The 55,631-nt window shown below is 72.8% G+C and carries 48 protein-coding genes, 4 tRNA genes and 2 pseudogenes (2 of these 54 only partly in view); 25 read left to right on the forward strand and 29 right to left on the reverse strand.

What is annotated here, in order from left to right:
• On the reverse strand, nucleotides 1–1,246 hold the 5' portion of the coding sequence (locus ACFYYB_RS11315; RefSeq protein ID WP_389434706.1) for a beta-N-acetylhexosaminidase. 359 nt of this gene lie to the left of the window's left edge; 1,246 of the gene's 1,605 nt are visible here — the first part of the coding sequence; its start codon is at nucleotides 1,244–1,246; its stop codon lies off the left edge, out of view.
• Between the two features lie 52 nt (nucleotides 1,247–1,298).
• Between ACFYYB_RS11315 and ACFYYB_RS11320 the strand changes: the two genes are divergently transcribed.
• The 3 genes from ACFYYB_RS11320 (at nucleotide 1,299) to glmS (ending at nucleotide 4,524) form a co-directional block, all read left to right on the forward strand.
• Entirely contained in the window at nucleotides 1,299–2,255 is a 957-nt protein-coding gene (locus ACFYYB_RS11320; protein WP_389434707.1) for a DUF4429 domain-containing protein, read from the forward strand.
• 107 nt (nucleotides 2,256–2,362) lie between these two features.
• The gene (locus tag ACFYYB_RS11325; RefSeq protein WP_327306600.1) at nucleotides 2,363–2,644 is read left to right on the forward strand and encodes a hypothetical protein; all 282 of its coding nucleotides are present in this window, start codon (nucleotides 2,363–2,365) and stop codon (nucleotides 2,642–2,644) included.
• A gap of 62 nt (nucleotides 2,645–2,706) precedes the next feature.
• Complete coding sequence (glmS, locus tag ACFYYB_RS11330; RefSeq protein WP_389434709.1) at nucleotides 2,707–4,524, forward strand: glutamine--fructose-6-phosphate transaminase (isomerizing); 1,818 nt, start codon at nucleotides 2,707–2,709, stop codon at nucleotides 4,522–4,524.
• A gap of 59 nt (nucleotides 4,525–4,583) precedes the next feature.
• On the opposite strand, the gene ACFYYB_RS11335 is transcribed toward glmS, so the two are convergent.
• Nucleotides 4,584–5,150, reverse strand: a complete 567-nt coding sequence (locus tag ACFYYB_RS11335) for an acetate uptake transporter (protein ID WP_389434711.1) — start codon at nucleotides 5,148–5,150, stop codon at nucleotides 4,584–4,586.
• Nucleotides 5,151–5,249: 99 nt separating this feature from the next.
• Nucleotides 5,250–5,780, reverse strand: coding sequence for a universal stress protein (locus tag ACFYYB_RS11340; RefSeq protein WP_389434713.1), 531 nt, complete (start codon nucleotides 5,778–5,780; stop codon nucleotides 5,250–5,252).
• Nucleotides 5,781–6,255: 475 nt separating this feature from the next.
• Here ACFYYB_RS11340 and ACFYYB_RS11345 point away from each other — a divergent pair, with 475 nt between their 5' ends.
• From ACFYYB_RS11345 to ACFYYB_RS11360, 4 genes are all read left to right on the forward strand, one after another.
• Nucleotides 6,256–6,576 (forward strand): hypothetical protein, encoded by a 321-nt coding sequence (locus ACFYYB_RS11345; protein ID WP_389434715.1) that lies wholly within the window; start codon nucleotides 6,256–6,258, stop codon nucleotides 6,574–6,576.
• A gap of 376 nt (nucleotides 6,577–6,952) precedes the next feature.
• On the forward strand, nucleotides 6,953–8,122 hold the full coding sequence (locus ACFYYB_RS11350; RefSeq protein ID WP_250741288.1) for a helix-turn-helix domain-containing protein: 1,170 nt from the start codon (nucleotides 6,953–6,955) through the stop codon (nucleotides 8,120–8,122).
• 83 nt (nucleotides 8,123–8,205) lie between these two features.
• A complete protein-coding gene (orn, locus tag ACFYYB_RS11355) occupies nucleotides 8,206–8,808 on the forward strand; it encodes an oligoribonuclease (protein WP_266877785.1) in 603 nt (200 codons plus the stop codon).
• A gap of 96 nt (nucleotides 8,809–8,904) precedes the next feature.
• Nucleotides 8,905–8,977 (forward strand) — tRNA-His (locus ACFYYB_RS11360).
• 51 nt (nucleotides 8,978–9,028) lie between these two features.
• Here the strand turns inward: ACFYYB_RS11360 and ACFYYB_RS11365 are convergent.
• Nucleotides 9,029–10,753, reverse strand: a complete 1,725-nt coding sequence (locus tag ACFYYB_RS11365) for an FG-GAP repeat domain-containing protein (protein WP_389434718.1) — start codon at nucleotides 10,751–10,753, stop codon at nucleotides 9,029–9,031.
• 84 nt (nucleotides 10,754–10,837) lie between these two features.
• Nucleotides 10,838–11,743 (reverse strand): NAD(P)H-binding protein, encoded by a 906-nt coding sequence (locus ACFYYB_RS11370; protein ID WP_389434720.1) that lies wholly within the window; start codon nucleotides 11,741–11,743, stop codon nucleotides 10,838–10,840.
• Between the two features lie 102 nt (nucleotides 11,744–11,845).
• Here ACFYYB_RS11370 and ACFYYB_RS11375 point away from each other — a divergent pair, with 102 nt between their 5' ends.
• Both ACFYYB_RS11375 and ACFYYB_RS11380 read left to right on the forward strand, forming a co-directional pair.
• On the forward strand, nucleotides 11,846–12,349 hold the full coding sequence (locus ACFYYB_RS11375) for a MarR family winged helix-turn-helix transcriptional regulator (protein ID WP_389434722.1): 504 nt from the start codon (nucleotides 11,846–11,848) through the stop codon (nucleotides 12,347–12,349).
• A gap of 102 nt (nucleotides 12,350–12,451) precedes the next feature.
• Entirely contained in the window at nucleotides 12,452–13,777 is a 1,326-nt protein-coding gene (locus ACFYYB_RS11380; RefSeq protein ID WP_389434724.1) for an MFS transporter, read from the forward strand.
• A gap of 27 nt (nucleotides 13,778–13,804) precedes the next feature.
• On the opposite strand, the gene ACFYYB_RS11385 is transcribed toward ACFYYB_RS11380, so the two are convergent.
• From ACFYYB_RS11385 to ACFYYB_RS11405, 5 genes are all read right to left on the reverse strand, one after another.
• Nucleotides 13,805–14,479 carry an NADPH-dependent F420 reductase gene (locus ACFYYB_RS11385; RefSeq protein WP_389434725.1) on the reverse strand — a complete coding sequence of 225 codons (675 nt, stop codon included), beginning with the start codon at nucleotides 14,477–14,479 and terminating at the stop codon, nucleotides 13,805–13,807.
• Nucleotides 14,480–14,585: 106 nt separating this feature from the next.
• Entirely contained in the window at nucleotides 14,586–15,227 is a 642-nt protein-coding gene (locus tag ACFYYB_RS11390; RefSeq protein WP_389434727.1) for a disulfide bond formation protein B, read from the reverse strand.
• An 11-nt stretch (nucleotides 15,228–15,238) separates the two neighbouring features.
• A complete protein-coding gene (locus tag ACFYYB_RS11395) occupies nucleotides 15,239–15,403 on the reverse strand; it encodes a DUF5993 family protein (protein WP_389434728.1) in 165 nt (54 codons plus the stop codon).
• A gap of 68 nt (nucleotides 15,404–15,471) precedes the next feature.
• The gene (locus ACFYYB_RS11400) at nucleotides 15,472–16,845 is read right to left on the reverse strand and encodes a HAMP domain-containing sensor histidine kinase (protein ID WP_327306589.1); all 1,374 of its coding nucleotides are present in this window, start codon (nucleotides 16,843–16,845) and stop codon (nucleotides 15,472–15,474) included.
• A gap of 10 nt (nucleotides 16,846–16,855) precedes the next feature.
• Nucleotides 16,856–17,542 carry a response regulator transcription factor gene (locus tag ACFYYB_RS11405; protein ID WP_327306588.1) on the reverse strand — a complete coding sequence of 229 codons (687 nt, stop codon included), beginning with the start codon at nucleotides 17,540–17,542 and terminating at the stop codon, nucleotides 16,856–16,858.
• Nucleotides 17,543–17,621: 79 nt separating this feature from the next.
• Here ACFYYB_RS11405 and ACFYYB_RS11410 point away from each other — a divergent pair, with 79 nt between their 5' ends.
• Together ACFYYB_RS11410 and ACFYYB_RS11415 are read left to right on the forward strand one after the other, a co-directional pair.
• Complete coding sequence (locus tag ACFYYB_RS11410; protein WP_389434730.1) at nucleotides 17,622–18,170, forward strand: hypothetical protein; 549 nt, start codon at nucleotides 17,622–17,624, stop codon at nucleotides 18,168–18,170.
• Nucleotides 18,171–18,227: 57 nt separating this feature from the next.
• Complete coding sequence (locus ACFYYB_RS11415) at nucleotides 18,228–19,721, forward strand: class I adenylate-forming enzyme family protein (protein ID WP_389434731.1); 1,494 nt, start codon at nucleotides 18,228–18,230, stop codon at nucleotides 19,719–19,721.
• Nucleotides 19,722–19,767: 46 nt separating this feature from the next.
• Here the strand turns inward: ACFYYB_RS11415 and ACFYYB_RS11420 are convergent, their stop codons facing one another.
• Together ACFYYB_RS11420 and ACFYYB_RS11425 are read right to left on the reverse strand one after the other, a co-directional pair.
• Nucleotides 19,768–20,670: a spermidine synthase gene (locus ACFYYB_RS11420; protein WP_389434733.1), complete on the reverse strand. Its 903-nt coding sequence runs from the start codon at nucleotides 20,668–20,670 to the stop codon at nucleotides 19,768–19,770.
• Nucleotides 20,671–20,726: 56 nt separating this feature from the next.
• Nucleotides 20,727–21,143, reverse strand: a complete 417-nt coding sequence (locus ACFYYB_RS11425; RefSeq protein WP_389434734.1) for a hypothetical protein — start codon at nucleotides 21,141–21,143, stop codon at nucleotides 20,727–20,729.
• A 304-nt stretch (nucleotides 21,144–21,447) separates the two neighbouring features.
• Between ACFYYB_RS11425 and ACFYYB_RS11430 the strand changes: the two genes are divergently transcribed.
• The gene (locus tag ACFYYB_RS11430; RefSeq protein ID WP_389434736.1) at nucleotides 21,448–22,797 is read left to right on the forward strand and encodes a tetratricopeptide repeat protein; all 1,350 of its coding nucleotides are present in this window, start codon (nucleotides 21,448–21,450) and stop codon (nucleotides 22,795–22,797) included.
• Between the two features lie 145 nt (nucleotides 22,798–22,942).
• Here ACFYYB_RS11430 and ACFYYB_RS11435 read toward each other — a convergent pair whose 3' ends face one another.
• Nucleotides 22,943–23,536 carry a histidine phosphatase family protein gene (locus ACFYYB_RS11435; protein ID WP_250741255.1) on the reverse strand — a complete coding sequence of 198 codons (594 nt, stop codon included), beginning with the start codon at nucleotides 23,534–23,536 and terminating at the stop codon, nucleotides 22,943–22,945.
• Nucleotides 23,537–23,793: 257 nt separating this feature from the next.
• On the opposite strand from ACFYYB_RS11435, the pseudogene ACFYYB_RS11440 reads away from it, so the two are divergent.
• The 4 genes and pseudogenes from ACFYYB_RS11440 to ACFYYB_RS11455 all read left to right on the forward strand — a co-directional run.
• Nucleotides 23,794–24,318 (forward strand): annotated as a pseudogene (locus tag ACFYYB_RS11440) (phosphatase PAP2 family protein); the annotation flags it as partial.
• Nucleotides 24,319–24,505: 187 nt separating this feature from the next.
• Nucleotides 24,506–25,813: a hypothetical protein gene (locus tag ACFYYB_RS11445; RefSeq protein WP_389434738.1), complete on the forward strand. Its 1,308-nt coding sequence runs from the start codon at nucleotides 24,506–24,508 to the stop codon at nucleotides 25,811–25,813.
• A complete protein-coding gene (locus tag ACFYYB_RS11450; RefSeq protein ID WP_389434739.1) occupies nucleotides 25,804–27,414 on the forward strand; it encodes a hypothetical protein in 1,611 nt (536 codons plus the stop codon). The genes ACFYYB_RS11445 and ACFYYB_RS11450 overlap by 10 nt, the downstream gene beginning before the upstream one ends.
• A complete protein-coding gene (locus ACFYYB_RS11455; protein WP_389434740.1) occupies nucleotides 27,411–28,754 on the forward strand; it encodes an AAA domain-containing protein in 1,344 nt (447 codons plus the stop codon). Before ACFYYB_RS11450 ends, ACFYYB_RS11455 begins: the two co-directional genes overlap by 4 nt.
• A gap of 33 nt (nucleotides 28,755–28,787) precedes the next feature.
• On the opposite strand, the gene ACFYYB_RS11460 is transcribed toward ACFYYB_RS11455, so the two are convergent.
• Nucleotides 28,788–29,276, reverse strand: coding sequence for a MarR family winged helix-turn-helix transcriptional regulator (locus tag ACFYYB_RS11460; RefSeq protein ID WP_389434741.1), 489 nt, complete (start codon nucleotides 29,274–29,276; stop codon nucleotides 28,788–28,790).
• A gap of 114 nt (nucleotides 29,277–29,390) precedes the next feature.
• Here ACFYYB_RS11460 and ACFYYB_RS11465 point away from each other — a divergent pair, with 114 nt between their 5' ends.
• A complete protein-coding gene (locus ACFYYB_RS11465; protein ID WP_389434742.1) occupies nucleotides 29,391–30,008 on the forward strand; it encodes an NADPH-dependent FMN reductase in 618 nt (205 codons plus the stop codon).
• Here the strand turns inward: ACFYYB_RS11465 and ACFYYB_RS11470 are convergent.
• Nucleotides 29,998–31,260 carry a M20 family metallopeptidase gene (locus ACFYYB_RS11470; RefSeq protein WP_389434744.1) on the reverse strand — a complete coding sequence of 421 codons (1,263 nt, stop codon included), beginning with the start codon at nucleotides 31,258–31,260 and terminating at the stop codon, nucleotides 29,998–30,000. The genes ACFYYB_RS11465 and ACFYYB_RS11470 overlap by 11 nt on opposite strands.
• Nucleotides 31,261–31,406: 146 nt before the next feature.
• On the opposite strand from ACFYYB_RS11470, the gene ACFYYB_RS11475 reads away from it, so the two are divergent.
• The 3 genes and pseudogenes from ACFYYB_RS11475 (at nucleotide 31,407) to ACFYYB_RS11485 (ending at nucleotide 32,594) form a co-directional block, all read left to right on the forward strand.
• A complete protein-coding gene (locus ACFYYB_RS11475; RefSeq protein WP_389434746.1) occupies nucleotides 31,407–31,754 on the forward strand; it encodes a hypothetical protein in 348 nt (115 codons plus the stop codon).
• A gap of 202 nt (nucleotides 31,755–31,956) precedes the next feature.
• Nucleotides 31,957–32,530 (forward strand): annotated as a pseudogene (locus ACFYYB_RS11480) (bifunctional DNA primase/polymerase).
• A tRNA-Lys gene (locus ACFYYB_RS11485) sits at nucleotides 32,521–32,594 on the forward strand. Before ACFYYB_RS11480 ends, ACFYYB_RS11485 begins: the two are co-directional and overlap by 10 nt.
• 64 nt (nucleotides 32,595–32,658) lie before the next feature.
• Here ACFYYB_RS11485 and ACFYYB_RS11490 read toward each other — a convergent pair.
• Nucleotides 32,659–33,852, reverse strand: coding sequence for a M6 family metalloprotease domain-containing protein (locus ACFYYB_RS11490; RefSeq protein WP_389434747.1), 1,194 nt, complete (start codon nucleotides 33,850–33,852; stop codon nucleotides 32,659–32,661).
• A gap of 441 nt (nucleotides 33,853–34,293) precedes the next feature.
• Between ACFYYB_RS11490 and ACFYYB_RS11495 the strand changes: the two genes are divergently transcribed.
• Nucleotides 34,294–36,168, forward strand: coding sequence for a putative bifunctional diguanylate cyclase/phosphodiesterase (locus ACFYYB_RS11495; protein WP_389434748.1), 1,875 nt, complete (start codon nucleotides 34,294–34,296; stop codon nucleotides 36,166–36,168).
• 91 nt (nucleotides 36,169–36,259) lie between these two features.
• On the opposite strand, the gene ACFYYB_RS11500 is transcribed toward ACFYYB_RS11495, so the two are convergent.
• Nucleotides 36,260–36,628, reverse strand: a complete 369-nt coding sequence (locus tag ACFYYB_RS11500; protein ID WP_389434750.1) for a hypothetical protein — start codon at nucleotides 36,626–36,628, stop codon at nucleotides 36,260–36,262.
• A gap of 236 nt (nucleotides 36,629–36,864) precedes the next feature.
• Here ACFYYB_RS11500 and ACFYYB_RS11505 point away from each other — a divergent pair, with 236 nt between their 5' ends.
• Complete coding sequence (locus tag ACFYYB_RS11505; RefSeq protein ID WP_389434751.1) at nucleotides 36,865–38,040, forward strand: serine hydrolase domain-containing protein; 1,176 nt, start codon at nucleotides 36,865–36,867, stop codon at nucleotides 38,038–38,040.
• A gap of 79 nt (nucleotides 38,041–38,119) precedes the next feature.
• Here ACFYYB_RS11505 and ACFYYB_RS11510 read toward each other — a convergent pair whose 3' ends face one another.
• The gene (locus ACFYYB_RS11510; RefSeq protein WP_389434753.1) at nucleotides 38,120–39,826 is read right to left on the reverse strand and encodes a glycosyl hydrolase family 18 protein; all 1,707 of its coding nucleotides are present in this window, start codon (nucleotides 39,824–39,826) and stop codon (nucleotides 38,120–38,122) included.
• 328 nt (nucleotides 39,827–40,154) lie between these two features.
• On the opposite strand from ACFYYB_RS11510, the gene ACFYYB_RS11515 reads away from it, so the two are divergent.
• Complete coding sequence (locus ACFYYB_RS11515; RefSeq protein ID WP_389434754.1) at nucleotides 40,155–41,282, forward strand: NADAR family protein; 1,128 nt, start codon at nucleotides 40,155–40,157, stop codon at nucleotides 41,280–41,282.
• A 28-nt stretch (nucleotides 41,283–41,310) separates the two neighbouring features.
• Here the strand turns inward: ACFYYB_RS11515 and ACFYYB_RS11520 are convergent, their stop codons facing one another.
• Nucleotides 41,311–42,471 (reverse strand): LLM class flavin-dependent oxidoreductase, encoded by a 1,161-nt coding sequence (locus ACFYYB_RS11520; RefSeq protein WP_389434755.1) that lies wholly within the window; start codon nucleotides 42,469–42,471, stop codon nucleotides 41,311–41,313.
• A 240-nt stretch (nucleotides 42,472–42,711) separates the two neighbouring features.
• Between ACFYYB_RS11520 and ACFYYB_RS11525 the strand changes: the two genes are divergently transcribed.
• Nucleotides 42,712–43,470, forward strand: coding sequence for an IclR family transcriptional regulator (locus tag ACFYYB_RS11525; protein WP_243337173.1), 759 nt, complete (start codon nucleotides 42,712–42,714; stop codon nucleotides 43,468–43,470).
• 93 nt (nucleotides 43,471–43,563) lie between these two features.
• On the opposite strand, the gene ACFYYB_RS11530 is transcribed toward ACFYYB_RS11525, so the two are convergent.
• The 5 genes from ACFYYB_RS11530 to ACFYYB_RS11550 form a co-directional block, all read right to left on the reverse strand.
• Nucleotides 43,564–43,637 (reverse strand) — tRNA-Lys (locus ACFYYB_RS11530).
• 111 nt (nucleotides 43,638–43,748) lie between these two features.
• Nucleotides 43,749–45,425 carry an AMP-binding protein gene (locus ACFYYB_RS11535; protein ID WP_389434757.1) on the reverse strand — a complete coding sequence of 559 codons (1,677 nt, stop codon included), beginning with the start codon at nucleotides 45,423–45,425 and terminating at the stop codon, nucleotides 43,749–43,751.
• Nucleotides 45,426–45,483: 58 nt separating this feature from the next.
• Complete coding sequence (locus tag ACFYYB_RS11540; RefSeq protein ID WP_389434997.1) at nucleotides 45,484–46,095, reverse strand: lytic polysaccharide monooxygenase; 612 nt, start codon at nucleotides 46,093–46,095, stop codon at nucleotides 45,484–45,486.
• A gap of 257 nt (nucleotides 46,096–46,352) precedes the next feature.
• Nucleotides 46,353–49,232 carry an SPFH domain-containing protein gene (locus ACFYYB_RS11545; protein ID WP_389434758.1) on the reverse strand — a complete coding sequence of 960 codons (2,880 nt, stop codon included), beginning with the start codon at nucleotides 49,230–49,232 and terminating at the stop codon, nucleotides 46,353–46,355.
• A complete protein-coding gene (locus tag ACFYYB_RS11550; protein WP_389434998.1) occupies nucleotides 49,229–50,590 on the reverse strand; it encodes a peptidoglycan-binding protein in 1,362 nt (453 codons plus the stop codon). The genes ACFYYB_RS11545 and ACFYYB_RS11550 overlap by 4 nt, the downstream gene beginning before the upstream one ends.
• A 248-nt stretch (nucleotides 50,591–50,838) precedes the next feature.
• Between ACFYYB_RS11550 and ACFYYB_RS11555 the strand changes: the two genes are divergently transcribed.
• Nucleotides 50,839–50,912 (forward strand) — tRNA-Lys (locus ACFYYB_RS11555).
• A gap of 80 nt (nucleotides 50,913–50,992) precedes the next feature.
• Here ACFYYB_RS11555 and ACFYYB_RS11560 read toward each other — a convergent pair.
• From ACFYYB_RS11560 to ACFYYB_RS11580, 5 genes are all read right to left on the reverse strand, one after another.
• Nucleotides 50,993–51,619: a class F sortase gene (locus ACFYYB_RS11560; RefSeq protein WP_389434759.1), complete on the reverse strand. Its 627-nt coding sequence runs from the start codon at nucleotides 51,617–51,619 to the stop codon at nucleotides 50,993–50,995.
• Between the two features lie 48 nt (nucleotides 51,620–51,667).
• Nucleotides 51,668–52,339, reverse strand: coding sequence for a hypothetical protein (locus ACFYYB_RS11565; protein ID WP_389434760.1), 672 nt, complete (start codon nucleotides 52,337–52,339; stop codon nucleotides 51,668–51,670).
• A 92-nt stretch (nucleotides 52,340–52,431) separates the two neighbouring features.
• On the reverse strand, nucleotides 52,432–53,211 hold the full coding sequence (locus tag ACFYYB_RS11570; RefSeq protein ID WP_389434761.1) for an HAD-IIA family hydrolase: 780 nt from the start codon (nucleotides 53,209–53,211) through the stop codon (nucleotides 52,432–52,434).
• A 176-nt stretch (nucleotides 53,212–53,387) separates the two neighbouring features.
• Nucleotides 53,388–54,914, reverse strand: coding sequence for an alkaline phosphatase family protein (locus tag ACFYYB_RS11575; RefSeq protein ID WP_389434762.1), 1,527 nt, complete (start codon nucleotides 54,912–54,914; stop codon nucleotides 53,388–53,390).
• Nucleotides 54,915–55,157: 243 nt separating this feature from the next.
• A protein-coding gene (locus tag ACFYYB_RS11580; protein ID WP_389434764.1) for a 2-aminoethylphosphonate ABC transporter substrate-binding protein crosses the window boundary here: on the reverse strand, nucleotides 55,158–55,631 show its end. Its footprint extends 621 nt past the window's final position; the window shows 474 of its 1,095 coding nt (coding positions 622–1,095); the start codon falls outside the window, past its right edge; its stop codon occupies nucleotides 55,158–55,160.

Genomic DNA, 55,631 nt, shown 5'->3' on the forward strand with positions numbered 1-55,631 from the left:
GAGACAGGATCACCGGGCTGCCCGCCTTGGCCGCCGCGGCCACCGCCGCCTTCTCGGCCGCCGCCGTGCGGTCGTGGCCCCAGTACTGGAGCACCGCTCCCGGGGCCGGCCGGGCCGTCGCGAGCTGGTGCCAGGCCACCACCGTCTTGCCGTGCTTCGCCACCACCGCCTGGGCCCGGTCCATGAAGGCCGCGTAGTCCGCCGCGGGCGTGGAGTGGGCCTCGTCGCCGCCGATGTGCAGGTACTTGCCCGGGGTCAGCTCCGCGAGCTCCCCCAGCACCTGGTCGATGAACGCGTAGGTCCGCTCCTGGCCCACGCACAGCGAACTGAAGCCGACCTTGATCCCGGTGTAGCGCTCGCGCGCCTTGCCGTCGCAGTTCAGCTCGGCGTAGGCGGCCTGCGCGGCGTTCACGTGGCCCGGCATGTCGATCTCGGGGACCACGTCCACGTACCGCTCGGAGGCGTACGCCACCAGGTCCCGGTACTCGTCCTTCGTCCAGTGCCCGCCGGGCCCGCCGCCGACCTCGCTCCCGCCCCCGTACTCCGCCAGCCGCGGCCAGGAGTCGATCGCGATGCGCCAGCCCTGGTCGTCGGTCAGGTGCAGATGCAGGGTGTTGACCTTGTACTGCGCGAGCTGGTCGACGTACCTCTTGACCTGCTCCACCGTGAAGAAGTGGCGGGCCACGTCCACCATGGCCCCGCGGTACGCGAAGCGCGGCGCGTCCGTGACCGTGCCGCCCGGCACCGTTCCCGGGCCGGACACCGGCAGGAGCTGGCGCAGCGTCTGGCCGGCGTGGAAGAGGCCCGCCGGCGTGCGGGCGGTGAGGGTGACCCCGCCGGGCCCCGACTCCAGCCGGTAGCCCTCCTCCCCCGCCGCGTCGTCCGCGCCCCCGTAGGCTCCGTCGATCCGCAGCCGGATCCCGTCGCCCTGGGCGCCGTCGACCACGGGCAGCGGCAGCCCGCTGGGGCCGCGGAGCTGCTCGGCGAGGAGTTCGCCGACCTTGCGGACCTCCTCGTCGCCGGTCGGGCCGGTACGGATGACCGTGCCCGGGCCGAAGGCGTACCCCGGCCCCTGGGCCCGGGCGGAGACGGGCGCCGGGAGGAGCCGTTGGTAGGGCGCGAGCGCGACGGGGGGCTCGTCGCCCGGCCGGGCGTCGTCCCCCCTGGCGGCGGTGGAGCAGGAAGCGGCCGCGGGGACGGCGGCGAGGACCAGGAGGGCGGCGAGCATGCGTCGCGGAACTCTCATGCGCATAGGTATAGGCCAACCGGGCTCGTGGGGCCGATGCAAGAATCCAAGGATGGCGGAAATCATCCAGAAGGACGGCACATGGACCTTCGACGGGGACGCGGTGCGCATCGTGCCGGGCCGCGACAAGGGGGTCGGACTGCTGCGCCAGACGCTGGGCGAGGTGCTCGTCCCGCTGCGCGCGCTGGCCGGCATCTCCTACGAACCGGGGCGCAAGGCGGGCCGGCTGCGCCTGCGGCTGCGTGACGGCGCCGACCCGCTGCTCCAGGTGACGGGCGGCCGGCTGCCGGAGGCCTCCGACCCGTACCGGCTGACGGTGGAGCCGGACCGCGGCGGGGTGGCGGAGTACTTCGTGGACGAGGTCCGCAACGCCCTGCTGCTGGACCAGGTGGACGGCGGCCCCGCCGACTCCTACCTCCTGCCGGGTCCCTCCGTGCCGATCACGGTCGGCGCGGGCGACGGGACGGTGGCCTTCGACGGGGACCGGGTGGCCCTGGACTGGAACTGGACGACCGAGGAGGCCAAACGCTCCGGCGGACCCCGGGAGTTCAGGGTCGCGGACCTGCGGTCGGTGGAGTGGGCCCCGTCGCGGGGGCTGGAGAACGGGTGGATCCGCTTCGCTCTGGCCGGCGCCGGCCAGAGCGCGGCGCCGAAGTACGACCCGTACACGGTGGAGCTGTTCGGCTTCAAGAAGGACCCCCTGATGGCGCTGGTCGCGGCCGCCGTGGCGGTCCGGATGCCGCACCCGGCGGCGCCCTCGCAGGCGCCCGAGCCCTCGCCCTCGCTCCCGCCCTCGCTCTCCCTCTCCTCCTCTCCCTTCCCCTCCCCCTCGCTCCCGCCCGCGCCCTCGCCGGAACCCGCTCCGACCGTCGCCCCCGCCCCCGCCCCGGCGCAGGACCACGACGCCCTGCTGCGGCGGCTGCGCGAGCTGGGAGAGCTGCATCAGGCGGGGATCCTCACGGCCGAGGAGTTCACGACGGCGAAAGCAGCGATTTTGGGTCGTTTCTGACCTCCTGAGACCGGAATCAACCACTCCCCTGGTCCAGACCAGCGCGATCCTGCCCGATTTCGGGCAGGATTTTTGCGTTCTGCGGCCCGTACCGCCAATATCGACGGATGCCCGACCGCCGCCCGTCGCCGTCGCACGACGACCTCGTCGACCACTTGGTGCGCAGCACCTCGCTCCAGCGGGGCGAAGCCGCCCGAGTGGTGCTCGACGTCCTCGCGTACTTCGACGAGAGCACCGAGGAGTTCGTCCGCCGGCGCCACCGTGAGCTCCAGTCCGGGGGCGCGGTCAACGCGGACATCTTCGAGCGGATCGCGGCCGAGCTGCCGCACCGCGCCGTGGCACCGCCGGAGCTCTCGCTCCGGCAACTGCGCCGCATCGTCTACGGCTGAGACACCTGCCGGGGACCCGGACAGCGGCAAGAGCAACCGAACTTCAGGAGGGGAAAGACCTTATGTGCGGAATCGTGGGTTACATCGGCAAGCGTGACGTGGCACCGCTGCTGCTGGAGGGCCTGCAGCGACTGGAGTACCGCGGCTACGACTCCGCGGGCATCGTCGTCAACAGCCCGAAGGCCGCGGCCCTGAAGGTCGTCAAGGCCAAGGGCCGCGTACGCGAGCTCGAGTCCCGGGTCCCCAAGCGCTTCGCCGGCACCACCGGCATCGCCCACACCCGCTGGGCCACCCACGGCGCCCCGAGCGACCTCAACTCCCACCCGCACCTGGACGCCGACAACAAGGTCGCCGTCGTCCACAACGGCATCGTCGACAACGCCTCCGAGCTGCGCTCCAAGCTGGAGGCCGACGGGGTCGTCTTCCTCTCGGAGACCGACACCGAGGTGCTCGTCCACCTCATCGCCCGCGCCCAGGCCGACACCCTGGAGGAGAAGGTCCGCGAGGCGCTCAAGGTCGTCGAGGGCACCTACGGCATCGCCGTGATGCACGCCGACTTCGCCGACCGCATCGTCGTGGCCCGCAACGGCTCCCCGGTCGTCCTCGGCATCGGTGAGAAGGAGATGTTCGTCGCCTCGGACATCGCCGCGCTCGTCGCCCACACCCGCCAGATCGTCACCCTCGACGACGGCGAGATGGCGACCCTGAAGGCCGACGACTTCCGGACCTACACCACCTCCGGCACGACGACCACCGCCACGCCCGAGACCGTGGAGTGGGAGGCCGCCTCCTACGACATGGGCGGCCACGACACGTACATGCACAAGGAGATCTCCGAGCAGGCCGACGCGGTCGACCGCGTCCTGCGCGGCCGGATCGACGACCGCTTCAACACCGTCCACCTGGGCGGCCTGAACCTGGACCCGCGCGAGGCGCGCGGCATCCGCCGGGTCAAGATCCTGGGCTGCGGCACCTCGTACCACGCCGGTCTGATCGGCGCGGGCCTCATCGAGAGCCTGGCCCGCATCCCCGCCGACGCCGAGCCGGCCTCGGAGTTCCGCTACCGCAACCCGGTCGTGGACCCCGACACCCTCTACATCGCGGTCTCCCAGTCCGGTGAGACGTACGACGTGCTCGCGGCCGTGCAGGAGCTCAAGCGCAAGGGCGCCCGCGTCCTCGGCGTGGTCAACGTGGTCGGCTCCGCGATCGCCCGCGCCGCCGACGGCGGCGTGTACGTGCACGCCGGCCCCGAGGTCTGCGTCGTCTCCACCAAGTGCTTCACCAACACGGTCGTGGCCTTCGCGCTGCTCGCCGTGCACCTCGGCCGCATCCGCGACCTGTCCGTCACCGACGGCAAGCGGATCATCGACGGCCTGCGCAAGCTGCCCGCGCAGATCCAGGAGATCCTGGACGGCGAGGAAGACATCAAGAAGCTGGCCGCCGAGTACGCCGAGGCCAAGTCGATGATGTTCATCGGCCGCGTCCGGGGCTACCCGGTGGCCCTGGAGGCCTCCCTGAAGCTCAAGGAGATCTCCTACATCCACGCCGAGGCCTACCCGGCCTCCGAGCTCAAGCACGGCCCGCTGGCCCTCATCGAGCCCTCGCTGCCGACGGTCGCGATCGTCCCGGACGACGACCTGCTGGAGAAGAACCGCGCGGCCCTCGAGGAGATCAAGGCCCGCAGCGGCCGGATCCTGGCGGTCGCCCACACCACGCAGGAGAAGGCCGACCACACGATCCTCGTGCCCAAGAACGAGGACGAGCTGGACCCGATCCTGATGGGCATCCCGCTGCAGCTGCTGGCGTACCACACCGCCCTGGCCATGGGCCGGGACATCGACAAGCCGCGCAACCTGGCGAAGTCCGTCACCGTCGAGTAGGTCGCACGCGCGAAAAGGCCCCCGGGGATCCCCCGGGGGCCTTTTGCGTGCGGTGTCCGTCAGCTCGCGGCGACCGCTCCGCGCCGGCCCTTGCCGAGGGCCATCGGCCAGCTCGCCAGCGCCGCGGTGGCCCCGTACCAGGCCAGCAGTCCGCAGAGCGCCGCCACCCAGCCGGCCGCCTTGGCCAGCCCGTCGCTCTCGGCGAAGGTGCCTATCGCCAGGAGCAGCAGGGAGAGGGTGAACAGGCCGTACACGCCCTGACCGAACAGCCCGCCCGAGGCGGCGGCGGTGAGGGTCAGTCCCAGCATGGCGAACAGCACGAGGAACAGTCCGGCCGCGTCTGCCGAAACCTTTCCGTCGGCCCCTCCGGCCCAGATGAACCAGAAGGTGCCGATGCCCGCGAAGGCCGTGCCGTTGAAGCCGTCGCCGCCGCGGTACTCGAGGACTCCGAGGACGAACAGGGCGAGTCCGCCGAGGTACATCGCGAGCGACACGGAGTTCGCCGCGGTCACACCGTCGATGATGCCGGTGTTGCCGATCCCGAACGCGAGAAGGGTGAGACCCAGGGCGATGTGCCCGAGGGTCGAAGTCGAGGCCGTGCTTCCCGCAGAGACACCATTGTCCACGGCGGGCTCCCTTCGATCTGCAGTTGTTTGCTGCGTCCCAGCAGCCTTTATGTACCCCTTACATGGGGGTGCACAACCGCACAATCGACATACAGTCGGTTACGGGATGACAACGACCGGTCGCTGCGCCCGCTTCGCCAGCCGGCCCGCCACCGACCCGAAGATCCGGCCGACGATCCCGTGCGTGGAACCGACCACGATGGCGTCCGCCGAGTACTCCCGGCCGACCTCCTCCAGCTCGTGGCAGATGTCCCCGCCGCGCTCGACGAGGATCCACGGAACCTCGGACAGGTAGTCCGCGCAGGCCAGCTCCAGCCCCAGCACCTCGGTGCGGTGGTCCGGCACGTCCACGAAGACCGGCGGCTCACAGCCGGCCCACACGGTGGTGGGCAGCCGGTTCGCCACATGGACGATGATCAGACCGGAGCCGGAGCGACGGGCCATGCCGATCGCGTACGCGAGGGCGCGCTCACTGGACGTGGATCCGTCGAAGCCCACCACGACCCCGTGCCGGAAGGCCGGGTCGCAGGGATGACGTGGTTGTTCCACCGCGCGCAGGTCGGCCGACTCTGGGTCGGCGAGGTGTTTGCGCTTGCGGTCCGCGGGTTCGGAGAATTCGTGACCGGCCATGGGTGTCTCGGCGAAGAGGTCCTCAGGGGAAGGGACAAGGGGACGGGGCGCCAGTAGGCGGAAGCGACGATTCAAGCGGGACGATTCCAGAAAACGACAACTCAGTGTGACCGAGCTCTGTCCGGGAAGCATCTTCCCAAGCCCATACCCACCAGGGTACGGCGACACTCCTGTGCTGCACAGGTCATGCCGCCCTTGGAGAGCGTCCCAGGGAGCATGCCGCAGCCACGCCGCCTTGGCAATGTCCGCTGTCCCCTACAGCCAGTGACCGGGAGCACCCCATCGGGTGTGCGCCACCCGTGCGCGCAGTGACCGAGCCGCGCCGCACGCCGTTGGGTACGAGTCCGACCGTCCAGGAAGAGCCCGCAGGGAGCACGCCGTGCCCGGTCGTCCGGTTCACCCCGTCCAGCCCGCTCAGTCGCCCGCTCAGCCGAAGCAGTCCGTCCACACGCCGCCCCCTCCCCTTCACTCGTCCGTGCAGCCCTCCCGGCGGCCCCAGGAGGACCCGGCGGGTGACGTGGTGCGCTGGGCGGCTTTCAGCTGCCTGCTCGTCCCCGTGGTCCTGGTCGTCTACGGGACCTCCTTCGGCGGGGCCGCCGTCGCCACCCTGGGCCTCGCGGCCGTCACGGCGGCCTGCCGGGTCCTGCTGCGCCACTCGGAACAGGCGGAGCGGAATGCCGCCCGGGTCCTCACGGAGGACCGATTGACGCCCGCGCACCGGGGCCGGCACTCGCGCTCCGGGGCCGGAACCCAGCGCGGATGTCAGGTTTCCGGCGGGATGTCCCCTCACGACTGACCGATTCGCACATCCACACCCGCATGTTTTCAGCCAACTTCCCGGCAGGTCACCCCCCTTGCCGGAATGTCCCCCCGACCCCCTCACCATCAGCGACTACGGCGCTACAAGGGGTCTTTGACCCTACGAGTACTGGCCATGGCCGGACACTGCGCTTTCCACCCGGGTAGCGGAGTGGAAGGCTTCCTGATCGAATGCTTTTCGCCAAGTTGCCAAGTCGACATAGCGCTGCGTGCTGAACTTGTCACGCCGACACCACGGGACGCAGTAGATTCGATCATGTATTTACGGCGGGGGAGCCACGTGCAAGGCCGAGGGGATACGTGCAGGTGCGACCAGACCAAGGAGTCGCGACACCCAAGGGGGGCTTAGCGCCATGAGCCAGGATTCCACCGCCGTCGTCGTAGACGGCAGGAAGCTCGCGGGGCGTCGCCGCAGGGAGATCGTCGCGGTGCTGCTCTTCAGCGGCGGGCCGATCTTCGAGAGCTCCATTCCACTTTCCGTGTTCGGCATTGACCGGCAGGACGCGGGAGTTCCACGCTACCGACTGCTCGTGTGCGCCGGTGAGGACGGTCCGCTGCGGACCACCGGCGGACTCGAACTGACCGCGCCATACGGGTTGGAGGCGATCGCCCGGGCAGGCACGGTCGTCGTTCCCGCGTGGCGTTCCATCACCTCACCTCCACCGCCGGAGGCGCTCGACGCGCTGCGCCTGGCGCACGAGGAGGGGGCCCGGATCGTCGGCCTGTGCACGGGTGCGTTCGTGCTCGCCGCCGCCGGCCTGCTGGACGGCCGGCCCGCGACGACGCACTGGATGTACGCGCCGACGCTGGCCAAGCGCTACCCGTCCGTCCACGTCGATCCGCGCGAGCTGTTCGTCGACGACGGCGACGTGCTGACGTCCGCGGGCACCGCGGCCGGAATCGACCTGTGCCTGCACATCGTGCGCACGGACCACGGCAGCGAGGCGGCGGGCGCACTGGCCCGCAGGCTCGTCGTGCCGCCGCGCCGCACGGGTGGCCAGGAACGCTACCTCGACCGGTCGCTGCCGGAGGAGATCGGCGCCGACCCGCTGGCCGAGGTCGTCGCCTGGGCACTGGAACACCTCCACGAGCAGTTCGACGTGGAGACGCTGGCGGCGCGCGCCTACATGAGCAGGCGCACCTTCGACCGGCGGTTCCGCTCGCTCACCGGCAGTGCGCCGCTCCAGTGGCTGATCACCCAGCGGGTGCTTCAGGCGCAGCGGCTGCTGGAGACCTCCGACTACTCGGTCGACGAGGTCGCCGGACGCTGCGGGTTCCGCTCGCCGGTCGCCCTGCGCGGTCACTTCCGCCGCCAGCTGGGGTCCTCCCCGGCGGCCTACCGCTCCGCCTACCGGGCTCGCCGCCCGCAGGCGGACGTGGTCCAGGTGGCACAGCTGTCGGAGTCGCCGGTGCCGCACCAGCGCACTCCGCAGCCGCAGCGGGCCGCGGCGGCACTGGCCGCGGCCGGACCCACGGTCACGGAGCTGTACGCCCCGGGCCGGGTGCTGCGCGAGCACGCGTAACGAGGTCCAAGGAAAGGTCCCCCGCACCAGTGGTCACCTCGGTGGTCACCGATGCGGGGGACCTTCCGCATAAGGTGGGGCGCATGAACGATCGCATGGTGTGGATCGACTGCGAGATGACCGGGCTCTCGTTGACGGACGACGCACTTATCGAGGTGGCCGCACTGGTCACCGACTCGGAGCTCAACGTGCTCGGCGAAGGCGTGGACATTGTGATCCGCCCGCCGGACGCGGCCCTGGAAACCATGCCCGACGTGGTGCGCGAGATGCACACGTCGTCCGGCCTGCTCGACGAGCTGGCCGGCGGGACCACCCTCGCGGACGCGGAGGCACAGGTCCTGGCCTACGTACGGGAACACGTGAAGGAACCCCGCAAGGCCCCGCTCTGCGGAAACACGGTCGGCACCGACCGCGGCTTCCTGCTGCGCGACATGGCCGCGCTGGAGGGGTACCTGCACTACCGGATCGTGGACGTGTCCTCGATCAAGGAGCTGGCACGCCGCTGGTACCCGCGCGCCTACTTCAACAGCCCGCCGAAGAACGGCAACCACCGGGCGCTCGCGGACATCAAGGAGTCCATCGCCGAGCTGCGCTACTACCGGGAGGCCGTCTTCGTGCCGCAGCCCGGTCCGGACTCGGACACGGCGCGCACCATCGCCGCCAAGCACGTCGTCCCCGGCGCCTAGTACCCACCGGAGTGGGGTGCGGGGAAAGGGGGGAGCGAGCACCCTCCCGGACCCTGTACCCTTTTCTTCGGCCGGTCGGTTTTCCGACCGGACATGGTGGGTGTAGCTCAGTTGGTAGAGCACCTGGTTGTGGTCCAGGTGGCCGCGGGTTCAAGTCCCGTCACTCACCCTGACGAGAAGGCCCCGGTCCGCGAAAGCGGACCGGGGCCTTCCGCGTTTCTCAGAACAGCAGGTTGTACTTGCCGAGGCCGGTGGCGATCTTCACCCCGGCCGCGTACGGCTTCGCCGCGACACCCGTGCCCCGGTACAGCCACAGGCTGCCGGCCTTGTCCCGGGCCACCAGGTCGGCCTTGCCGTCGGACGTCAGGTCACCCGGCGCGACGATCGCGTTGAAGGTCTGCCAGTTGGTGCCTACCTCCTGCCTGGCCGCGAACGGCTTCGCGGCCGCCCCCGTGCCCTGGTACAGCCAGAGCTTCCCGGCCTTGTCCCGGGCCACCAGGTCGGCCTTGCCGTCACCGGTCAGATCGACACCGCCGACCAGCTGGTCGTAGATGTTCCAGCCGCGGCCGACCTGCACCCGGGTCTCGAACGGCCTCGCGTTCAGGCCCGTGCCCTGGTACAGCCACAGGACGCCCTCGGTGTCCCGCGCCAGGAGGTCGGCCTTCTTGTCGCCGGTCACGTCGGAGACGCCTGCCAGCGTGTTGTAGACGTTCCAGCCGGCGCCGACCCGTATCCGCTTCTTGTAGATGCTGCCGTCACCCGAGGTCGGAAGGAGCCACAGGACTCCGGCCTTGTCCCGGCCGACCGCACCCCGTCCGGTGCTCTGGACCGTCACCGGCGCCAGCCGGGTCAGCGCGGTGTACTGGTTCCAGTCGAAGGTGCCTCCGACCGGGTCGACCGGCGTGAACGGCTCGGCGACCTTGCCCGTGCTCTTGTAGTCCCACAGATCGCCCGCGGCGTCGCGGCCCACGAGCCGGTACCGCTGGGTCACCGGTATCGAGCTGGAGATCGCGAAGTCCGAGGCCGCCGCCGGGATGTAGCCCCAGCCGCCGGTGTACACCTCGTACGTCGAAGCGGCGCTCAGCTTCCACGCGGGCGTGGTCGCATCGGCCGTCAGCGTGTAGGTGACCGTGTAGTCACCGGGCTTCGCGATGTCGCAGCGGATCTCGTTGCCCCAGCCGATCTCGCCGAAGGAGTGATCGCACTCGGCACCGGCCGCGCCACCCGCTTGGACACCGGTGACCGTGACCTTCAGCTCGTCCTGATCCCACCGGCGGAAGCCCGCCGCCTGGGAGAGGCTCACCTGCAGCTTGCCCTTGTCGACCGCGTGCAGCTTCAGCGTCTGCATCACCGAGCCGCCGGCCGGCAGTGTCGGCGTCGACTGCGTGACGGTGTTCTGCGCGACGTGCGCCTTGCTCTTCACCGTGACCGTGGCATGCGCTCGGCGCGGACCGATCGCCTTGGATCCGGCCGTCTGCGCCTCCTTGACGCCCGCGTCGACGCTGGCCCCCCGCGGCACGTAGACGAGGCCGTAGTAGGCCGTCACGCCGTGCGCCGTCGAGCTCGGAGCCGTTATCTGCGGATACGGGTTGTTCCACCCGTCCAGGTTGCACAGGTACACGCCGGCGATGCCGGCCTTCGGTGCACAGCTCTCCGTCAAGCCCACCTTCAGCCCGGTCGGCGCTCCGCCGCCGGACCACCCTGCGTCCGTGAGCGGCTTCTTACTCACTACGTAGACGTAGGTGCCGTCCGCCTTTCCGTCGCCGTTCCCGCCGGTGCTCGACGGGGCCAGCTCCGCCCACCCCTCACCCGGCATGAGGACCTTGTCCTCGACCGGACTGAAGTAAAACGTCGGGTCCCCGGCCGCCATGGCCGTGCCCGCGCCGGCGATACCGCCGGTGACGAGCAGGGCAACCGTGACACCGGTGCCCAAAATCCTTCTCATGTTCCCCCCTGGGAAATCGATCAATCGGCGGACGCTAACACGCGCCGTCGCCGGGGGACGCGGTCGGGGGCCACCCTTGATCGTCTACGCCCGGAAGGCGTCCGCGTGCTCCGCCGACCAGGTCTCGAAGGTGCGCGGCGCGTGGCCGACGAGCCGTTCGAGATCGTCGGTGAGGCCGACCGGGAGGCCGTCGGTGGAGGCCCAGTAGTCGAGCAGGGCCTCCGCGTACGGGCCCGGGATGAAGCCGTCGGCCTCGGACTTCCACTGCTCGCGCGAGACGGGCTCGAAGGGTATGGGGCGGCCCACGGCCTCGCCCAGTAGGGCCAGCTGGGCGGCGAAGGTCAGTGTCCGCGGCCCGGTCAGGGTGTACGCGCGACCGGCGAGCGAGGGGTCGGTGAGGACCGCGAAGGCGGCTTCGGCGAGGTCGGTCTCGTGGACGGGGTCGCTGTACGCACCCGGGTAGGGCAGGTGGACCGGGCGGCCCGATTTCAGCGACCAGGCCCAGCCGAGGGCATTGCTCGCGAAGGATCCGGGGCGCAGCAGGGTGGTGCGCAGCGGGGAGGCGAGGAGGGCCCGTTCCACCGCGAGGTGGGAGGCGGCGAGCGGGCTGTCGGCGGCGTCGGGGGCGAGGACCGAGGAGGAGGAGAGGAGGACGACGTGTTCGACGCCGGCGCTCACGGCCTCCTTCACGAAGGCGTCGACGGCGGCGGCCTCGGCGTAGAGGAAGACGGAGCGGACGCCGGCGAGGGCTTCGGGGAAGGTCGCGGGATCGGTGAGGTCGCAGCGGACGGTGCCGGGTGAGTCCGGCTCGCGTGATGCGAGGCGGTGCGGGACGCCGTGGGCGGTGAGGAGGGACGAGAGCCCGCGGGCGATGGAGCCGCGGCCACCGGTGACGAGGACCTCGGGCGCGCTCACGGCGTTCGGCGTGTTCAGGGCGTTCGGCATGTTCAGGGCGTTCGGCGTGCGGGGCGTGTTGGGCGTGTGCGACATGGCGGATTCCTGCTCTTCCTGCTCTAGAATGAATACGTGACGCAGATTCTGTGTGACGCATTCTCTGCGCCACACAGACAAATTTGGAGCATGGAGAAGCCGATGTCAACCGATTACGCTCGTTCGAGTGATGAGTGGAGCCGCGCCGAGCTGCTCGCGCGCATCGTCACCGAGAGCCAGCGGCACTACGCCGACTACTCGCTCTTCAACCAGGCCATGGCCGACCACGTGGGCCTGCACCCGACCGACATGCAGTGCGTCGCCCTCCTCGACATGGAGACCGAGCCGGTCAGCACCGGTGACATCGCCCGCCTCACCGGCCTGACCTCCGGCTCCGCCACCCGCCTCGTGGACCGCATGGTCAAGGCCGGCGTCGTCGAGCGGCACGCCGACCCGAACGACCGCCGCCGCTCCCTCGTCTCCCTCTCCCCCGCCGCCCGCGAACGGATCGGCGCCGCCTGGGAAACCCCCGGCCGCGCCTTCGGCGCCGTCCTGGCGAGCTACTCCGACTCCGAACTGGCGGTCATCGCCGACTACCTGCACCGCGCCGCCGAGGTCGGCCGCGCCCAGGCCAAGCGGCTGACCTCGGGCGACTCCGCCCCGTAGGGACCCTTCCCAACCACCCCGCCCCGGCGTTAGCGTCCAGCCCAACGGGCAACGGCGCGCGCCGGAGAAACGGGAGGGTCGGCGTGCGGCTGGAGGTTGTCCGTGCCCACGTCCATGCCCACGCCCTCACCCACGCCCGCACCCGCCGGCTTCCGCGGGGTCTTCGCCCTCGGCGGCCCTGCCCTGCCCGTCCACGGGTTCCTCGCCCGCCTGCCCGCCGCGCTGTGCCCCATCGGGACGCTGCTGCTCATCAACGAACGCGACGGCATCGGCGACGCCGGGACCATCGCCGCCGCCCTCTGGCTCGGCCAGGCCCTCGGCGGCCCGGTGATCGGCCGGCTCGCCGACCGGCGCGGCCACCGGCCCGTCCTGCTGGTCGCCTGCGTCGCGAACGCCGCCGTGCTCCTCGCCCTCGTCGCCGCCGTCCTGGGCGGACTGCCGCTCGCCGCCCGCATCGCGCTCGCCGTCGCCGCCGGCCTCACGGCGGCGCAGGTCGGGCCGCTGGCCCGGGCCCGGTGGGCGCGGCTGGCCGGAGAGGACAAGGCCCTGGTCGGGGCCGCGCTCTCCTTCGACACCACGCTCGACGAGGTCGGCTTCATGGTGGGGCCCGCGCTGGCCGGGATCCTCGCGGTGACCGTCCACCCCGCCTCGGCGCTGGTCCTCGCGGCCGCCCTGGGCCTGGTGTTCGGGACGCTCTTCGCCCTGCATCCCACGGCGCCCGGCCCGACGGGACAAGTCGGCGCCGCCGCGCGGGGCGACGTACGGCTGTGGTCTCCGGGGCTCGCGCTGCTGTTCCTCGTGGCCGTCCTGCAGGGCGCCGCGTGGAGCGGGGCCAATACCGGGGTCAACGCCCTTGCCGTGGCCGTCGGATCCCCCGGCGCCGCCGGGCTCGTGTGGGCGGCCATGGCCGTGACCAGCTCGGTGGCCGGCTTCGTGACCGTGGCCCGGCCCGGGTCCGCGAGCCTGACCGTCCGGCTGCGCCGGACCATCGCCGCCCAGGCGCTGCTGACGCTTCCGCTGCTCGCCGTCTCCGGCCTGTGGGGCGCGGCCTTCGCCGTCGCCGGTATCGGACTGGCCGTCGCCCCGCACCTGATCGCGCTGTTCGGCCTCGTGGAACGGGCCGGCCCCGCGCGGCGGATGGGCGAGGCCATGACCCTGGCCGGCAGCGGGCTGATCATCGGCCAGGCACTGGCCGCGGCCGCCTCCGGCCCGCTCGCCGCGGCCTACGGGTACCGGGCCGCCTTCGCCGTCTCGTGCGCGGCCGCGGCCGCCTCCGCGGTACTGGCGTGGGCGGCCGCCGACCGGATCCTGGGGGCGGTCGCGCGACCGGCTCCGGTGCCGGGGCTCAGCCCGAGCCCTTCATCGCCGCCGGCCCCTTCGCCAGGTCCCCGGCGTTCGTCACCGGGGCTACCTCCAGCCCGGCGTTGACGCGGGAGTAGCTCCGGCCGGCCGGAGCTACTCCGTCCGGTTCGCGCCCTGGATGTGGAAGTTGAAGTCCGTGTGCCCCAGGGTCCCCATCAGCCGGAGCCAGACCGGCAGCAGCATCTCCGTGCCGCGCGCGCTCTCGATGCCGCCCAGGTCGATGACGCTGTGCTCGCTCCAGTCGAAGGAGTACAGGAGTTCCCGTACCGCCTTCTTCGCCCCGGCGTCCTCACCCGAGAGGAACACCGTGTGCGCGCCGGGGACCCGGCCCGGGTTGACCATGACCTGGCAGTTCATCGTGTTCAGCGTCTTGACCACGCGCAGCCCCGGGAAGGTCCGCTGGATCAGCTCGCCCAGGCTGTCGCTGTCCACCGGGTCGAGGCCGGGCGGGAACCCGTGCGAGAAGTCCAGCGGGTTCGCGATGTCGATCAGGATCTTGCCGTCCAGGTGCGCGGCGTCGGCCGCCGTCAGGGCGGCCACGCTGACCTGCCCGCCCGTGGCGTTGACGAGCACCTCTCCGAGCCGCGCCGCCTCCGCGAAGGGGGCGAGGCCCGCCGCCGGGTTGGCCCGCTGCCACGTGGCGTACTCGGTGCGGTCGAGGGTGGCCCCGGGGTCCCGGGTGCCGATGACGACCTCGTGGCCGAGGGAGAGCAACCGGGTGGCGACCGTGCGGCCGACGATCCCGGTGCCGAGGACTGCGTAGCGCATGACGGCTTCCCATCGCGTACGGAAGGAAATGGGGAACGAAGCGGACCCACTCAAGCAGGTCGTACGGATTCCCGCGCGGGAGGCGTCGACTCCGCGCCAACCTCAGCTAGTCCAGGATCCCCACGTCGTAGAAGAACTGGTAGCGCGTCGGGTCGTCCGGCAAGAACCAGTGGAAGCCCTCCTCCAGGAAGACGGCCACGAGGTTCACGGCGATCACCAGGCCCAGGAACCACAGCGCGAGCATCCCCGCCGACCGGTACGGTCCCGGCTCCTGCGCCGGGACGACCCGGTCCGCGGTGGCGTGGGCGAAGGCCAGGACGATGCCCACGGCGACGACCGAGGCCTGGAAGAGGATCAGCGCCCAGACGTAGAGGTGCAGGCCGAACACCTCGCTCCCGTACCCCTTGTCACCGGGCAGGATGTGCAGCGTCGTCTGCCGCCACGAGGCGAACGAGCCGGCGGTCACGGCGACCAGGGACAGGCCCCAGCCCATCATGTAGTCACGGCCGTTGACGGCCCCGCGCGACAGCGCCGTCCGGACGATGTGGGCCGCCCCCATGGCCGCCAGCAGCATGAACATCCGCTGCACGATGCAGAGCGGGCAGGGGTACTCCCCCCTCCCGAACTGGTAGAAGAGCCCGCCGCACACCACCCCCGTCCAGCCGACGGCGAAGGCGCACGCGAACCAGAACTGGACCCGGCCCAGCAGGCCGCCCTCCAGGGAAGCCTCCGGGAGGAGGCTGGACATCGCGGCCACGGTCAGTAGCTCAAGGTGAGGGCGAGGCCGCTGGTGATGTGGTGCGCCATCAGCAGGATCACGGCGAGGAGCATGACCCACCAGGCGCCGAGCACGACGAACCTCGGGGAGTCCCGGTACATCGCGATCGAGGTGGCGAGGAGGCCGCCGAAGATGAGGGTGTCCATGGCGCGGACCGTACCGACAGGGGGACATGCCGAACGCGCGGCGCGCCCCCGCCACCCGTGGGGTTACGTCAGTTGCGCCGCCGCCGGCGCCGGCTGCGTCCGCCACGGGCGGACTCGCCCCGCGTCCGCCCGTCCAGGGCGATCCACACCCGCACCTCGGTGCCGCCGAGCACCGAGCGCCCCAGCCGCACGTCCCCGCCCGTCGACTCCGCGACCCGCCTCACGATGTCCAGTCCCAGGCCCGTCGACCCGTCGCGGCCGCCGTCGTTGCCGCGTCGCAGGGCCGCGTCCGGATCGGCGATGCCGCCCCCCGCGTCCGAGACGAGCACGATGACCGCGTCCCCCGCGTCGTGGACGTCCACCGCGAACGGGGTGCCCTCGGGGGTGTGCCGGAACACGTTGCCCAGCATGGCGTCCAGCGCCGCGGCGAGTTCCGGCCGGGCCACGGGGATCCGTACCGTACGGTCCACTCCCGCGAGCCGCACCTCGCGGCCCTCGTCCTCCGCCAGCGCCGACCAGAACCCCATCCGGTCACGGATCACCTCGGAGGCGTCGCAGCCGGCGCCCGGCCCCTGCGCGGCGGCCGGACGCTGCTCGCGGGCGGTACGGATGATCGTGTCGACCTCCCGCTCCAGCTGCTCCACGGCCGCCCGGGTGTGCTCCGCCGCCGGGCCGTCGCCGAGGGAGGCCGCGTTGAGGCGGAGCACCGTCAGCGGGGTCCGCAGCCGGTGCGAGAGGTCGGCGGCCAGCTCCCGCTCGTTGGCCAGGAGTTCCACCACTTGGTCCGCCATCGAGTTGAACGCGACGGCCGCCGAGCGGAGTTCCTTCGGCCCGTCCTCCGGCACCCGGGCCCCCAGCCGCCCCTCGCCCAGCCGGTGCGCGGCGTCCGCGAGCCGCTCGGCGGGCCGCACCAGGCGGGCGCCGAGCCGGTCGGCGACCGCCACCGAGCCCACGACCAGGGCGAGGCCGACGCCCGCGAGGACCACCCAGGCGGTGGCGACGCCATTGCTGACCTCGCTCTCCGGCACCAGGATCTCCACCACGGCGATGTCCCCGGAGCCGAGCGCCACGGGCTGGAGCAGCGCGAAACCGCCGCCCCTCACCGGGACGGTCGCGGCCCGCCCGATCCGCCGGGTCTCGGAGACGGCGCGCTCGCCGGCCCAGCCGTCGCCGATGTCCACGCGCGGGGTGTCCCCGACGGCCGGGACGTGCACGCCCATCCGCCGGTCGGCGCCCATCTGCGTGGACTCCACGGCCTTGCGCAACTGCACCGGGTCGGTGGTGATGGACAGCGTCGGCCCGATGGTGGCGGCCTGCCGTTCGGCGTTGGAGAACGCCCGGTCGCTGGCCATCTCCTGGACGACCAGCCCGAGCGGTACGGCGAAGGCCACGACCACCATCACGGTGACCGCGAGGCACACCTTGACGAGGGCCCACCTCACAGCGGGCCCCTCACGCCGGCGGCTCCAGCTTCACCCCGACGCCCCTCAAGGTGTGCAGGTAGCGCGGACGGGCGGCGGTCTCGCCGAGCTTGCGGCGCAGCCACGACAGGTGGACGTCGATGGTCTGGTCGTCTCCGTACGACTGCTGCCAGACCTCGGCGAGCAGCTCGCGCCGGGCCACGACCACGCCCGGCCGCCCGGCCAGGAAGGCCAGCAGGTCGAACTCCCGCCGCGTGAGGTCCAGTACCGCGCCGTCCAGCTCGGCCTGCCGGCGCAGCGGGTCGATGGCGAGACCGCCGACGCGCAGGACGCGCGAGGGCGGTTCGGCGTCGGCCGCCTGGGTGCGGCGCAGGACGGCGGCCATCCGGGCGGAGAGGTGCTCCACGGAGAAGGGTTTGGTCAGGTAGTCGTCGGCGCCGTCGTTGAGCAGCCGGACGATCTCCGCCTCGTCGTCCCGGGCGGTCGCGATGATGACGGGCACGTCGGTGATCCCGCGCAGCATCTTGAGCGCCTCGGCCCCGTCCAGGTCGGGGAGTCCGAGGTCGAGGATCACCACGTCGAAGCGGTTGTGGGCGACCTCGCGCAGCGCCTCCAGAGCGGTGCCGACGCTGCGCACGGTGTGCGAGGCCTCGGTCAGGTGCCGGATGAGGGCGGAACGTACGAACTGGTCGTCCTCGACCACGAGCACACTAGCCATGGCCCGCACCGTAGCCCATTCGGGGGATGCCGAGGGGTGCCGGGCCAGGTCTGGGACGGGTGGTGCAGTATGTCCCCCGATGCGACGAGGATCTGTCGGTAGAGCAGTCGCCCATGCGGGGGCGTGGACCCTGGCGACCGGGGCGGCGGTGACGCTGTCCTGGTGGGGCGTGCACTCGGTCATGTCCGGGACCGCCTACGATCCGCCGCTCGCGGTGCCGCTGGCCGCGCAGCCCCTGTCCTCCTCCACGCACGGGGCGCAGCCGCCGGAGCCGACGCCTTCGCCGTCGCCCTCCCCGTCGCCGTCCGCGTCCCCGGCACCGGCCTCCCCGTCCCCCTCTTCCTCCCCTTCCGCCAAGCCCTCCGCGACGCCGACTCCCCGTTCACAGCGTCAGGGGCCCGCGGCGGAGAACGTGAAGGCGTACAGCGTCTCGGGCGGCCGGGTCGTCTTCGGTCTCGGCTCCACCTCCGCCGAGCTGGTCTCGGCGACTCCGCTGGCCGGCTGGCGGATGCAGGTCTGGAAGCAGCCGTCCTGGATCCGCGTCACCTTCACCCGTGACGGCCGCGAGGTGTCGGTGTTCTGCACCTGGCACGACCACCCGCCGCTGGTCGAGATCGTCGACCCGTAGGACCTGCGACCCCCATCACCCGTCTCCCGCACCGGGCCCGCCGGATACCGTGGCGCCATGAGCACCGGCGCGCGGTACGTCACCGACCTGATCGACGCCTGCGAGCGGTACGCGGACCGCCCCGCCTTCGGGTCCGGATCCTGGGTCCTGACCCACTCCGAGGTGCTGGCCTGGACGTACCGGCTGGCGGGCGCCCTGGCCGACCTGGGGATCCGGCGCGGCTCCGGGCTGGCCTGCGTATCGGCGGGGAACCCGCCCGAGACCCTCCTCGTACGGCTGGCCGCGCACGTGCTGGGCGCCCGGCTGACCCACGTGTGCGTCGGCCCCACGACCCACGGACTCGACCACCTGCTACGGGACTGCGAGCCCGCCCTGGTGGTCCACGACCTCCCGGTGCCGCCGGGCCCGGGGGCCCGCATCGGCCTGGCCGCCCTGCTGGAGTCGGCCTCCGCCCGGGAGGCCCTGCCCGTCGCGGTGGCGGCGCGCGGCGAGGACGTGGCCCGGGTGACCTACACGGGCGGGACGACGGGCCGGCCGAAGGGGGTGGCCTCGACCTTCGCCGCCATGGCGGCCCGCACGGCCACCCGCACCGAAGCCCCCGACGCCGCGCCCCTCACGTTCGTGTCGACCGACTCCCTCTCCCAGCGCTCCGGCGGCCGCTGCCTGGAGCAGCTGCGGGTCGGCGGCCGCTCCGAGATCCTGCACCCCTTCGGCACGCGGGAGTTCGCCGAGGCCTGCCGGCGGCTCGGGCCCGCGTCCACGTACCTGACGCCGTCGATGCTGTACCGGCTGCTCGACGACCCGGAGACCGCCGACGGCGTGCCCGGCCTGGTGCGCGTCTCCTACGGCGACTCCCCCGTCCACCCGGAGCGGCTGCGGCGGGCGCTGACCCGGTGGGGTCCGGGGGTGCGCTGGACCCAGGGCTACGGGATGAACGAGGCCGGGGTGCTCAGCCGGCTCTCCCCGGCCGACCACGATGCGGCGGCCGCCGACCGCCCCCACCTGCTCGGTTCCGTGGGCCGTCCGGCGCCCGGCGTGGAGGTCGAGGTACGGGGCCGCGCGCCCGGGGCGAGCGGGGAGATCTGGGTGCGCTCCCCGATGGTGATGGCCGGCTACCGCAACCAGCCCGCCCTGACCGCCGAGGTCCTGCGCGACGGCTGGCTGCGCACGGGGGACGTCGGGCACGTGGACGCCGACGGGTACCTGTACCTCGACGACCGGGTCAAGGACGTGGTGATGGTGCACGGGGCGAACATCTACTGCGGCCCGATCGAGACGGCCCTGACCCGCCACCCGGCCGTGGCCCGGGCGGCCGTCGTGGGGCGGACGGACCCGCTCACCGGGGAGGCGGTCTGCGCCTTCCTCGTCGCGGCCCCCGGTCACGCCCCGACGGACGCGGCGGCGGCCGAGGCGTGCGCGCTGGTCGCGGCGGAGCTGGCCCCGGGGCAGCGGCCGGCGGCGGTGTTCTGGCTGCCGGCGCTCCCCCTGACGGACCGCGGCAAGCCGGACAAGCGCCGCCTGCGCGAGCTCGCGGCGGCCTCGCGGGACTAGGCCGTCTCTTTCGGATCTTGCCGCGCGCGCGACGCCTGACCCCGTCTCAGCGGAAGACCGACGGCGGGGGCTCCGGCGAGGCCACCGCCGAGGCGTCCGAGACCGGGGCGGCGCCGCCCGCGAAGTCGATGAGGGCGCGGCCGTGTTCGACCCGGCCGGGGTGCGGGTCGCTCGCCACCCGGCGGGTGAACTCCGCGACCGGGAGCTCCCGGTCGGCGGCCACCAGCACGCCGTTGCCGAAGCGTTTCCCCCGCCACACCACGGGGTCGGCCGCCATGGCCAGTTCCGTGAACCGGGAGGCGGCGGTGGCGATCTGGCCCCGCAGATGGGAGAGCGGCGGACCGTCCGCGAGGTTCGCCACGTACCAGCCGCCCGGCGCCAGGGCCCGGCGTACGTCGTCCAGGAACTCGGCGCTCGTCAGGTGCGCCGGGGTGCGGGCCCCGCTGAACACGTCGGCGATCACCAGGTCGGCCCAGCCGTCGGGGATCTTCGCCAGCCCGGCCCGGGCGTCGACCGCGCGGACCCGGACCCGCGCCTGCGGGTCCAGCGGGAGGTGTTCCCGTACGAAGGCCACGAGCCCGGCGTCGATCTCGATGATCTGCTGCGTCGAGCGGGGGCGGGAGGCGGCCGTGTAGCGCGCGAGGGTGAAGGCGCCGCCGCCGAGGTGGAGCACGTTCAGGGGCTGGCGGGCGGGGGCGAAGAGGTCGATCAGGTGGCCGATGCGGCGCTGGTAGGAGAAGTTCAGGTGTCCGGGGTCGTCCAGGTCCACGTGCGACTGCGGGGCGCCGTCGATCAGCAGGGTCCAGGCGCGCGAACGCTCCCGGTCGGGCTCCAGCGCGGCGTGGCCGCCGTCCACCTGCCCGGCGGGTGCCTCGGGGGTCTCGCGCCCGCGCCGCTTGTCACCGCTGTCCTTGCCGGTGCTGCCCTTGCCCTTGCCCTTGCTCGCCACACCCTCATTATGGCTGGTCAGGGCCGGGGAGCAGGATCGACGGAGGCAGGCGGGGCTCAGCGGCAGTTGTCGGCGGCCTCGATCAGCCGGGCCGCCTCGCCGAGGGCCGCCCGCAGCACCTCCGGGTCGGTGACCGGCCCGACGGCCTCCGGAGGCAGCAGCCAGCCGGTGTCGCCCGCGGTGGGCGAGGTGTCGCCGAAGCGCATCCCGCGCCCGTTGGTGTGCGTACAGGCACTGCCCGGGAGGTCCCAGCCGTCGGCGGTGCCGGGCGGAACGAGGAAGCCGAGGGTGCTGCCGGAGCCGTCGTGCAGGACCGGGCCGACGCCGCCCGAGCGGCTGGCCTGGCCGGCGGCCCGCTGGATGATGTCGACGGCTTCCAGTCCCTGCCGGGTGGGCACCGTGACCAGGTCCGGGGCGCCCGCGAGGAGGTCCGCTCCGGCCTCGGGCGCGGTCTTCGTGTCCGTACTCTCCATGCCGCCCTCCACCAAGGGAACCCCTCCTCGATCCGCGTACGAGCATCGCGGGAGCGGTCCCGGAAGCCGGCGGGCTTCCTCCCACTCCGCACGGGTTCAACGCACGGGAACGTCAACAGGTGCGGCGGCAAGACGCTGCAAAGGATGGCAGTTCATGGCGGATCGCGGGTGAGATATCCGTTTTGTAGCCAAACACCGGGTCAACCCTCCGTCGGTGGCGGTACGTTCATGCCCGCCGGGCAGCGCGTCACAGGCACCACACAGTCACCGGCAGCGCAATCACTTGCCCAGAGAGGCCGCGTCCATGGCGACGTCCCCCCACTCACCCAACACCCCCTTCCGGCGGCTGCGCGGTCAGCACTCCCCGGCCGAGTTCGCCGCGCTGGTGCGCAGGGCGGCGAAGGAAATCGGAGAAACGGTTTCCTGCGACGCCCGTTACATCGGCCGGGTCGAGTCCGGTGAGATCCGCTGCCCCAACTACGCCTACGAGCGGGTCTTCCTCCACATGTTCCCCGGCCGCACCCTGGCCGATCTGGGGTTCTCCCCGCGCGAGACGGTACGGGGACGGCTGGCGCAGCGCGAACAGGCCGCCCCCTTCTCCGCCTTCGCCAAGCGCCCCCACCCCACCGGCTTCCCCGCCCCTTCGCGTTCCAAGGAGAGCGACGTGCTGCGTCGCGCGTTCATGGCGGGGGGCTCCGCGACCGTCGCGGCCGCGACCCTCAGCCTCACCCTGCTCGGCGACAGCCGCCGGCTCCCCTCCCGCGCCGGCGAGTCCGAGGCGGCCGCCGTCGAGGACGCCGTACGCCAGATCCGGCTGCTGGACGACCGGCACGGCGCCGACGCCTTGTACCGGCGGGCCGCCGAACCCCTGCGCACCGCCTACGCGTTGCTCGACGCGGGGGCGACCCGGCAGTCGACGGAGGACCGGCTGCACGCGGGTGCGGGAGAGCTGGCCATCTCGGTGGGCTGGCTCGCGCACGACTCGGGCCGGTTCGACGACGCCCGCTCGCACTACGCGGAGGCGCTGGCCACGGCCCGGGTCTCCGGGGACGCCGGCCTGGAGGCGCACGCCTTCAGCAACATGGCCTTCCTCGCCCGGGACTGCGGGCGCCCCCGCGAATCGGTACGGGCCGCCCAGGCGGGCCGCCGCGCCGCCCGGTCGCTCGGTTCCCCGCGGCTGCTGTCGCTGCTCGCCCTGCGGGAGGCCGGCGGCTGGGCCGGGCTGTCCGACCGCAAGGCCTGCGAGGAGGCGCTGACCCGGGCGCACACGGAGTTCTCGCGCGGCGAGGCGGGGGCCGACCCCGAGTGGATGTCCTTCTTCGGCGAGGCCGAGCTGGAGTCCCTGGAGTCCCGCTGCTGGGCCTCGCTCGGCGAGCACGCCCGGGCCGCCCGGCACGCCCGCCGGGCGGCGGACCTCCAGGACCCGCACTTCGCGCGCAACGTCGCCCTCTACACCGCGGAGCTGGCCGACAACCTGGCCCACGCGGGCGCCCCCGACGAGGCCGCCTGGGCGGGCGGGAGGGTCATGGAGCTGCTGGAGGAGGTCCAGTCGACCCGGATCCAGTCGATGCTGGCGGCAACGGCCCGCACCCTGGTCCCGCACCAGCGCTCCCCGCGCGTGGGCCCGTTCCTCGCCAAGCACGCGTCGGCCTGACCCTCGGAGGGGGGCGGACAGGGGCGGCGCCCTGTGCGCGAGCCTTGGGCTCCGCCCCGGACCCCGCTCCTCGAACCCCCCGGCTACCGCTGGGAGGGGCCCCCGGCAGGGGCTGGACTACTCCAGGGCCCCGGGACGGGCTGGATTACTCCAGATGCCCCGTGTCGTTCCAGCGTTCCAGCGCGGGAGCCCCGTACGCCCAGCCCAGGACCGACAGGGAGGTCGGCTCCAGTCGGATGCGGGCGCCGAAGGAGGCCTCGAAGCCGAGCCACCGCGCGGCCAGGGTGCGCAGGATGTGGCCGTGCGCGAAGACGAGGACGTCGCGTTCGGCCGAGCGGGCCCAGGTGACGACCTCGTCGGCGCGGGCCGAGACGTCCGCGACGGACTCGCCGCCCGGGACCCCGTCGCGCCAGATCAGCCAGCCCGGCCGGATCGCCTGGATCTCGGCCGGGGTCATGCCCTCGTAGTCGCCGTAGTCCCACTCCATCAGCGCGTCCCAGGGCTCCGCCTGGATGCCGAAGCCGGCCAGGTCGCAGCTCTCGCTCGCCCGCACCAAGGGGCTGGTGCGCACCTCCAGCCCGCGCAGGCTCGCCCACGGGTCGCGGGCGAGGCGCTCGCCGAGCAGCTTCGCGCCGCGCTTCCCCTCCTCCAGCAAGGGCACGTCCGTGCGTCCGGTGTGCTTGCCGAGCTGGGACCACGCCGTCTGGCCGTGACGGGCCAAGAGGATGCGGGGGGCCATATGAGTTCTCCCGGTCGAGGGGGTGAGATACGGGCAACGCACCGACGGGCCGACCATTCGCACTGCTTTGCGGTGGTTCCGTCGCCGCTCCATCATCCATCACATGAACGCCACGCAACCCTGGCCTCTTCACGCACGTCATACGCCGTATGACTAATAGGCGGCAGCCTCCGCGCTGGTGGGCCGAACTGCTGCTCCTGGGGATCGTCTACGCGGCGTACTCGGGCGGCAGACTCCTCGCCCGGGGCGACGTCGGGATGGCGGTGGACCACGGGCTCGCGATCCTGCGCCTGGAGGAGCTCCTGGCGCTGGACCTGGAGCGGCCGCTCAACCGGCTCTTCACCGGCCAGGCGGTCCTCGGCGTACCCGCCGACTTCGTCTACGCCTCCCTGCACTACCTCGTCACCCCCGCGGTGCTGGTCTGGCTCTACCGGCGCCGCCCCCAGCAGTATCGTTTCGCCCGCACCTGGCTGATGATCTCCACCCTCCTCGGTCTCGTCGGCTTCGCCCTGGTGCCCACCTGCCCGCCCCGGCTGCTCGACGCCTCGTACGGGTTCACCGACACGATGGCCCGCTACAGCTCCTACGGCTGGTGGGGCGGGGAGGCCAGCGCGCCGCGCGGGCTCGGCTCCTTCACCAACCAGTTCGCGGCCATGCCCAGCCTGCACGTGGGCTGGGCACTGTGGTGCGGGATCATGCTGTGGTGCCGCGCGCGCGGGCCGCTGGTCCGCGGGCTCGGGGTCGCGTACCCCGTCCTCACCGCCCTCGTGGTCATGGGCACGGCCAACCACTACTTCCTCGACGCCGTCGCCGGGGCCGCCGTGATGGGGGCGGGCTTCCTCGCGGCCCGCGCCCTGCCGGCCGCGGTCACGGGGCTCCCCGCGTCCGCCGGGTCCCCGAACACCACCCGAACAGCCGGTTTCCGCCGTAAGTCCACGATTGTCAGTGGCGGATGGGACACTTCCGCGGGTGAGCTCCTACCCGTCCAGCGGTCAGCCGCCGCAGAACCCTCCGCCGTCCCCCGGACCGACGGCGGGGCCGGCGGCGTGGCGGACCACACAGCCGACGACGCCGCCGAATCTCCCGGACGCCCCGAATCCCCCGAGAACACTGCGGCAACGGCTCGCTGATCTGCGCGGCCCCGACGTCGCGCCGCGCCCGCTCGACGCCCGCGCGCTGGCGGCCCTCGCCGCCAACCCCGGATGCGGCAGACGCGCCCTGCTCGACGGCGCCGGCGTGGACAAGACCGTCCTGGCGGCGGCCCTCGGCTCCCCCGCGGCCTTCGGGCAGTCGCAGTTCGCCATCGTGCGCGGCAACTCCTTCGAGGCCAAGGTCAAGGGCGACGGCGGAGCGGAGCTCCTGCGGCTGGTGTACGAGCACCTCGGCGCGGGGTTCGACGACGCGGGATCCGGCGGCGCGGCCGGCCCGCCCGGACCGGACGCCCTCACCCCCGACCTCACCGCCGCGGGCCCCCAGGGCCGCGCCGCCCGCACCGCGCTCGCGCTGCGCGAGGCGACCGCCGCCGGGGCCTGGACCCTGCTCGACCACCCCATGCTCGCCCTGGAGGTGGCCGGCTCCCCCGCCTACCTGGAGCCGGACGCGGTCGTCGTGCACCCCGACGGGCGCTGGACCGTGGTGGAGATCAAGTCGTTCCCGATGATCGACGGGGCGGCCGACGCCGCGAAGGTGGGCGCTGCCGCCCGCCAAGCCGCCGTCTACGTCCTGGCCCTGGAGACGACCGCCGCGAAGGTGGCCGGCGCCGAGGTCGGGCACACCGTGCTGCTCGTCTGCCCCAAGGACTTCTCCAACCTGCCCACCGCGGCCCCCGTCGACGTCCGGCGCGAGCGTTCGGTGACCCGGCGCCAGCTAGAGCGGCTCACCCGGGTCGAGGAACTGGCCGGGGCCCTGCCCGAAGGCCTCACCTTCGATCCCGCGTGCTCCGCCGAGGAGCTGACCGAGGCCGTCTCGGCCGTGTCCGCCGCCTACGCCCCCGAGTGCCTGGCCGCCTGCGAGCTGGCCTTCCACTGCCGGGACCGGGCGCGCACGGCCGACGAGGTGACCGCGCTCGGCCGCTCCGTACGGGGTGAGCTGGGCGGGCTGACCACGGTCGAGGCCGCCCTCGCGGCGGCGTGCGGTTCCCCCGGCGGGCAGGCCGTCGATCCGGCGGCCCCGGACGATCCCACGGCCGCCGCGCTGCGCCGGGCCGCCCGGCTGCGTGCCGAGGCGCTGGAGCAGGCCCCCGCCCGCGTCCGCACGGAGGCCGCCGCATGTCGCTGATGCACACCCTGGCCCGGCTGGAGGCCGTCCGCGCCGGGCGGGCCCAGCCGCTGGCGACCGTACGGCACCGGCATCTGAGCGAGCGCCCGCTGGTCTTCGTACCGCTGACCACGGCGGGCGAGGCCGGGGCTCCGCTCGGCGCGATGGTCGGCACCGATCCGGACCGGCCGCAGGTCCTGGCCATACCGCAGCCGCGCGACCGCGACCTGCGGTGGGAGTTCCTGGCGGAGCTGGCCGCGCAGGTGGTCCCGTACATCGAGGGGTACGCGGACGCCGTCGAGCCGGTGGAGCGCACCGAGACCGATCCGGAGACGGGCAAGCGGGTCAAGGTGGAGGCCGAGCTCTGCCTGGACGCTCCGCAGCTGATCGTGCCGAGCCGCGCGGGCATCGAGTACGTCCGGCTGCTGGGGCGTTCCATGCGGTTCCGGCGGACCGCGGAGGAGGATCCCGAGCACCCGTATCCGGCGCCCGCGCAGGTCCCACTGCTGGGGCGCTGGTTCACGCACCTCGCCGAGCGCTCCCGGGTTCCCGGCTCCTCGATGCTGCTGTCGGCGACCGACCTGCTGTCGCGGCACTGGGCGACCGGGCAGAGCAATCTGGAGGACCAGCACCTGCGCGCCCTGCTGGCGTGGATCGACCCGCCCGAGGGCGAGTCCGGCGCCGAGCTGGCGCTGCGCGCGGAGCTGGGCCGGGACCCGCGGGGCCTGCTGCTGGTCCCGCCGGCCGGCCCCGCCACCGATCCGGCCTTCGACAACAAGCTGCTGGCCCCGGCCATCGCGAGGTTCGACGCGGCACGGGCCGCTTCCGACGTGAGCGGGAACGGCGACGGACAGCGCGCGGCAGCCGAGCAGGCGGTCCGGCGGCTGGTCGTGGAGCAGATGGAGGGCACGTGGCGGGCGGTCTGGGACTCGATCGCCCTGCTGCGCGAACTGCCCGCGGGCGAGCGGGCCGAGGACCGCTGGACCGGTGACCGCTGGTCGTACACCGGCCACCGGGACCGGGTCCGGGCGGGCGAGGGCCCGCAGCCGCGCCGCGACGACGCGGTGACGGCCGCGCGCAAGCTCGCGGCGCGGGAGACCGAGCAGGTGCGGCTCGACGCCCAGGAGGCGCTGGACGACCTGCTGGTGATGGCGGGCCGGCGGCTCTCGGGCGAGGCATTCGCCGGTGAGGTCACCGAAGTGGTCATGGAGTGGACGGAGTCGAAGCGGCCGAGCCCCCGCCCGCTGGTGTGGGTGGCCACGGAGGACCGCCCGCAGCTCACCGAGGACGGTGGCGGGGGCGGGGGCGGCGGGCCGAAGGTCTACCGCTCGCTCGACGGGCGCCCGCAGAGCGCGCAGTTCGTCCGGTGGGAGGAGGACGGCCGGCTCGTGCTGCGCGTCCTCGACAAGATGGGCCGCGCCAAGGACCCGGAGCCGGGCTCGGTCCCGGAGAAGGGCGACCGGGTGTGCTGGACGCTGTTCGAGCACGACGCGCGCGGCGGCCCGAAGCTGCCGGACCCGGAGCAGACCCCGTGGACCCACGGCGGGCCGCCCGCACACCTGACCGGCGACGCCCCGACGCTGCCGCTGCCCGATCCCGTGACCGCCGAGGACCTCCTGTGAGCACCGCGAGCACCGCCTTCGATCCGGGCGCGGCCGCCGGCCGGGCCACCGACGCCATCCTGCGCGACACCCTGCACGGCGTGGCCCGGGGTGTGGTCGTCGACTCCCCGCCCGGGGCCGGGAAGTCCACGCTGGTGGTGCGGGCGGCCCGGGACCTGGCGGCGGCGGGGCGCCGGCTGATGGTGGTCGCGCAGACGAACGCGCAGGTCGACGACCTGGTGCTGCGGCTGCACGCGAAGGATCCCGAGCTGAAGGTGGGCCGGCTGCACAGCAGCGAGGGCGATGCCTACGATCCGGCGCTGCGCGAGCTGGATTCGGTGGTGCTCTCGGCGAAGCCGGGGGACCTCGCGGGGCTGCCGGTCACCATCTCGACGGCGGCCAAGTGGGCGTGGGTCAAGGACGTGGAGCCCTGGGAGCACGCCATCGTCGACGAGGCGTACCAGATGCGCTCGGACGCGCTGCTGGCCGTGGCCGGGTTGTTCGACCGGGCGCTGTTCGTGGGCGACCCGGGGCAGCTCGACCCCTTCAGCGTGGTCGGGGCCGAGCAGTGGGCGGGCCTGTCCTACGACCCCTCCGCCTCGGCGGTGTCCACCCTCCTCGCGCACAACCCCGACCTGCCGCAGCACCGGCTGCCGGTGTCCTGGCGGCTGCCGGCTTCGGCCGCGCCGCTGGTCTCCCGCGCCTTCTACCCGTACACGCGGTTCCGCAGCGGTACGGGCCACGGCGAGCGGCGGATGTCCTACGGGGTCGCGGGCGACGGCTCGGGCCCCGACCGGGTCCTGGACGAGGCCGCCGAGTCGGGGTGGGGGCTGCTCGAACTGCCGGCCCGCCACACCCCGCGCACCGACCCGGAGGCCGTGCGGGCGGTGGCCCTGGTGGTGCGCCGGGCCCTGGACCGGGGCGCCGTGACGGTGGACGAGCAGCCGGGCGGCCCGTCACCGCTGACGGCGGACCGGATCGCGGTGGGCACCGCGCACCGGGACCAGGCGGCGGCGGTCCGGGCGGCGCTGTCCGCGCTCGGGGTCACGGGCGTCACCGTGGACACGGCCAACCGCCTCCAGGGCCGCGAGTACGACCTCACCGTCGTGCTGCACCCCCTGTCGGGCCGCCCGGACGCGACGGCCTTCCACCTGGAGACGGGCCGGCTCTGCGTCCTGGCCTCCCGGCACCGGCACGCCTGCGTGGTGGTGGCCAGGGCGGGGATAGCGGAGCTCCTGGACGCCCACCCGTCCTCGGAACCGGTGCAGTTGGGCGTGACGATGAAGTTCCCGGACGGCTGGGAGGCCAACCACTCGGTCCTGGCCCACCTGGCCGAACACCGGGTGGTCTGGCGACCGTAGCCCGGCGGCTCAGCGGGTCGGCGACTCCCCGGCTCAGCGGGTCTTGCGCTCGACGCCGAGGCGGGTGCGGAGCAGTTCGCCCACCTCGGCGAAGGTGCTCAGCTGCTCCGGGGTCAGGATGTCGATCAGGTGGCGGCGCACCGACTTCACGTGGAGCGGGGCGGCCGTCATGATCGTGGTGACGCCCTGCTCGGTGAGCACCACTTCGGCGCCGCGCCCGTCGTCGGCCACCTCCTCGCGGCGGACGATCCCCCGCTGCTCCATCCGGGTGAGCTGATGGGAGAGCCGGCTGCGGGACCACTGCATGAGGACGGCGAGGGCGCTGATGCGCATGCGGTGGCCGTCGGTGGAGCCGAGGACGGACAGGACGTCGTAGTCGGCTTCGGAGAGCCCGCTGTCCTGGGTCAGATCGCGCGCGATATCGGCGTTGACCAGCGGAAACATCCGCCGCCAGGCGTACCAGGCCTGCTGCTCGGGCTCGCTGAGCCAGCGCGGGGCGCTCGCGCTCTCCTTCTCGGTCATGGTCGAAGTCTAGACCGATACGTGACGTGTCACCTATCTAGTTGACACGTCACACACCTTCCCGTTCTCATAGGTGACACGTCAACAAACCTGCCCGCCCGCGAGGAGCCCGCCATGCCCAGCCGCGTCCCGCCCATCCACGCCACCCACGCCACCCACCCCATCCGCCCGATCCGCCTGCACGTCGTCTCCGCCTCCGTCCGCCCCACCTCCGCCGCCCGCCCCCTGGCCCGCTGGGCCGCCGACCAGGCGCACGCGCACCGAGGGGGCCGCTTCGAGGTCACCCCCGTCGACCTCGCCGACGTCGGCCTGCCCTTCCTGGACGAGCCCGCATACGCCTCCACCGGGATCTACACCCACCCGCACACCCGCGCGTGGAGCGCCCTCGTCGACTCCGCCGACGCCTTCCTCTTCGTCCTGCCGATGTACAACGGCGGCTTCACCGCGCCCTTCAAGAACGCCATCGACTTCCTCCACCGCGAATGGCGGGGCAAGCCCGCCGGCCTGCTCTCCTACAGCGCGGGCGGATCCGGCGGCGCCCCGGCCGGCCGGATGCTCCGGCCCGTGCTGGAGGCCGTCGGCATGGTGCCGGCCGCGGCCTCGGTGGCCGTCCCGGGCATCACCGGGCTGGTCACGGCCGACGGGTTCCGGGCCCCCGAGGGCCTCGCCGGCGAGCTGGCGACCGTACTGGACGAGCTCTCCGCCCTGGCGAGGACGCCGGTCAGCGCGTGACGAGGGCCCCCGTCAGGTGGTCGTACGCGGCGTGCGCGTGCAGCCGTACGCCCGTGATCAGGGTGTCGTCGTCGGCGTAGAAACCGGGGTGGTGGTTGCCCACCAGGCCACGGCCGCCGGGCACGGGCGCCGGTTCGCCGCTCGCCGGGTCCAGGACGGTGTCCTGGACGCCGAGCATCACGTACAGCCCGCCGAAGCGGGTGATGAGTTCGGAGACGTCGTCGTAGCCCAGCGTGCCGCCGACCTCCACCACCCGGTCCGCACCGGCGACCCGGCGCAGGGTGGGCAGCGCGGCCTCGATCCACGCCGCGCCGTTGTCCACGGCGGGCACGTCCTGGAGCAGTTCGACGGTCGCGGAGGCCCCGTAGGCCTCGGCGGTGTGTTCGGCCAGTGCCGTCAGCCGGCGCTTGACCTCGGGCATGTCCCGCTCCTCGGCGCAGCGGATCGTGCCCCACAGGGTGACGGTCTCCCCGATGACGTTGAACCGGCCGACGTCCTCGATGTGCCCGATGGAGACCGTGACCGGGGAGAACGCCGACACCTGCCGGTAGAGCTGGCCGATCCCGGTGAGCAGCGCCCCGACGGCGGGCATCGGGTCGACGCCGTGCCAGGGGGAGGAGGCGTGCGCCTGCTTGCCGGTGACGGTGACGCGGACCAGGCAGGAGGCCCCGTACATCGGGCCGGACTTGTAGCCCACCCAGCCCTTGGGGTGCGGGGTGACGTGCATGCCGAAGGCCATCGTGGGGACGGGGTCCGCGAAGGCCCCCTCGGCCACCATCAGGCGCGCCCCGCCCTCCTCGTCGACCGGCGGGCCCTCCTCGGCGGGCTGGAACACGAACAGCACGGTTCCGGGCAGCCGTTCCCGCACCCGTACGTCGGCCAGTGCGCGCGCCGCTCCGAGCAGCATCGCGGTGTGGCAGTCGTGGCCGCAGGCGTGCGAGGCGGCTCCGGTGGCGGCGAAGTCCGCTCCGCAACGGTCGGGAACGGGCAGGGCGTCCATGTCGGCCCGCAGCGCCGCCACCCGGTCCCCGGGCCGGCCGCCGCGCAGCACGCCGACCACGCCGTGCCCCGCGATGCCGGTCCGCACCTCGTCCAGTCCGAACCCGGTGAGCTCCCGCGCCACGAGCCGCGCGGTGGCGGCCTCGCGGTTGGGCAGCTCGGGATTGCGGTGCAGATGACGGCGCCAGCCGATCACCTGCTCGATGCCCTCGTCACAGAGCTTGTCCAGCTCCTCGTGCACACCATGGGTCATACGTACGTTCTAACCCATCTACCGGGGCCCTCGGGCGCTCTTGCGCGAAGCAGGACAATAGACGGTGGCCCGGAAGCTTTTCGACCCCGGAGGCTCTCGGCCCGGAAGCACTTTCCACGCCCAGCACGCCCAGCAGGAGGACACGCATGGCAGAGCCCGAGCGGACCGAGCGGAGGCTTCGGCCCGCGCAGTTGCTCTTCGAGCCGCCGGAGGCCGTCACGGACCCGGAGCACTTCTTCGACCTCGAATCGATCGAGGACCCGCGGGAACTGCTGGCCCGGGCCACGGAGCTGACCCTGGCCTTCCGCGCCGCCCAGGAGCGGGCGGTGGAGTTCCAGGCGGTGGCGGCGGCGCAGCTCGCGGATCCGCGGCGGTTCGACCGGCTGTCGGCGGCGGCGATCGCGGAGCAGGCCGAGTGGACCGAGGACTACGCCCACAAGATGATCGAGTTCGGCGAGTCCCTGCTGCGCGGCACCACCGCCGAGGGCGCGTGAGCAGCCGACCGGAGGACACACCCGGGACACCTGGGACCACTGGGACACCTGGGACCACTCGTACGCCTGGAAGACACGCCCGGCCTCGACCCCTGGCATATGCGGGGCGCAACATACCCCAGTCCCACCCGGCCTGTCCCGGTTTCCCGTAACTCCCGGAGACCGGTCCGCTACCGCGGGTAGACCTGGACGCATGACGACGATGACCGGCTGCCCCGCGCTCGACCCGCGGACGACGACCGCCTCCGCGAACCACGTCACCCCGGCCGGCGCCGCCTGGCTGGCCTCGGCCTCCGCCCGGCCCGGAGGCACGCTGGCCGCCTGGCAGGCCCGGCCCACCGCGCCCGCCGTGCTGCCCTGCGGGACCGCCTTCGACGTCGTCAGCGTCCCCCTCGTCCTCGGCCGCCGGATGCTCGACCTGCTGTGGGCCGAAGGCCCCGGCTCCGGGCCGGCGGCCGTGCACCGCGGGCGGACCCTGCTGTTCGCCGCGCCCGGGACGGCCCAGCGGCTCCCGGCCCTGCTGGCCTGGGAGGAGTGGAGCACCCCCGCGCCCGCCCCGCTCTGCCACGGCCCCGGCGACGCCGTCACCGTGCCCCCGCTGGCCGCCGGCGGAGGGCCCTCGCGCTGGCTCGTGGCGCCCGACACCCGGCTGCCGTGGCTGCCCGGACCGGAGGCACTGCTGTGGGCGTTCGTCCGTGCCACCCGAGCTGCGGATATCGATTTTTCCGATCGCCGCCCGGGGTGCTAATGTCTCTCTCGTCACCAAGCGCCGCTAGCTCAGTTGGTTAGAGCAGCTGACTCTTAATCAGCGGGTCCGGGGTTCGAGTCCCTGGCGGCGCACAGACGGAGAAAGACCCCCACGCGAGTGGGGGTCTTTCTCGTGTCCCGCCTCTTGCCGCTACCGCTACCGCGTGATCTTCACCGTGTACGCGCCCGACGGCGTGCGGTCGGCCACCTCGACGGTGATCCCCTCGCCCGGGACGGTGAAGGTCTCCCCCACCTCCAGCGGGGCGTCCGCCAGCGGCGGGTACACCGACCGGTCCCAGCAGGCCTCGGTGTCCGGATGCGCGTCCACGACCTCGATGGGTCCGCCGCCCGAAGCCGCCTCGTTGCGGACCCGGTAGACGAGGACCCCCTCGGTGCAGGTGTCCCCGTCGTTGCCGGCGGAGCCCCGCGCCTCGACGGCGATCGCGCTGCCGGGGCCCGTACGGACCACCGCCATCCGCGTGCCGCCCGTACCGCCCGGGCGCGGGGCCTCGGACAGCGGCTGGAGGGTGTGCAGGGAAGAGCCGGATCCCACGCAGTCCACCTGGGAGGCGTCCAGCCAGCCGAGCTTCCACTTCTGCCAGGCGAAGAGGTCCGGGGCCATGCCGAACTGGCTGCCCATGACGTCCCAGTCCCCCACGTACGTGTCCCAGTCGCCCTTGCCGTCCGAGGGACGGTGGTAGAGGTCGGGCAGGTCGAAGACGTGCCCGGTCTCGTGGGCCAGCACGTTGCGGTCCGGCGGGTGCTTCTCGAAGACCGTGACGATGCGGCGCAGGTCGGCGCCGTCCGCCCGGATCGGCTGCTCGAAGTTGACGACCTTGGTGGCGTCGGAGTCCACGCCGGGCGCGTCCGGGTCGGCGACGAAGTAGACGACGTCGAACCGGCTGAAGTCCACCGAGGGGTCCGCTCCGGCCACCGCGTCGCGCAGGTAGGAGGCCCGGTCCGCCGGGGCCCAGTCGCGCTGTATCCCGTAGGCGGCGGACGGCTTCGGCATCTGGATCCACTGCTTCTGCGGGTGGGCGACCAGCCGGAAGCGGCCGTAGGAGGCCCGCTCGAAGAACTCGCTGGTCGCCGGGAAGTAGTCGGCGGTGAGTTCCTCGGTGGTCAGCGTGGTGCGGTGGTCGGGGAAGGAGAGGAAGACCATGACCGCGTTGAGGGTGCGCTCGGGCTTGGGGTAGGCGCCGTTCCAGCTGTCCAGGCCCAGGGAGTGGTGGGCCGCGGTACGGGTCAGCGCGCACGGTCCGGCTCCGGGGGCGGCGACCGCGGGTCCCGCGACGAGCGACATGGCGGCGAGCGCCGTCAGGGAAGTGAGCGCCGCCGCCGTGGTTCGCATGCGGGAGCGGTCCACTCCCCCGGGTGTCTGCTGTCGCGGCACATCGACCTCCGGTGGTGGATTAGTACCTCTTCATCCACCTTGGGGCGATTGTCTTACTAATGCCCTGTTCCGCTGCCCCACACGAGTGAGCACTGAGGCAAGCCGGTGACGCCGGGTTTCGCACATGCGCCTACGGAAAGTCACGACCGATCAGGTCGGGACAGTGGTGGGCGCCGGATGCTCACAGCCGTGCGGAAACGATCATTCGCCGTCAGGCCGACGATCCGTCATCACACCGAACTCCCGCGCCACACACGGCGTCGCCGCTGGATAGGGCCGTCCGGGAACCTCTATGATCGGCACACTTTCCTGCACGGACACTCACACGCACTGCGGGAGCCAACGGTGAGCGGAACCCCAGATGGACCCGGGTCGACGGCCGACGGCATCCGACCGGCCATGACGCAGCGTCACCCGGCGGCGCCGGCGGCGACGGCAACCCCGGACCGCGACGACCACCGGGGCGACCAGCAGCCCGGCCACCAGCCCGGCCACCAGCCCGGCCACGAGCCCGACTACCGGGCCGACTACCGGGCCGCCTTCAACGCGGCCCACCTCCCCATGGCCGTCGTCGACCGCACCGGCCACATCGCCGGAGCCAACCTGGCCCTCGCCGCGCTCCTCGGCTCCGAGCCGCACGTCCTCGCCGGGCAGTCCGCCGCCGAGCTGGTGGACCTGGCCTCCGAGGCCCGGACCTGGCACGCCTACAAGGAGGTGCTGCGCGGTCGGCAGGCCCGGCTCCGCTGCACCCGCCGCCTCAAGCACCCCGACGGCCACTCCCTGTGGACCGAGATCACCCTCGGCCCCGTCCCCGGCACAGGCGACGTGCTGCTGTCCGTCGCCGACATCAGCGACCGGCGCGACCTCCAGGCCCGGCTGCGCCACCTCCAGATGCACGATCCGGTGACCCGGCTCGCCAACCGGGCGCTGTTCTTCGAGCGGCTCTCCGCCGCCCTGGAGGCCTCCTCGTACGGGCAGAGCGGCACGGGCCGGATCGGGCTCTGCTATCTGGACCTCGACGGGTTCAAGGCCGTCAACGACACCCTCGGCCACCGGGTCGGCGACCGGCTGCTGACCGCCGTCGCCCAGCGGCTCACCCAGTGCGCCGACCAGTCCGGCTACGGGCGCACCGGCGGCCACCTGGTGGCCCGGCTCGGCGGCGACGAGTTCGCCCTGCTGGTCGAGGAGTCCACCGGCACCGAACAGCTCGTGGACCTGGCGCGCAGCGTCCTGGCCGCCGTACAGGAGCCCTTCGACCTGGCCGGTCAGCGGCTGTCGGTCTCCGCGTCCATCGGCGTGGTGGAGCGGGCGGCCGCCGGGACCTCGGCGACCGGCCTGATGCAGGCCGCGGACACGACCCTCTACTGGGCCAAGGCGGACGGCAAGGCCCGCTGGACCCTCTTCGACCCCGAGCGCAACGCGCACCGGATGACCCGGCAGGCCCTGGCCTCGACGCTGCGGCCGGCCGTGGAGCGCGGCGAGTTCACCGTGGAGTACCAGCCGCTGGTGGACCTGGAGAGCGGGGCGGTGCGCGGGGTCGAAGCCCTGGTGCGCTGGAACCACCCGCAGTTCGGCATGCTGACGCCGAATCGGTTCATCGGAATTGCCGAAGAGGACGGTTCCATCGTCCAGTTGGGCCGCTGGGTGCTCCAGACCGCCTGCCGACAGGCCCGGCGCTGGCAGATCGAGCAGCCCAGCGACTCCCCCGTCTTCGTCTCCGTCAACGTGGCCGTCCGCCAGGTCTGGGACTCCGACCTCGTCGGCGACGTCGCCGAGATCCTCGCGGAGACCGGCCTGGCCCCCCAGCTCCTGCAGCTCGAACTGACGGAGTCGGCCGTCATGGGCTCCGCGGGCCGCCCGCTCCAGGCCCTCCAGGCCCTGAGCGACATGGGGGTGCGGATCGCCATCGACGATTTCGGCACCGGCTACTCGAACCTGGCCTACCTCAGCCGCCTGCCCGTCTCCGTCCTCAAACTGGACGGCTCCTTCGTCCGCGGCTTCCGCTACGAGGAGGGCTCCCACCCGAACCCGGCCGACGAGACCATCGTCGAAGCCCTGGTGCAGCTCGCGCACCGGCTGGGCCTGACCGTGACGGCCGAATGCGTGGAGACCGCTGGCCAGGCGGCCCGCCTGCGGCGCGTCGGCTGCGACACCGGCCAGGGGTGGCTCTACTCCCGGGCCGTGCCCCCGGAGGCGATCGCGGCCATCATCAGCCGCCAGGCGGCGGTGGGCCCCGCCCAGCCGGAGGGGCCGGCGCCGCACCCCGAGGTGTGAGTCGAAGACTCCGCACGAACACGCCGAACGCCTCGGGCGCGACGGTGAGGTTCCGGTACGGGAGATCCGGCAACTGCTCCGGTATACCGGGTCAGTTGATCAGGTGCGTGGCAAGTCGCTCCCACTCCTGCCCGGACGGGGAGTCGGACCCGGTCGTCACCAGGTGGAGGCTGACGTGGTCGGCTCCGGCGTCGAAGTGCTCCTGAACCCGGTCGGCGATGCTCTCGGCCCCTCCGTGGACCACCAGCGCGTCGACCAGTCGCCTGCCGAGCGCGTCCGGGTCCTCGTATCCGAGTCCACGCAGCAGGTCGCGGCGGTTCGGCAGGGCAGCGGCGGCCACGGTGCGGGCCGGTGCGGCCGTGTCCGCGCGGTCGCGGCCGAGCACGCAGAGCTGCGTGACGGCCAACAGGCCGCCGCCACCGAGGGCGGTCCTGGCCACGCGGGTGTACTCGACGGGCATGCCCAGAACCGTTGCGCCCAGGGCGCGTTCGGCCGCGAGGGTGAGCAGGGCCCGGCCGAGGCCGACCTGCTGCCGGCGATCGTCATCGACGGCGTACGCACGCGGTGACCCGGGGACCCACAGCCGGCGTGATGCCCGTCCGGATGTCCGTCCGGATGTCCATCCGGCTGGCACCCGTTCGACGGGGGGCGTGTGCCGGATGGCCGGCGGTCCTCGGTCGTTCCTAGCCTCGGTTCATGATCTTCCGTCGCTTCTGGTTGCCAACTGCCTTATTGGCGCTGACCGTGTCCTCCCTGCCGTCCATCGCGGCTTCGGCCGCGCCACGCCCCTCCGATACGGCTTGGTCCGTGCAGCGTGACGCCGACGTGCTGCGGGACACCGGGGTCACCGGGGTGGCGGTCCGGCTGGAGACTCCGCGCGGGACGGTCACGGCCCGGTCCGGGGTGGCGGACCTGGTCACGCGCCGCCCGGTTCCGGAGGACGGCCACCTGCGTCTGGGCAGTACCACCAAGACGTTCGTCGCCACCGTCCTGCTGCAACTGGTGGGCGAGAAGCGGATCTCCCTCGACCAGACGGTGGAGGAGCTGCTGCCCGGGGTCGTGTCCGGCGCCGGAAACGACGGCCGGACCATCACCCTGCGCCATCTGCTCCAGCACACCAGCGGCCTGCCCGAGTACATCTCCGACGTCTTCCCCGACCCCAGCGCCCAGACCTACCTGGCCAACCGGTGGCGTGCCTACGCGCCCGAGGAGCTGGTGGGCCTGGCCATGCGCCATGAACCCGCCTTCCCGGCGGGCACCGGCTGGGCGTACTCCAACACGAACTACGTGCTGGCCGGAATGATCACCGAGAAGGTCACGGGCCGCACCTGGGAACAGCAGGTCCACGACCGCGTCCTGCGCCCGCTCGGCCTCCGGCAGACCTCAACCCCCGGCACGTGGCCCTTCCTTCCGCGTCCCCACGCGGCCGACTACCAGCAGTTCACCGCGGGCGGCCCCCTGGTCGACACGACGATCCCCTACCGCCCCTTCGACAGCGGAGCCGACGGCTCGATGACCGGCACGGCCCGCGACCTCAACCGCTTCTTCGCCGCGCTGGCAGGTGGGGAGCTGCTCAAGCCCGCCGAACTCGCCGCCATGCGCGGCACCGTGCAGGTCCCGCCGGACAGCGGCCACCCGGAGGGCACCCGGGACGGGCTGGGCCTGTTCCTCACTCCCCTGTCCTGCGGTGGCGGCTACCTCGGGCACGGCGGAAACGGCTTCGGATACGAGATCCGGGCGGCTACGACCACGGACGGACGGCGCACCGTCACCGTCTCCGCGCACAGCCGCTCCGCGGACCCGCGGGTCGCGGCCCGCCAGGAAGACGCGGTGCGCACCCTCATCGACCACGCCCTGTGCCGGGACAACTGACACGGCCGACAACACAGCAGCCCCCGCACCCTGGGAGGGGAGTGCGGGGGCTGCCGGCGCTCGGCGCGGGGTGGGGGGATCAGCAGGCGCCGAGGTCCTTCCAGACACCCCATTCACCGGTGGTGCCGGGCACCTCGTTCTGCGTCCACCACTGGGCCTTGTACTTGCGGCCGTTGTACGACACCTCGGTGCCACCGGTGTAGATGTTGCCCGGGACGTAGGCCGCGGCGGTGCAGCCCGTGCTGGGCGGCGTCGTCGGAGGCGTGGTCGGCGGGGTGGTCGGCGGCGTCGTGGGCGGGGTGGTCGGAGGCGTGGTCGGCGGGGTGGTCGGCGGCTGGGTGGTGCCGCCGAGGGAGTCCGAGATCTGGTTCAGCAGGGTCGCGTTGGCGTCCAGGCCGAGCAGGGAGTACATCATCGCGCCGGCCAGGCCGCGCTGCTTGCCGTAGTCGACACGGGCCTGGATGGACTTCTGGTTGAGGCCGGTGAAGAACTCGCCGTCCTTGTAGAAGTACGAGGCCTTGGCCTGGTCGTCCCAGAAGGTGGTCGCCGGGTTGTCGACGATGCCGCCGAGCTCCTTGTAGAGCGCGATGCCGGCCTGCTGGCTGGTCGGACGGGCGGCGGAGGCCAGGGTGGCGGGCTGGGCGAGACCGTTGGTGGTGCCGGGCTGCACGCCCTTCCAGCCGCGGTAGTAGAACTCGTAGCCCAGGACCAGCTTGTTGGCGGGGAAGCCGCCGGTGATGCCGTAGGCGGAGTTGCCGTCGATCCAGGAGTCGATGGCGTTCTTGATGCTGTACTTCTCGGTGCCCGGGGCGATCACGTCGGTCGGGTCGGACGACGAGGGCAGCAGCGGGGACTGGTGGTACGTCGGACCGTCCGAGTCCCAGGCGCCGTGCATGTCGTACGTCATGATGTTCGCGTAGTCGAGGTACGCGCCGATCTTGTCCGTCTCGATGTACTTGATCTTGTCCTGGCCGGCCGGGAGGGCCGAGGTCAGCAGGTACTTCTTGCCGCCGTTGGCCGCGCCGTAGGCGTCGAGCTGGCTGCGGAACTCCTTGAGCAGGAGCGTGAAGTTCTGCTTGTCCTCGGGGGCGTAGTGGTTGCCGAGGTGGCCGCCCGACGAGCCCGGGTACTCCCAGTCGATGTCGATGCCGTCGAAGATGCCGGCCGCGCTGCCCGCGCCGCCGTAGCCGCCCTCGACGGGCAGGTTGCCCTTGATGTACTGGTCGATGCAGGAGGTGACGAGCTTCTTGCGGGAAGCGTCGGTCTTGGCCGCGTCGCTGAAGTACTTCGAGTAGGTCCAGCCACCGAGCGAGATGTTGATCTTCAGGTTCGGGTACTTCGCCTTGAGCTGCTTGAACTGGTTGAACACGCCGACGATCGGCTGGTCCCACTTGTCCGCGACGCCGCTGACGCTGTCGGCCGCGCTGAAGGACTTCTGGTAGTCGGCGTACGAGTCGCCCGCACCGTCACCGGCGTTGGGGTTGTTGTCGTCGCCCGCTGCCTTGTTCGCCTCGAAACAGGTGAGGTTGGTGGGGTGGATGTTGCCGAACGAGTAGTTGATGACGTCCAACTTGCTCGCTATGCCACGGGTGTCGAGGTGCTTGGGATAGAACGCGTTCCCGTACACGGACCACTGGTCGTAGTAAGCGATCTTGACGTTGCCGGCCGTCGCGGTGGTCCCGGCCTCGGCGGCCGAGGCGGTGGTGAGTCCCGCGAAGGCGGCCAGCGTGCCGCCGGCCAGCGCGGCCGTGGCGGCGGCCGCGATGAGGGATTTACGGATGTGCATGAACTGCCTCCGGGGAGTGGGAGGGGAAGGCAAGACTTCAGGTGGGGATAGTGATAGCGATCACTCCGGTCCCGAGTCAATGGTTTGGACCAAAGAAGGACTAGACCAGTCACGGCCCAGAACCCCACGTCAGCGACGTGGGACCACACCAGAAATCGCCTGCCACCCGTCGTGACGAGCGACTTAAGGCTCCCTTCATTCACCCTTCGGCAAGGTTTCAGCAACAAACCAGCCAAACTCCGGATGTCACCTCGTGCGAGGCCCGACGGGCTGGTGTACATCCGTAAACCCTTCCGGGCGGGCGCGCGGCGGACGGCAGAATCACGGGATGATCGGCAACCGAGTCACCCATCGCGTCGTGGACGGCGTCCGCATACCCGGCACTTGGCGGCCCGCCTTTATCCGCAACGGGCACCACCACCTGATCGACCTCTTCATCTATGCCGACGGGCTCATCGGGTGCTGGGAACTGGTCACCGTGGAGGAGTTCGAGGAGAAGCTCCGGACCGGCTGGGTGGCCACCACCGTCCCGGAAGGCGCTGTCGCGGCCGCGCCGGGGATGGGCGAGTGGAAGTTCAGCGAGCCCCGGCACTGGACGGCCCCCGACGAACTCGTCGCCGAAATCCGCGACACCATCGACCAGTTGAACGATCGGCCCGACTCGACCGCTCGCTGCCTGGCCGCCGTCGACGTCTTCCTCGCCGACCGGACGGAGGAGAACCGCGCCGCGGCCCGGACCGCGTTCCTCGCCGTCCCGAAGTCCCAGCGGCACTGGGCGCTGGACGACTGGGACACCAAGGCCTGGCAGCTGCGGGTACTGGTGGCGGGGCCCGGAGGCCACACGTACATGTTCCCGCGGGAACCGGCCGTCACCCAGGAGCGCTACGACGAAGCCCTCGCGTACTTCGAGGAGCGTGCCCGCCGCAGGGACGAGCCGAAGGCACGCGTCCCGGCAGCCGGGCCGGCGGTTGTGTACGCGCCGGCCGTCCGCCTCCACCCCACGCTCAGCCCCAAGCGGGTGGCCGACCCCGGCCGGCTCGGACTGCGCAACGAGTACCCCGCCCCGGTCACCATCGGAAATGTCACGCACGCCTCCGTCACCCACGCCTACTGGGCCCTGTCCATCGCCGAACCGGCCGTGCGAGAGGCGATCGCCGCGGCGGACACGTACAACAAGGCACGGATGCTCGCGCGGGAGGCGCGGCTCCGCGATGGCTGGGAGCAAGCGCGTACCGGCTTCATGACCCGCCTGCTGCGCGCCAAGTACGACCAGCACCCCGAGCTCGCCGAGATCCTGCTGGGGACGGATGACGCGACCCTGGTCTACAACGACGTCGACTGCGACTCGGCCTTCTGGGGCGACAACTCCGGCCGGGGCCGCAACTGGACCGGCCGCCTCCTCGAACTGGTCCGGTCCGAACTGCACATGCGGCGGGCCGGGTTCCCCGGCCTCTGACCGGGGAACCCGGGGAGGGCCGGGCGGCTCAGGCGTCCAGGACCGGCATGCCGTACGCGTCCGCGACGAGGGCGTACGAGCGGAGGCGGGCCTCCCCCGCGTGGGCGTTGGCCGTCAGCATCATTTCGTCCGCGCCGGTCAGCTTCGCGAGGGCGTCCAGGCCCTCCGTGACCTCGTCGGGGGTGCCGTGCACCACGCTCGCGAGGCGGTCGTCCACGAACTCCCGCTCCAGCGGCGTGTACGGGTACGCCGCCGCCTCCTCGGGCGTCGGGACCAGCCCGGGGCGCCCGCTGCGCAGCCGGAGCATCGACAGCGCGCCGGTCAGCACCTGCGCGCGGGCCTCCGCGGCGGTGTCGGCGGCGAGGGCCGCGACTCCGATGACGGCGTACGGGGCGTCCAGGACGGCCGAGGGGCGGAAGGACTGCCGGTAGAGGTCGAGGGCGGGCAGGGTTCCGGCCGGGGAGAAGTGGTGTGCGTAGGCGAAGGGCAGGCCGAGTCCGCCGGCGAGGCGGGCGCTGAAGCCGGAGGAGCCGAGCAGCCAGATGGGCGGCCGTGCGGCGGGGCCCTGCACCGGGCCCGGCACCGCGTGCACGCGGGCGTACGGGTGCCCGTCGGGGAAGTCGTCGTCGAGGAAGCGGATCAGCTCCGCGAGCTGCCGGGGGAACTCGTCCACGGCCTCGTCACGGCGCCCGGGCCCGCGCAGGGCGGCGGCCGTCTGCCCGTCGGTGCCGGGCGCGCGGCCGAGGCCGAGGTCGATCCGGCCCGGGGCCAGGGCCTCCAGGGTGCCGAACTGCTCGGCGATGGCGAGCGGGGCGTGGTTGGGCAGCATGACCCCGCCGGAGCCGAGCCGGATCCGGGAGGTGTGGGCGGCGAGGTGGGCCAGGATCACGGCCGGGGAGGAGCTGGCGACCCCGGGCATCGAGTGGTGTTCGGCGACCCAGTGGCGGTGGTAGCCCCGGGACTCGGCGAGCCGGGCGATGTCGACGCTGGTGCGCAGGGAGGCGTACGCGGTGCTGCCGGCGCCCACGGTGACGAGGTCGAGCACCGAGAGCGGCACCGGCGCGCGGCCCGGGGCCGTCCCGCGGATCTCCGCCCCGCCCGATAGGGCGCCCGAGATTCCGCCCGCTCCGTCGCCCGGACGGTCGGCTCCCCGTCGTCCAGCGTCTCCCGCGCCTCCGATGTCACTCATCGTCTCTCCCGCTCCGCTCGCCCGTCCGTCCTCGTCCGTACGAAGAATCCGAACCGCGCGGCCGGTCCGGGCATTCCCGGCACTCTCGGACACCACGCATGACCTTGGCATATGCCATCGGAGTAGATCCAGGCAGAGCGACGTAATCGAGCCATCAATCTCATCAACAGGCGCTCCACACGGGCCTCTTGATGGCTATCGTGTGAGAGCAAGCGGTAACAACCTGCTAGGGGGAAAACCGTGGCGCTGAAGCCCGAGCCGACCGCGCCGTTCCACTCGGTGCAGTACGCCCTGCGCGTACTCGAAACGGTCGCACGCCATACCGGCGGCGTGACCGACGTACAGATCGCGCGGGAGACCGGCCTGCCCGCGGTCCACCTCGCCCCGATGCTCCTCATGCTGCGTCGTGAGGGGTACGTACTGCAGGTGTCCGACGGCGCCTACGCCATCGGAGACTCCCTCGTGCTGCTCGGCTCCGGCGTCGACCGCCAGCAGGCGCTGCAGGACAAGCTCCAGGACACCCTGGACCGGCTGCGGGACTCCGTCGGCGCCGCGGTCTACATCAGCCGGTACGTGGACGGCGAGGTCCGGATCACCCAGTTCGCGGACAGTCCGCGCACCCCCAAGGTCCACGAGTGGGTCGACTTCCGCTCGGCGGCCCACGCCAGCGCGGTGGGCAAGTGCCTGCTGACCCAGCTCGACCTGGACGGACGGCGCGACCACCTGTCCCGCCACAAGATCGCCCGGCTGACCTCGAAGACCATCGTGAACGAGCGGATCCTCTTCTCGAAGCTGGACAGTCAGCCGGCCACGGTGCCCACGCTCGACCTGCAGGAATACGCCGTCGGCACGGTCTGCGCGGCCGTCCCGATCACGGCCGGGGCCTCGGTGGGCTGCCTGGCCCTGTCGCTGCCCGTGGAGCACGCCCACCGCCTGCGGGCCGCGGCCGACGTGCTGAACCGCAAGGCCGCGCCGCTGCTGCTGTCGCTCACCCTCTGAAGGGGGGAGGCAGGCGGGCGGCCCACCCGCGCGAGCGCCCGGAAAACTCTTCGGGCGGTTCCCAGTGAAACCGGAAACCGCCCGAAGGACAGGTGCGCCGCCAGGGACTCGAACCCCGGACCCGCTGATTAAGAGTCAGCTGCTCTAACCAACTGAGCTAGCGGCGCCTGCTGACAGAGAAAATACTACCTGCTCCTCCGGAGTGCTCAAAACCGGTTCCGGAAGCACCCGCCGCGACCCCTCGCGCGGCCCTTCGCCGACCCCGCCGGCGGCCGCGGTCAGCGGCCCAGCAGGTCGGCGCGGCCCTGGGCCTCGTAGGCCCCCAGGAGCCCCTCCAGGTCCTCCGCTTCCAGCTTCCGGTACGCGTCCTCGCCGCGCGGCCGCCACCAGACCGGGTCGGTGGTCCGGAAGGCCTCGGCGCGCAGGGAGACCCGGTGGACCTTGTTGGTCGCCGTGGTCGGCATGGCGCCGACCACGCGTATGTAGCGCGGGGCCATCTTGGTGCCGAGGTCGGGCTGGGCGGCGAGGAAGGACGCGAAGCCCTGCGGGGAGAAGACGGCCCCCTCGCGCAGGGCCACGGCCGCCATGACCTGGTCGCCCGCCACCTCGTCCGGTACGGCGTACACGGCCACCGCGGCCGCCCGGGTCCAGCGGGCCAGGATGTTCTCGATCACCGCGGCGGCCAGGTTCTCGCTGTCGACGCGCAACCGGTCGTCGGTGCGGCCCGCGAAGTAGAGGAAGCCGTCGGGGTCGCGGAAGAAGAGGTCCCCGGTCCAGTACCAGCCGTCGCGGGTGCGGGCGGCCTCCGCGCCGGGGTTGCGCCAGTAGCCCTCGAAGAGGCTGCGGCCCTTGTTGACCAGCTCGCCGATGGCCTCGGAGCCGTTGAGGAGCCGGCCGCGGGCGTCGAGCTCGGCCGGAGGGCACTCGCGGCCGGTCTCCGGGTCGATGACGGCCAGGTCGTCGCCGGCGCCCGCGCGGCCCAGGGCGCCCGGCGGGGTGTCGGGGGTGCGCTGGACGGAGGCGCCGCCCTCGGTGGCCCCGTAGCCCTCGACGAGGCGGACCCCGAAGCGCTCGGCGAAGCGGGCCGCGTCGACGGCGCCGGCCTCGGTGCCGAAGCCCAGGCGCAGGGTGTGCGCGCGGTCGTCGGGGCGGGGCGGGGTGGCGAGGAGGTACTGCACCGCTCGGCCTACGTAGGTGAAGTACGTCGCCTCGTAGGCCCGTACGTCGTCCAGGAACGCGGAGGCCGAGAAGCGGCGGCGCAGGGCCACGGCGGCCCCGCCCGCGAGGGCGGGGAGCCAGTCGGCGATCACCGCGTTGCCGTGGAAGAGGGGCATGCAGATGTAGTGGACGTCGTCCGGGGTGACCGAAAAGTGACGTGCGAGCGAGGCGCCGGCGCCGGCCAGGCGCCCCTGGGTGCAGATGGCGGCCTTCGGGGCTCCGGTGGAGCCGGAGGTGAAGTAGAGGAGCAGCCGGGAGGACGGGGTCGGACCGGGGCCGAGCGTCGCGTCGCCCGGCTTCGCGCCCGCGTACGGGGCGAGCAGGGCCGCGTACTCCTCCGTGTCCGTCACGAGCAGGCGTACGCCGGGCAGGTCCAGGCCGCGCAGCAGCGGCAGGTGGGTCCGCTCGGTCACCAGGATCCGGCAGTCGGTGTGCAGGATGTCGCGGGCCAGCTCGGGGCCGCGCCGGGTCGGGTTGATCCCGGCGACGGCGGCCCCGGCGAGGGCCGCCGCGCCGAGCCAGAACGGGAACTCGGGGGTGTTGTCGAGCAGTACCCCGATGTGCGGCTCCGCCCCCGGCGGCAGCAGGTCGACGAGGAGCGCGGCGCGCGCCGCGGCCTCCAGGGCGGTCCGGTGGTGGCTGAGGACGCCGTCGGCGTACTTCAGACCGGGCCGGTGGTCGCCCCATTGGCTCGCGATGAGCTCCGCGACGGTCTCGGGTGTCCTCGTCGTCCGCATGCCGCCGGAGAATAGCTGACGTTCCGTCAGAATTGAACGCCGTGGCGGGCCGTGGCGATCAGAACCGGACGTCGGAGCAGGAGTAGAAGGCCATCGGGGTGTCGTTGACCGTCCACACGGCGAGGATCATGTGCCGGCCGGTCTTGCCGCTCGGCATGGTGCCCTGGTGGACGGTGGTCATCGCGGGGCGGGCGCCGTTGTAGGCGACCGTGAGGAAGGGCTGCGGGTCGAGGGCGGCCCGGGTGAGCGGCTTGGTGGAGTCCCAGCCGTTCTTGGTGACGTAGTAGCGGAAGTCGGTGGTGGAGTGGTTCGCGGTGAACTGCCAGCGGAAGCTGTAGCTCTGCCCACTGGTCACCGGGGTGGCCGGCCAGGCGCCGCCGCGCGGGTCGTCGAGCTGCGCGAACTCCGAGTGGTTGCCCGCACATATGCGGCCGTCGGCGGGACCGGCCGCCGGGAAGCCCTTGAGGCCCTCGACGCTCTGCGGCTCCCACTGGATGGGGCCGCAGTCGGACACGGTCTTGTTGGCACAGAGCTTCTGGCGGCTGATCGGGGTGTCGGTGTACCCGTGGCTGCTGGCCGTGGGGGCCGTGACGAGCGCGAGGGCGGCGACGACCCCGAGGCCGAGGGTGGTGGCGGTGGCCGTGGCGGCGGCCCGCTTGGTTCTGGGCATGCGGAAGGAACGCATGAGGCTGATGCTCCTTGAACGTGGGGGGATGTCCGGAGAGAGCGTGCGCACGCGTGGGGATGGGCCGTACCGGGTTCGGCGGCACGGCCCGTTCACGAGCTTTGGCTTAGGTCTAGACCAAGTTCCACAGTATTGACGGGAGTTGGCCATGTCCAGACCAACGGAAGAACGGGTGGTCCGGACCACCCGGATTCCACCCGTTCTCCTGTCGGCCCGCGTTGGCCGGCTCGCGCTCGTGGGGACTACTCGGCGCGGCCCGTGTAGAAGGCGACGGTCAGGTCCTTCACGAGGGCCTTGCGCTCGTAGTCGTCGAGCTCGACGATCCCGCGCGAGGTGAGGCGGTGGACGGTGTCGTCCACCGCGTCGACCACCGAGGTCAGCACGGTGTCCCGGTGCTTCGCGTCGATCGCCGCGACCCGGCGTCGGCGCATGGCGTCCGCGACCTCGGGGGCGTACTCGATCCGGGTGGGCTGCGCCGAGAACACCTCCACCCCGACCGCCTCGGTCTCGGCCGCCAGCATCCGGGTCAGCGCGTCGCCGACGGCTTCGGCGTCGCGCAGGGTCGGGGCGGCCTCGTGGAACGCGTCGGCCGGGAGCTGGGACAGGACCCGGGCCATGGCCGATTCGACCTGCTCGGCGAGGTAGTCGACGTGGTCCTCCACCGCCAGGGTCGCCCGGGCGGTGTCCTTGACCTGCCAGACCACCTGGACCACGACCTGGAGGGCGAGACCGCCGGAGTCCACGGCGGGCATCGGGTCGCTGCGCCAGTGGCGCAGCCGGACGTCGACCCGGCGGCGCAGCAGGAGGGGGCTGATCCACGTCAGGCCGGTACGGCGGACGGTGCCGCGGTATCGCCCGAAGAGGGTGAGCACCCAGGCGTGGCCGGCGCGGCCGCGGCCGAGACCGCCGAGGGCGAGCAGGGCGACGACCCCGAGGAAGGCCAGCGGGGGCCAGAACCGTGCCTGCAGTCCCCGGTAGGGACGGGGCTCCGCGCCGAAGGCAACCGCGAGGGCGTCGGGGACGGCCCCGGCCCGCCACAGCACGACGGCGCAGCCGGCGAGCGCGATGCCGCCGACGGCCACGGCGATCCAGCCGGGGAGCACCGGGCCGCGGTGCTCGTGCAGCCGGTCGTCGCCCCGGGGTACGCGACGTCCGGGGGCGGGCCGGGTCGCGGCGGCCTTGGCCTTCGGCGGGGCCGGCTCCCCCGGCTTCGTCTGCGGGTTCGGCTGGGCCGCGCCGTGGAACGGGAGGTGCACCGGCACCTCGGTCACCGCTACCCCGCGGGACGGGGCGACCCGGGGGAGGTCCTGCGTGTCGTCCTCCGCGATGCGGGCGACGGCTCGCGCGACGACGTCGGCGACGTCCGGGCCGGCTGCGGCTGCGGCCTCGGGCCCGGGAACGATGGCGTTGCCGGTCGCGGGCAGCGGGCCGGTCGCGGCTTCGCCGGTGGCGGGCTCGCCGGTGGCCGGCTCGCCGGTGGCCGGCTCGCCGTGGGCGGGCTCGCCGTGGGCGGGCTCGCCCTCCTCGGCCGCGCCGGTGGCGGACCCGCCGGTGGCGGCCTGCTCGTCCGAGGTCTCCCGTCCCGAGTCAGCGTCGCCGCCTACGGGTCCCTTGCCTGCGGGTCCGTTGCCGACGGGGCTGCCGCCCGTGGGGTTGCCGCCCACGGGGTCGGCGTCACCGGCCGCGCCCGGAGCGGGCACGGACCAGGTCAACTCCCGCCCGGCGGGCGGCTCGGCCGGACCGGCGTCGCCCGGCTCGGGCAGGTCCCGTACGGGGTGCGGATCCGCGTACGCGGGCTCCGCGGCGGGGCCCGGGACCGCGTGCTGCGGGGCCCGCCCCAGCTCGGCGGACGAGCTGCCCTGGCCGGGCAGGTCCCAGGCGGCGGGCGGACCCGCGTGCCGCGGGGCGTGCTCCGCCCTGACCGTCGCGGCGGAGAGGGACACGGCCGGCGGCCTGGCCTCGTCGTCCTGCGGGTGCGGCCTGGCCGTCTCGGTGTCGGGGTGCCGCGGCCGGAGCGTGGCCGCAGCGGCGTGGGCCGCCTCGTCCTGGGGATGCGGGATGTCCACCCCGGGCCCGGCCTGGGCCCGCGCCGCGGGTACGTCGCCGCGCGCGGCCTCCCCGATCCGGCCGGCGGGCCCGTGCGGGGCCACGCCCACGGCGGGGAATCCGTCGGCTTCCCGTCCGTCCCCGGCGGCGGCCTCCGCATGAACGGGCCCGGAGAGCCCGGCCGCCAGGTCCCAACCGGTCGGCGCGGCCCACTCGGTCACCGTTGCCGCGGTCCCGGACGCGGACGCCGCGGAACCCACGGCCGGCACCGCGCCGGAGGCCACGGCCACGGAGCCCCCGACCCAGCCGACCACACCATGCGCGGAGGCGGCCCTGTCGGGCGCGCCCGACGGGTACGCCCCCCGCTCGGCGTCACCTTCGGCGAAGCCCCGCCCTGCCGCAGCCGGCGCGAACCCGCCCCGGTCGCACTCGCCCGACGCGGGCGAACCCCGCTCCGCCTCAGCCTCGGAGGCGCCCCGGCCGGCCCCGGCCGGCATGCGCGCGGCCCGGTCGTGCCCGCCCGACGCGTGCGAGCCCGGCTCGGCTGCGACCGGCAGGTGTGCGCCGCGCTCGGCGTCCGCCTCGGAGGGGATCCGTGTTGCCGCGACCGGCACGCCTGCGGCGGGTGCGGCCCGGTCGGGCGTGGCCGGGTGCGAGCCCGGCTTCGTACCGGCCCCGGGCTCGGCCGCCGCCCAGCCGGCGGTGACCGGTGCGGCAGCGGAGTGCGCGCCCCGCTCGGTGCCGGCCTCGGCCGGAACAGCCCACCGGGGAGCGGCAGCTGCCGGTGCGGATGCGTCCGGCACGGCTCCCGCCTGTGCGGCGGCGTCCGCACCCGCTCCGGCCGAAGAGCCTCCGGCGGCCGGAACGGCCCACCGGGGGCCCACCGCTGCCGGCACGGCAGCGCCGGGACCGGCTCCGGCTCCGGCTCCGGCTCCGGCCTGAGCGGCTCCGGTCAGGCCGGCTCCGCCCGAAGCCGCCTCGCTCCCGGCCTCCGCCGCCGGGGTCGGGTGCGGGGGGATCCGGAAGGTGCCCGTGGTCGATGTCGTGCGCGTGGGGTACATCGTTGCCTCCGTCATGCGAACAGCCGGCGCCAGGTTTCCGGGCCCGGGTAGCCGTTGGCCTCGGCGCCGCGCCAGCCCTGGGCGCGCTGGAACGCCTCGACGTTGCGGCGGTCGGCCTCGCCCCAGCGGGGGCCCGGTCCGGACAGGTAGTGCTTGCCGAAGCCCTTCTTCACCAACTGGCGGCCAAGGGCGGTGATGGACGGGTGGGTCGCGCCCGGCCGGAAGAAGGACGCCCCGGGGTAGGCGGGCTTGCCCGCGGGACCCGGTGCGCCGCCCGTGGTCGGCGGGATGTCCTTGCCCTGGTGCAGGGCGAGCAGCCGCCAGGTGTGCGCGCCCGGGATACCGTCGGCGTCCGCGCCCGTCCAGCCCTGGGCGCGCTGGAAGGCCGCGGTCGCCAGCCGGTCGGCGTCGGTCCACTTGGAGCCGATGCCTTGCGGGTAGAACCGCAGCCCGCCCCGGTCGGACAGCATCCGGCCGAGCTGGGTGATGTAGGCGTTGTCCGCGCCCGGCCCGAATTTCGAGGCTCCGGGGTAGGTGGCGGAGACGCCGCCCGTGCCGCCCGGTGCGGGCGGTTCGCCCGTGACCGGGGGCTCGGGAACGACTCCGCCGGCCACCCCGTTGAACCGGTACGGGACGTACTTCACCGCGTTGTTCCAGTAGCCGTACGGCGTGGCCAGCTTCCGCGTCGTCGGCCGCGTCTGCTCGTAGGCGACGTAGTGCGTGCGCGTCTGGTCCACCCACCCCCCGAAGAGCACGACGTGCGAGCCCTTGTTGGGGTCGGCCGGGTTGTGGAAGAGCAGCATGTCTCCCGGGAGCAGCTCGTCCTTCGTGATCCGGGTCGCGAACTTGTCGAGGCTCCCGGTCCACTCGTTCGTGCCGAGGTTCCAGGCCATCGAGACGAAGCCGGAGCAGTCCTGCCGGTACCCGTCCGACCAGTACTGCTCCATGCTGTACGGGACCTGCGCGTCCAGCCACAGCTTCGCCCGGTTGATGATCGTCGCCCGGTCGGTCCGCCGCACCGCCGCGGGTGCTCCCGGCAGCCCGGCCGGCTTCGCGGTGGTGCCCTTGCCGCCCTTGGGCCCGTGCAGCGGGGCCCGGCCGCCCTGGGGGGTGCCCGGGCCGGGGTCGTCCAGCGCCACCCGGCCGCCGGGGCCCGGCGCGGTGGCCGCGGCCACGGATGCGCCGCCTCCGCCGAGGACCACCCCCGCGGCGGTGGCCAGCACCAGCGCCCGGCGGGCTCCGCGCGCGGCGGGGTGTCCGCCGTCGCGCAGCGGTATGGCCCGGGCGCGCGCGAGCGTCCGGCGGCGCTGGGCGCAGCCTTGGCACGGGCAGTCACCGGTGGGTTCGTACTCCTCGAAGGAGGGCAGCGGCATCGGCGGCATCGCCTCGGCCATCGGCGTCACTTCGTACACATGCGTCGGAGGCTGCATCGTCATGCGGTTCCGTCCACTCCCCTGCTCGTCGCCGGTCGGCCGGGACCGCATCTGGCGGGGCATCAGATCCGGCCTGGCCCAGACATATCGTGCACGACAAAACCCCCAAACATGGGTTAATCGGACAGAACGCGCGCGGCTTGTCACGAGCACCCGCGGCGGTGGGGTAGAGTTTTCCCTGTCACCAAGCGCCGCTAGCTCAGTTGGTTAGAGCAGCTGACTCTTAATCAGCGGGTCCGGGGTTCGAGTCCCTGGCGGCGCACAGACACGAAGAAGCCCCTCGCAGTGAGAACTGCGAGGGGCTTCTTCGTGTCCGGTGAAACTCCGCAGAAGGCCCTGTGGTCAGGCCGCCGTGCCCGGGCGGATTCCGGCGCCCGTCAGGTACGCCGATACGACCACGTTCGCCGAGTACTCCTTGGCCGCCTTGTCGTAGGTGCCGCCGCAGGTGACCAGCCGCAGTTCGGCCCGGCCGCGGACCTTGGGCCCGTACACCTTGGCGGGATCGAAGTCCGCGCGCTCGTGGACCCGTACGTCCTCGATCGTGAACTCCGCCACCGACCCGTCGGCCCGCACCACGCGGATCTTGTCGCCGGCCTTCGCCGAGCTCAGGCCGTAGAACACCGCCGGCTTGGACTTCGTGTCCACGTGGCCGACCAGCAGCGCGGTCCCGGCCGTGCCGGGCTGGGCGCCGCCGCGCCACCAGCCGACCGTGCCCGGGTTCTCGTACGGGGGCGGCTCGATCGCCCCCTGCGCGTCGAGGTCCCGGACGATCACCGGGGCCTGGATGCCGAGGGACGGTACGTCGACCCGCGCGGGCACGGCCGGCCCCAGCGGGCTGTGTGCCGCGGGCATGCCCGGGGCGGCCGGTCCGCCGGCCTGCCCGGGCAGGGGTATCGCCACTCCGGTGATCTCCCGGCCCCACAGCCACAGGCCGAGGACCAGCACCGACCAGGCCGCGAAGGTCAGCACCCGGGAGCTCCCGGAACTCCTCGGCTCGCCGCTCACCCGATCACCCGGTCACTCGCCGCTGCGGCGGCGGCGCAGGGTCAGCGCACGGCCGGCGACCGCGAGGGTGGCCGCGGCGGCGAGCACGGCGCCGATCACGGTGTGCGGCAGGCCGGGCCCCTCGCCGTCGTGGCTCTTCTTCGCGGCCGCGGCGAGCTGCGCGGAGTCGGCGGCCTTGGCGGCATCCGCCGCGCCCGCCGCCTTCGACTTCGCGGCGATCTCCTCGGACATGCCTCCGCCGCCCGCGTGGACCGGCCACACGGGTGTGTGGTGGGGGTCGGGGCGGTGCTCGCGACGGCGCTCGACCTCGATCGTGCCCCACTCGCGTTCGCCGCCGCGGCCACCGCACTTGATCTTGATGTCGTGGCGGCCGGGCTCCGCCCAGGAGCGGATCATCGCGTCGCCCCACAGGGTGCGGCGGTCGTCGCGGCCGGTGGAAAGGCGGACCTCGGAGACGAAGACGACGGACGAGGCGACGGCCCAGTCCTCCTCACAGCCGCGGACGCGCAGTTTGACCTGCGCCCCCGGCTCCGCCGGATTGGGGTCGGCCGAGACGCTGCCGCGGTCCCGGTCGCGGTTCCAGTCCTCCTCCCCCGCGAAGGCGAAGGGAGCGGTCACGGCGGACAGGGCCGTCAGGGCGACGGCCACCCCGGTGACACGGAAAGCGATCAAATCACTGCGCATGGTGAACCTCCTCAACAAGGAGATTCACGCGCGGCGCGCCGCTCCGCATCCGGAGCGGCGCCCTCTTGGCCCGTACGTGTCAGCCGTACGACCTAAACCAGATCCACCAGATCGGCGATGGAGTCGAACGTGTGGGTCGGCCGGTAGGGGAACTTCTCGGTGTCCTCGACCGACGTGAGACCGGTCAGGACGAGGAAGGTCTGCATGCCCGCCTCCAGCCCGGCGAGGATGTCGGTGTCCATCCGGTCGCCGATCATCGCGCTGCTGTGGGAGTGCGCGCCGATGGCGTTCAGGCCGGTGCGCATCATCAGCGGGTTGGGCTTGCCGGCGAAGTACGGCTGCTTGCCGGTCGCCTTGGTGATCAGCGCGGCGACGGCTCCCGTGGCGGGCAGCGGGCCCTCGGTGGAGGGGCCCGTCTCGTCCGGGTTGGTGCAGATGAAGCGGGCGCCCGCGTTGATCAGGCGGACCGCCTTGGTCATGGCCTCGAAGCTGTACGTCCGGGTCTCGCCCAGCACCACGTAGTCCGGCTCGTGGTCGGTCAGGACGTAGCCGATGTCGTGCAGGGCGGTGGTGAGACCGGCCTCGCCGATGACGTACGCGGTGCCGCCCGGACGCTGGTCGTCGAGGAACTTCGCGGTGGCCAGGGCCGAGGTCCAGATGTTCTCCACCGGGACGGACAGGCCCATCCGGCTCAGGCGGGCCTGGAGGTCGCGGGGGGTGTAGATCGAGTTGTTCGTCAGCACCAGGAAGGGCTTGCCGGACTCGCGCAGCCGGTTGATGAAGGCGGCGGCGCCGGGGATCGGGGTTCCCTCGTGAATGAGGACCCCGTCCATGTCGGTGAGCCAGGATTCGATCGGCTTGCGCTCTGCCACTGGACTGTTCTCCGCTCTCGGTGGCCTGACCTCTGTGACCTCTGGTCTCTACCACCTTATCCGGGCCGGACCGCGGACGCGTGGGGCGTCCACGGCCCGGACCGCACGGCGGAACGGGCTTCCGCGAAGGCCCTTCGAAGGCCCCCGCCGAAGGTCCCGTACCGCCGGAAGCGACCTCAGCCGAGCTTGACGTTGTCCACGGTCCAGTACCAGTTGTTGCTGCCGGCGTAGCGGAAGCGGACCTGGACATCGGTGGCGCCGGCCGGGATCTGGAGCGCGATCGATTCGGAGCGGGCGACCGCGTCGGCGGTGTAGCTCTTGACGACCGACGCGGCGGCGCCGTTGTAGGAGACCAGGACCTGGGCGGTCTGGCCGGCCTCGTGGTGGTAGTGCGTCTGGAAGGTCAGGTTGCGCGTGGTGCCGCCGGTGACCGCCCACTTGGGGGTGATGAGCGTGGAGTCGTAGGAACCGGTGTGGCTCTTGTCGTCCCACTCGTCGGAGTCGGCGACGGCGAAGACGTCACGGGAGCGGACGTTCAGCTCGCGCCACTGGTCGCGCTGGGACTGGCTCCAGAACTCGTCGGTCGCGAAGGCCCATCCGGCCCACTCGGTGACACCGCCGGTGCCCATCTTGGAGTTGTCGACCGACCAGCCGGCGGGCGGGGTGTGCGTGAAGCCCTTGGTGCCGGCCGGGATGCCCGTCTCGTCCACGCGCGCCTGGAGGTTGGGGCGCAGGGTGTCGAAGGGGTCGTCGTCCGGGGCGTTCAGCGGGACGCCGTCCAGCCCGGTGGTGGGGACGCCGACCTGCTGGAGCGCGGTCGCGGCCACGTCCACCAGCTTCACGTCCTCGCGCACCGAACCGGCGGGGATGCCGGCGCCCTTGGCGATGACGAAGGTGCCGCGCTCCTGGATGGTGGAGCCGCCGTGGCCGCCCGCGTTGGTGTGGCCGTGGTCGGTGGTGACCAGGACCTTCCAGTTCTCCTGGGCGTAGGTCGGGCGGCTCTGGACGGCGGTGAGGAGCCGGCCGACGAGGACGTCGACGCGGGCGATGGTGTCCAGGTACTCCTGGCTCGCGGCGCCGGAGGAGTGGCCCGCGTGGTCGATCTCGCCGAAGTAGACGAAGGCGGCATCGGGGTTCTGGTCGCGCAGCTCGGCGGAGGCCGCGGCGGCGATCTTCGGGTCCTCGCTGCCGTAACCGTCGCGGTCGCCCTTGAGGTTGAGGCGCTTGTCGACCTTGGCGGAGAAGATCGGGCCGTTCTGGTCGGTGGAGGTGATGGGCTCCCAGTCGGCGGCCGCGTAGGTGTTGAGCGCCGGGTTGGCGTTCTCGACGCGGGTCAGGAAGTCCGGGTAGGCCGTGTAGTTCTTGCCGGTGAAGGAGTTGTCCTTCACCCCGTGCTTGTCGGGCCAGACGCCGGTGGCGATCGTGGACCAGCCGGGGCCCGAGGAGGTGGCGGCCATCGGGTTCGCGTACAGGGTGCTCTTGGCGGTCAGACCCTGGGCCATCAGGCCGTTCAGGTAGGGGGCGTTGGCAACCTTGACGCGGTCCAGGACCGTGCCGTCGATGCCGATGACGAGGACCTTGTTCGTGACGGCGGCGGCGCCGGCTTCGTCGGCGGTCGCGGCGTGGGCCGCGAGACCGGTGGCGAGCAGGGCGGTGGCGGTGGCGGCCACGGCGAGGGTCCGTCCGGACAGGACAGTGGGCACGTACTCCTCCGGGAGTAATCGTGGGGAAGGCACAGGGGACGTACGGGGCGTGCGGTCGTACGGGGCATGCGGTCGTACGGGCATGCCGTCGTGCGGGCGTACGGGCGCATGCCGTCGTGCGGGCGTACGGTCGTGCGGCAACGCGAGCGAGCGTACGGCGGGTCCGGACTGAAGACGAGACTCGGTCCAGACCCGTTATCCGCTCGTCACTCTCCCGGTCGCGAGTGACCGGGAGGCGACCAGTCAGCTGCCGGTCGCCGACTTCCACGCGTCGACATAGCCGGTGAGGTTCTTGTCGATGTCGGCCCAGTCCGGCTCGAAGACCTCGACTCCGGTCATGAGCTTGGTGAGCTCGACGGCGTTGGCGTCGGTGGGCTTGACGTCCGTGCGGGACGGGAAGCCGCCGCCGACGCCGCTGACCAGCTTCTGGGCGTCCTCGCTGAGCAGGTAGTCGAGGAGCTTCTTGCCGTTCTCGGTGTGCGGGGCCTTCTCGACGAGGCCGGCCGCGTACGGGAGCGAGAAGGTGGTGGGCTTGCCGCCGTCCTTGGCGGGGAACCAGATGCCCAGGTTCGGCATGGACTTGGACTGCGCGAAGTTCATCTGGACGTCGCCGTTGGCGACGAGCAGCTCGCCCTTGTCGGTCTTCGGCGCGAGCTTGCTGGTGGAGGACGACGGGCCGACGTTGTTGGCCTGGAGCTTCTTCAGGTACTCGTTGGC

The organism is Streptomyces sp. NPDC002886 (genome assembly GCF_042888445.1).
Taxonomy (GTDB): Bacteria; Actinomycetota; Actinomycetes; order Streptomycetales; family Streptomycetaceae; genus Streptomyces.

Coding starts and splice junctions, on each gene's coding strand:
- ACFYYB_RS11320 (WP_389434707.1), top strand. CDS start 1,299: ATGGCGGAAATCATCCAGAAGGACGGCACATGGACCTTCGACGGGGAC.
- ACFYYB_RS11325 (WP_327306600.1), top strand. CDS start 2,363: ATGCCCGACCGCCGCCCGTCGCCGTCGCACGACGACCTCGTCGACCAC.
- glmS (WP_389434709.1), top strand. CDS start 2,707: ATGTGCGGAATCGTGGGTTACATCGGCAAGCGTGACGTGGCACCGCTG.
- ACFYYB_RS11340 (WP_389434713.1), bottom strand. CDS start 5,780: ATGGCCGGTCACGAATTCTCCGAACCCGCGGACCGCAAGCGCAAACAC.
- ACFYYB_RS11350 (WP_250741288.1), top strand. CDS start 6,953: ATGAGCCAGGATTCCACCGCCGTCGTCGTAGACGGCAGGAAGCTCGCG.
- orn (WP_266877785.1), top strand. CDS start 8,206: ATGAACGATCGCATGGTGTGGATCGACTGCGAGATGACCGGGCTCTCG.
- ACFYYB_RS11365 (WP_389434718.1), bottom strand. CDS start 10,753: ATGAGAAGGATTTTGGGCACCGGTGTCACGGTTGCCCTGCTCGTCACC.
- ACFYYB_RS11370 (WP_389434720.1), bottom strand. CDS start 11,743: ATGTCGCACACGCCCAACACGCCCCGCACGCCGAACGCCCTGAACATG.
- ACFYYB_RS11375 (WP_389434722.1), top strand. CDS start 11,846: ATGTCAACCGATTACGCTCGTTCGAGTGATGAGTGGAGCCGCGCCGAG.
- ACFYYB_RS11385 (WP_389434725.1), bottom strand. CDS start 14,479: ATGCGCTACGCAGTCCTCGGCACCGGGATCGTCGGCCGCACGGTCGCC.
- ACFYYB_RS11390 (WP_389434727.1), bottom strand. CDS start 15,227: ATGTCCAGCCTCCTCCCGGAGGCTTCCCTGGAGGGCGGCCTGCTGGGC.
- ACFYYB_RS11395 (WP_389434728.1), bottom strand. CDS start 15,403: ATGGACACCCTCATCTTCGGCGGCCTCCTCGCCACCTCGATCGCGATG.
- ACFYYB_RS11405 (WP_327306588.1), bottom strand. CDS start 17,542: ATGGCTAGTGTGCTCGTGGTCGAGGACGACCAGTTCGTACGTTCCGCC.
- ACFYYB_RS11410 (WP_389434730.1), top strand. CDS start 17,622: ATGCGACGAGGATCTGTCGGTAGAGCAGTCGCCCATGCGGGGGCGTGG.
- ACFYYB_RS11415 (WP_389434731.1), top strand. CDS start 18,228: ATGAGCACCGGCGCGCGGTACGTCACCGACCTGATCGACGCCTGCGAG.
- ACFYYB_RS11425 (WP_389434734.1), bottom strand. CDS start 21,143: ATGGAGAGTACGGACACGAAGACCGCGCCCGAGGCCGGAGCGGACCTC.
- ACFYYB_RS11430 (WP_389434736.1), top strand. CDS start 21,448: ATGGCGACGTCCCCCCACTCACCCAACACCCCCTTCCGGCGGCTGCGC.
- ACFYYB_RS11435 (WP_250741255.1), bottom strand. CDS start 23,536: ATGGCCCCCCGCATCCTCTTGGCCCGTCACGGCCAGACGGCGTGGTCC.
- ACFYYB_RS11450 (WP_389434739.1), top strand. CDS start 25,804: ATGTCGCTGATGCACACCCTGGCCCGGCTGGAGGCCGTCCGCGCCGGG.
- ACFYYB_RS11460 (WP_389434741.1), bottom strand. CDS start 29,276: ATGACCGAGAAGGAGAGCGCGAGCGCCCCGCGCTGGCTCAGCGAGCCC.
- ACFYYB_RS11465 (WP_389434742.1), top strand. CDS start 29,391: ATGCCCAGCCGCGTCCCGCCCATCCACGCCACCCACGCCACCCACCCC.
- ACFYYB_RS11470 (WP_389434744.1), bottom strand. CDS start 31,260: ATGACCCATGGTGTGCACGAGGAGCTGGACAAGCTCTGTGACGAGGGC.
- ACFYYB_RS11475 (WP_389434746.1), top strand. CDS start 31,407: ATGGCAGAGCCCGAGCGGACCGAGCGGAGGCTTCGGCCCGCGCAGTTG.
- ACFYYB_RS11490 (WP_389434747.1), bottom strand. CDS start 33,852: ATGCGAACCACGGCGGCGGCGCTCACTTCCCTGACGGCGCTCGCCGCC.
- ACFYYB_RS11495 (WP_389434748.1), top strand. CDS start 34,294: ATGACGCAGCGTCACCCGGCGGCGCCGGCGGCGACGGCAACCCCGGAC.
- ACFYYB_RS11500 (WP_389434750.1), bottom strand. CDS start 36,628: ATGCCCGTCGAGTACACCCGCGTGGCCAGGACCGCCCTCGGTGGCGGC.
- ACFYYB_RS11505 (WP_389434751.1), top strand. CDS start 36,865: ATGATCTTCCGTCGCTTCTGGTTGCCAACTGCCTTATTGGCGCTGACC.
- ACFYYB_RS11510 (WP_389434753.1), bottom strand. CDS start 39,826: ATGCACATCCGTAAATCCCTCATCGCGGCCGCCGCCACGGCCGCGCTG.
- ACFYYB_RS11515 (WP_389434754.1), top strand. CDS start 40,155: ATGATCGGCAACCGAGTCACCCATCGCGTCGTGGACGGCGTCCGCATA.
- ACFYYB_RS11520 (WP_389434755.1), bottom strand. CDS start 42,471: ATGAGTGACATCGGAGGCGCGGGAGACGCTGGACGACGGGGAGCCGAC.
- ACFYYB_RS11535 (WP_389434757.1), bottom strand. CDS start 45,425: ATGCGGACGACGAGGACACCCGAGACCGTCGCGGAGCTCATCGCGAGC.
- ACFYYB_RS11540 (WP_389434997.1), bottom strand. CDS start 46,095: ATGCCCAGAACCAAGCGGGCCGCCGCCACGGCCACCGCCACCACCCTC.
- ACFYYB_RS11545 (WP_389434758.1), bottom strand. CDS start 49,232: ATGACGGAGGCAACGATGTACCCCACGCGCACGACATCGACCACGGGC.
- ACFYYB_RS11550 (WP_389434998.1), bottom strand. CDS start 50,590: ATGCCGCTGCCCTCCTTCGAGGAGTACGAACCCACCGGTGACTGCCCG.
- ACFYYB_RS11565 (WP_389434760.1), bottom strand. CDS start 52,339: ATGCGCAGTGATTTGATCGCTTTCCGTGTCACCGGGGTGGCCGTCGCC.